Origin of the sequence: Brucella pseudintermedia (assembly GCF_008932435.1) — a bacterium.
GTDB classification, from domain to species: Bacteria; Pseudomonadota; Alphaproteobacteria; order Rhizobiales; family Rhizobiaceae; genus Brucella; species Brucella pseudintermedia.
In genome coordinates this window covers 341,569-393,142 of record NZ_WBWE01000002.1, presented here as the reverse complement: position 1 = coordinate 393,142, position 51,574 = coordinate 341,569, and the positions used below count along the sequence as shown (strand labels likewise).

The following is a 51,574-nucleotide window of genomic DNA, read 5'->3' as shown; positions in this document are numbered from 1 at the left end:
TCAAGCAAAAGGGAAAGCCGAGCAAAGTCGCACTCGTCGCCGTCATGCGAAAAATGATCATTATCCTCAACGCGAGAATCCGGGACGCAAACGCAACGGTGCTTGACACCTAACACCGTTGCTTTTTTGTTGTTTGCGGTTTTCGGAGAAAATGACAAACGGCCTGCTTGAGGATCGAGCAGGCCGTTTGTCCAAAAATCAGGCAGCGAGTGCTTCGTCTTCCGAAGTCGGAACTTCTGAAATCGTCTTCAGGACCTGCGAAGCGATCTGGTACGGGCAACCCTGCGAGTTCGGGCGGCGATCTTCCAGATAGCCGCGATAGCCATCCCTGACGAACGAGTGCGGAACGCGGATTGAAGCGCCGCGGTCGGCAACACCGTAGGAGAACTTGTTCCACGGCGCGGTTTCATGCTTGCCGGTCAGGCGCATGTGGTTGTCCGGGCCGTAAACGTCGATATGGTCCTGCAAATTCTTCTCGAACTGCGCCATGAGGGCCTCGAAATAATCCTTGCCTCCCACTTCACGCATGTATTTGGTCGAGAAATTGCAGTGCATGCCCGAGCCGTTCCAGTCGGTGTCGCCGAGCGGCTTGCAGTGGAATTCAATGTCGATCTCGTACTGCTCGCAAAGACGAAGCAGGAGATAGCGGGCGATCCACATCTGGTCGGCGGCGTTCTTTGAGCCCTTGCCGAAAATCTGGAACTCCCACTGGCCCTTGGCCACTTCCGCATTGATGCCTTCGTGATTAATGCCGGCATCAAGGCAGAGATCGAGATGTTCCTCGACGATCTTGCGGGCGATGGAACCGACATTCTTGTAGCCGACGCCCGTGTAATAAGGACCCTGCGGCGCAGGGAAGCCCTGTTCCGGGAAGCCGAGCGGACGGCCATCCTTGTAGAAGAAGTATTCCTGCTCGAAGCCGAACCATGCATCGTCGTCTTCGAGGACAGTTGCGCGGCTGTTGGACGGATGCGGGGTGACGCCGTCCGGCATCATGACTTCGCACATCACGAGCGCGCCGTTCTTGCGCGCCGGATCGGGATAGATCGCGACCGGCTTCAACACGCAATCGGAGCTGCGGCCTTCGGCCTGCATCGTCGAGGAACCATCGAAACCCCAGAGCGGCAGTTGTTCAAGCGTCGGGAAGGCGTCGAATTCCTTGATCTGCGTCTTGCCGCGCAGGTTCGCAGCCGGCTTGCATCCATCGAGCCAAATGTATTCGAGCTTGTACTTGGTCATCGCTAGTCTCTCTGTGTCATCCTCGGTTGATCGACCACCACAAGTCATGCGGTGTCGCGCGGCTCGGTGTTCGATTTAAGAGAGGCAAGGATCGTGCCAGTTTTGAATCGGCTGCATTTTCAGGGCGGAAATGGCAAGCGCGACCGGGCGGACAGGATTCGCGCAATGTAAGCTAAGATTATCTGCTCAAAAAACAGGCAAAGGATTACAATTTCATCACGCCGGTTATTCAATTTGCATCATCCCGATCCCGCTACATGTCATATGGAAGGAGAAAACCGGGAAACTCAAAGGGATAAAGCAAAATCGAACAGGCGGACAGAATAAGTCGTTGGACGCTCCAGCCACCATTCTTCACCTTATCCTCAAACAAAAGGGGAGTGACTGATGGCTCGTTCGATCAACAGAAAATCGGCTTTTCTGGCAAGTTTAGCGTTGAGTGTTTCGGCAATGACTGTTTTTACGGCCAATGCTGCGGAAATTACCGTGATGGGGTATCGCGGCGCTTTCCAGGACAATTACGTCAAGGCCGTCATCGAACCGTTCCAGAAGGAGCATCCCGACATCAAGGTCATTTACTACGGTGTGCAGAATGCAGCGACATCGCTCGGCAACATGCGCGCCCAGAAATCCTCACCCCAGACGGATGCGGTGATTTACGATCTTTCGGTCGCCAAGATTGCCGATGAGGAGGGACTGGTCGAAAAGCTCGACCCGGCATCGCTCAAAAATTACGCGGATGTGGCCGATCTCGGCAAGGAACTCGCTGGTTCGGCAATTCCGATCACATATGACACGCTTTCGCTCCTTTATAATCACGATGCATTTGCCAAGGGTCCACCGGATAGCTGGGAAGCGCTTTGGGACAAGCAGCAAAGCGGCAAGGTCATCATCCCGGCACAGGGTGGCGGCGATATTCAGGCCATCCTGCTGACGATCATTGCGAACCGCCTCGCCGGTGAAGACGATTATACGAAGACCGTGGACCCCGGCGTCGACAAGCTGGTGGAACTGGCGCCGGCCGTGCAGACATGGGAACCGAAGCCCGATGCCTATACGCTGGTTGCAAACGGCACGGCGACCTTGTCCATCGGTTATAATGCGCGTGCCCAGTTCTATTTCGACCAGACCGGCGGAAAACTTCAGTCGGTCGGGCCCAAGGAAGGAACAGCCGCGCAAGTGAACGTCATCAGTGCGATTGCCAACGGCAAGAACCTCGATGCAACCAGGACTTTCATCGATTATGCGATAAGCCCCGAGGCACAGGCCCGGTTCGCCGAGATCATGTTCTATGCGCCATCGAACACGAAGGCGGACGTGAACGGTGAAACGAAAAAGCGTATTCCATTCATGGACCCGGCCCAGCGTGAAAAGCTGATCCCCGTCAACTGGATGACCATTGGCGATATGCGCGACAAGCTGCTCAATCCCTGGCGTCGCCAGATCATTCCGGCTGGTCGTTAAATCCCTACCTCACCCTGAAATTCACGCTTCCGCCTCGTTTCGCCGGGGCGGCAACGATCCCTTACAGGTTTCGATATGGTAGCAGAAAGCTCATTTCTACAGTTGAAGGCCCTCACAAAGCTTTACGGTAACAACTACCGGGCTGTAGACGATCTTCATCTCGATCTGCCGCGCGGAAAACTGCTGGGCCTCCTCGGTCCATCCGGTTGTGGCAAGACCACGACATTGCGTATGATTGCCGGTCTCGCCTCGATTTCTGACGGCAACATCCTGATCGACGGCAACGATATCTCGCACAAGCCGCCTCATCAGCGCGATATCGGTCTGGTTTTCCAGAACTATGCCCTGTTCCCGCATATGACGGTGGCCGAGAATGTCGCTTTCGGTCTCGATATGCGCAAGGTCGCCAAGGCTGAGGCGAAGAAGCGGGTCGAAGAAGCACTCGAAATGGTCCGGCTTCCCGGCTATGGCTCGCGCAAGCCCAAGGAAATGTCCGGCGGCCAGCAGCAGCGCGTGGCGCTGGCGCGCGCGCTGGTCATCCGCCCGCGCATTCTTCTGCTTGATGAGCCCCTGTCCAATCTGGACGCGAAGCTGCGTGACGATATGCGGATTGAAATCCGCGAGATTCAGAAACGCCTCGACATCACGACCGTTTTCGTCACGCATGACCAGGTAGAAGCACTGACAATGTGTGACGTCGTCGGCGTGATGGATAGCGGCAAGCTGGCACAGCTCGGTTCGCCGGAAGAAATCTATGAAAAGCCGTCCTCCCTGTTTGTCGCCAAATTTGTCGGTCGCGCCAATGTCCATGATTGCGAGATCGTAGACGAAAATGTCTGTCGTCTTGGCAGCGCCACCTATCGCTGCAACACGCATGGAAAGTCGCGCGGGGCAGGGCAGATTGCCATTCGTCCGCATCGCATCAATCTCACGCCTAACCGCGATCGCAATCTTGTTAGCGTCGTAACCAACAGCGCGCACGGTGTGGTCGAGCGCACGACCTATATTGGTGACATCGTTCAATATGACATCGAGATCGAAGGCGCTTGCCTGAAAGTGGAGGTGCCCACCGCGAGCGCGGGACATGCATTCCATACCGGCGACCGGCTGCTGTGCGAATGGAAACCGGAAGACATGCTGGTTTTCGGGAGCTGATGTCATGACAGCGATCACATCGACCGACATCATCCCGGCAAAGTCATCGAGGCGCAGGCGCTACAGTCTTGTGGCCGTTGCACTTCTTCTGCCGATGGCCTTGATCAACCTCATCGCATTCATCGCGCCGGTTGCGCATCTGGCGCAGATATCCTTCCTGCAGAGCGAAAGCGGCGGTGTTCTGACGGACCGCTACACGTTCGAAAACTACATTAATTTCTTCACCGACAGCTTCAATTGGGGTCTGGTGTTCAACTCGCTCTGGCTGAGCGCGTTCATCACGCTGGCAACCCTCATCTGCGCCTATCCAATTGCGCTTTTCCTGCACCGCGTTTCGCCGGTCTGGCGCAACTTTCTTTTCGTGGTGACGGTCTCGCCGCTGCTCGTCAGCAGTGTGGTGCGCACCTATGGCTGGATGGTGCTTCTGGGCGATCAGGGGCTCGTCAATGGAGCCTTGATGAACCTCGGCATCATTTCCTCTCCCATCAGGCTCGTCAATAATACGCTCGGCGTATTCATCGGCATGGTGGAAATCCTGATCCCCTATATGGCGCTGTCGCTGATTGCCGGTTTCGGACGCCTGAACGCCTCGCTTGAGGAGGCCGCTGCATCGCTTGGCGCCAATGCCTTCACGCGGTTTCGCCGGATCATCCTGCCGCTCACCTTGCCGGGTATCGCGCTTGGCTGCCTGCTTTGCTTTGTGCTGGCGATCAGTTCCTTCATCACGCCGAAATTGCTTGGCGGCGGGCGCGTGTTCCTGCTGGCGACGGAAATCTACGATCAGGCCGTGATCCAGCTTGAATGGCCGCGCGCTGCCGCAACCTCCGTCATTGTCCTGATCATCTTCGGTCTCGCCTTGATGGTCTATTCCCGCATCGCACGTCGCATCGACTGACCGGCAAGGAGAAACGAGATGATTGGTTCAACTTCATTGCCATTTCGCCTTTTGGTCGGCCTGCTCTATCTGTTTCTGCTGGCCCCCATTCTGGTCGTCGTGCCGCTGTCGTTCAGCAACGACAACTATCTCACTTTCCCGCCGCAGAGCTGGGGCGTGCGCTGGTATGCGGAAATGCTGCAGCACGAAACGCTTATCCAGGCGTTCTGGATCAGCCTCGGCATTGCATCGGTCGTGACCGTCCTGTCGCTTCTGGCGGGTATTCCCGCGGCCTATGCGATCCGCCGTTACCAGTTCCGTGGACGCGAAGCGGTGCTGAACCTTTTCACTGCGCCGCTGCTTCTGCCGTCCATCGTGCTTGGCCTCGCCATACTGCTGGTCTTCGTGAGACTGGAACTGCTTGGAACGTTCACCGGTCTGGTGATCGCCCATCTGATCGTGACAACGCCTTACGTCATCCGCATCATGATAACGGCGTTCTCGACCTTGCCGCCATCGGTGGAGGAGGCGGCTACGATGCTGGGCGCATCGCCGTTCACCGTGTTTCGTCGCATCACCTTGCCGTTGATGATGCCGGGCTTGGTGGCAAGTGCGGCTTTGTCCTTCCTCCTGTCCTTCGATGAGGTGGTGATCTCGCTCTTCATCACCGGACCGCGCATGACGACGCTGCCGGTCGAAATCTTCAACTATGTCGAAAGCCGCACCGACCCGATGACCGCTTCCATCTCGGTCGTTCTGATCGCGGCGACGCTGCTCATCATCTTCGTCATCGAGCGCACACTCGGATTGTCACGCACAATCGGCAAATAACCTCCCAACTGAAAGTGACTGCAAGCATGGAAAATATCGCCCTCTGGATGTCGCAACCGCATTTCAGCTATCTCGAAATTGCCCGGACCTGCGGCTTCTCATCCTTCGTTCTCGAACTCGAACACGGTACCTTCGACCTGTCGACGCTGGACCAGTTTCTGGCTTTCACCAAGGCACAGGATCTCTCCACCCTGACCAAGGTGCTGGCACCGACGCCAGAAGCCATCCAGCAGGCGCTGGACTTCGGATCGGATGGCGTCATCGTTCCGCATATTCTTGGCGTGGAACATGCGCATCAGGTGACAAAAGCTGCAAAATATCCGCTCGTTGGCACTCGCTCTTATACCGGTGGTCGCATTTTCGGCTACGCCCGCCCGGCAACCGATGCTTTCGAAAAAGAGAACAAGCGCACCAAATGCTTCGCCATGATCGAGACGGCGGAAAGCCTTGCCGATGTCGAGAAGATCATTGCGCTCGATACGGTTGATGGCCTGTTTCCCGGCCCTTCGGATCTAGCGCTTGCGCGGGGGCGGGGAGCCTACGCTTTCAATGATGACGACAAGGCTGACCTGCGCCGGTGTGCCGCCGCTGCACGCGCTGCCGGGAAGCCATGGATCATGCCCGCCTGGACGGAAGCCGAACGGCGCTTCGCGCAGGAAGAGGGTGCCGCGATGCTGGTTGTCGCCACCCAGAACATGACGCTTCGCCAAGGCATGGTTTCAACCGTGAACATGCTGAAAAGCGAAGCCCTCGTTGCTTGACGATCACCTGAACTGAATACGCATTCATTCGCTGGAGGAAAAAATGAAGATTAGCCTGATCCAAACGAGCCCGCAGACCGACAAGGCGGAAAACCTGCGCATTACGCGGGGATTGATGGAAGAAGCCGTGCGCACGGATTCTCCAGACCTGGTCGTGCTTCCCGAATATTTCGAATATTATGGTGGCAGCCCGGAAGAAAAGCTTGCAGCCGCAGAGAGCGTTCCCGGTGGCCCTGCCTACAAGATGGCGCAAGATTTTGCCCGTGAGCATAAGGTCTTCGTTCATGCCGGAACCCTGATGGAAAAGGTTCCGAACGAAAAGCGCATCTACAACTCCACCTTCGTCTTCAACCGCGAGGGCAGGGAGATTGCGCATTATCGCAAGATCCATATGTTCGACATCGTCGGGCCGGACGGCACGGCCTACAAGGAATCCGCCACCGTCAAGCCGGGCGAGAATGTCGTCGTCTATGATCTCGACGGGTTCAAGATCGGCTGCGCGATCTGCTACGATATCCGTTTTGCCGAACTCTATCTGGAACTGGAAAAGGCCGGTGCCGATGTCATCGTGCTTCCCGCCGCATTTACGTTGCAAACCGGCAAAGACCACTGGGAGGTGCTGGCACGTGCCCGTGCCATCGAAACCCAGACCTATTTTGCCGCCTGCGGCCAGACCGGCAGCACGGTATCGAACGGCGAGCGACGTCATACCTATGGCCACTCGCTGGTCTGCGATCCGTGGGGCCATGTCGTGGCGCGCGCGTCCGATGGTATCGGCTTTGTGACGGCGCGTATCGAACGCGCGCAGATTGAACGTGTGCGTTCGCTTATCCCCATGGTCAGCCATCGCCGCATCGGCAAGCAGTTGCAGGCCTGCGCATAGGAGGGACCCATGTATACGATCAATCCCATGCCGGAACAGGTGCCCGAAAGCGATCTCAAGCTCCTGTCAGGCGTCGAAACGGCTACTGTCGGACACTGGCGGTTCTTCGGCTTCATGCACCGCTCTATCCAGCCGCTCCTCCCCAAGCGCCGGGTGGTCGGCACCGCTGTCACCATCGCCATACCGGGTCCCGATTCCACCCTGCTTCACCACGTAACCGGAATGCTCCGTCCCGGCGATATTCTGGTGGTGGACCGGATGGGTGACGACCGCTATGCGTGCTGGGGCGGCGGTGTGACCATCGCGGCAAAGGCCTCCGGCGCTGTAGCAGGCATCGTGGATGGCCCCTGCACGGACCTGACGGAAATTGAGGATTCCGATTTTCCGATGTGGGCAAGGGGCATCTCGCCTATCACCACGCGGCTTTATGATCTGGGCGGCGGTATCAATATTCCTGTCTCCTGCGGCGGTGTCGTCGTCAATCCCGGTGATGCCATTCTGGCCGATGAAAGCGGGGTTCTGGTCCTGCCGCGTGAAGAAGTGAACGCCGTCGCTTCGCGCGCGCTCGACATACAGGACAAGGGCAAGGCACGCGAAGCGTCGGTGAAGACCGGTCTCAAGCTGGGTGATGTTTCTGGCGCCACCAAGAAAGTTCTCGCTCACGCGGGAGGTTGATCTGACGGGGCCGGTTGCGACCGGCCCTATCATTTGTGAGATGGAAGATGACTATTTGCTTATTTTCATCCCGCAAGTGTCTTAGAAGGAAAGGACGAATCTGGTTGCCCGAAGCGCAATAAGGGACTGCAAGAAACACGCGCGGGTGACTGAAATGGGAAGGAACCTGCCCGTCCATGAATATCCGTTTTCTGGAAACGGTGATCTGGCTGTCGGAACTACGCAATTTCCGGGCGACGGCGGCTCGCCTCAACATGACGCCGGCAGCAATATCCAATCGTATTGGCGCCATGGAGCAGGAATTGGGTTTCCGGCTCTTCGATCGCGACGCCCGCGACGTCAACCTGACGGCGGAAGGCGAAGCTTTTGTTGAGGGGGCGCGTGATGTCGTGCGCCGTTACCATGATCTGGTGGAAAGCCTGAGCCCGCAAAACGGGCTCGAAGGAACGCTGAAGATCGGCATCGTTCCAAGCCTCGCCATGACCATATTGCCGGGTATTCTCGATATTGTCCGCCAGCGTTATCCGAAGATACGCATCTCGATCACTACTTCATCTTCGAAGGGGGTCGTGCAGAAACTGGAGCAGCGCGAGCTCGATATCGTTTTTGCCATCAAGCCCGAACCGACACCCAACCTGCGCATTGTCGACATATGTACTTTTGGCATGTTCTGGATAGCGCGCAGCAATCAGTTTCCGGGTGGCGCGGAAGATGTTCTGTCACGCGATGATCTGCTTGGCTGTAATCTCATTTCCTATGAGAGCGGCTCCTATAATTATCAGCAGATCATCAATTATTTCTCGGAAGAACGGCTGAAAGACGCAACCGTTCACTACTCCAACTCGCTCACCACAACGATCAACATGATTTCGGCGGGCGTCGGAATTTCCGTCATTCCGCCGGTGGTTATCCAGAAAGAGCTACGGACCGGCGAGCTCCAAGTGCTGAACACTAACGCTGTTTTCCCCGCAACCAGCTATAGCGCCATCTATCTCGAAAGCGCGGCGACACGTCTGATCACGCTTGTGGCCAATATCGCCCGCGAAGCCGGCCGAAATTTCAGCGGCAATTTCAGCGATAGTCTTGCCTATCAGGATTAATGCGTTTGGATTTCATCCTCGTAGTAGAGGCTGATGCTTTATTCGGCAACCCGATGCGTCGCCTTAGACCCTCGCATTTTTGCGCATGTCATCAAGCTGTCTTAGAGACGAAAACAACGATTCCCGATCGCGGAGATGTTCTTCATAGAGAGACAGGAAAAAGGCGTTCGTCGTTACATGCGGCCCGGGTGCGGACCGGGCGCGGTGCAGGCTGTTATTGGCCTTGCGCTTGGCGTCTTCGACTTTCGCCTGCAATTCCTGAAGCATGCGCGAATTGCCAAACGCATGAAAACCGGCTTCCGGTGCACTCGAGGCGGCGGTATTGGATGTCGAGTGAATCATGGTCTGCATCTCCGATGGCAAGATATAGAGCTGATCGTGACGTCCGTTTATGATATAATCGTGGTGCAAACCGTACGAAATTATACTCTTGTGATGGTATGTTTCGGGCGCCGCTTTCAGGATAATTCCATTTCGTGCTGAAAAAACTTCTAGCACTGCAAGCGCCTTGGAAACGAGGCACTCAATGCCAAAACCTCCAGGAAATAAGGAAAAAACTCATAGCTGAGCAGCGGCCAAACAGATTTCAGGTCATGCAGGGATATCAATCAGCGTCGTGATTTATGAAAGGGAGCATATCGACGGTGTCGATTGGAGGTGACACCCGGTTAGCGGGTTCACTTCTTGTGGGTCTCGATCCAGGTGATGCCGAAGACGACAGCGCTGACGGCCAGGATCGCTACGATCTCAATCCAAAAAATCAACTGCATGGCCATGTCCTCCAGCATGGTTAACAAGAACCTGACGAAAAGGTTTCATTCACGCTGGCTACCGCACTTCACAGGGCGCTTACAGCGTCCGTGATGCTGCCGCAATCGAACTGTCTCGGATATGGGCAGCGTTTCGATATGCGCGCGGAGTGAGCCCCGTTTCCAGCAAGAAATAGCGGTTGAAATTGGAGAGGTTGTTGAAGCCCGCTTCAAAACAAATATCGGTTATTGCAAGATCCGTTTCTACCAGCAAGGTTCGCGCCCGCCACACCCGAACAGAACGGCTGTAAGTCGAGAACGTCATTCCTGTCAGCCGCTTGAAAGCGCGGGAGAAAGACGCTGTGTCGAGGCCGACAGCTTCGGCGACATCCTGCATCTGGCGGTCAGGGTTGGATTGCAGAATCTGGATCGCCTGATCGATACGCCGATGCCGCTTGTCGGAGGCTTCGCTATAGAGCGATACGAAATGCTCGCTCGCAAGGGGGCGCTTTTGCCCAGCGCTATCGATTGCATTCAATATATCAAGAAAAAGGCCCAGGCCCGCTGCATCCGATTGCCGGTGCAATGCCAATATCATTTCCCCGATATCGAGCGCTTCGTGACCTGTGATTTCGATCCCCCGCCGGGATAATTCTTTCAGGCGATGCAGCACTTCGAATTCAGGGCAAACCGACCGAACCTGAATAAGTGCATCGGCATTGAACTGGAGTACGAGATCACGGCCCGGAATGGATGCCGCGCCCGGCGTAATCCAGTTATGGGGCAGGTTCGTCCCGGTCAGGACAAGATGCCCGGGCTGAAATGGCCCCACGTAATCGCCAACATAGGCCAGACCCTGTGCTTGAGGAATATAGTGGATTTCCCACTCAGGATGATAGTTCCAGATGCATATCGGATTGGGATAGTCGTCGCGGCGGATGAGATAGGACTTCCCGCCCGGCAGCGTGATGCGCTCTCGCGTGGCAGCATAGGCGTTCGGCAGGGAGGACGAAATTTCCGATGATAGAACCATGATATCTCACCGCATAAGGCGCTATAATATCAAAATAGTATCAATTATTGACAAAAAGCAAACTAGTCCCTTCTCGCCGTTTTTACAAAATTCAACCCACAGGATGCGGGGAAGAGGAGCATCCGGTGGAACATAATGGGAGGAACGACATGCTACGTACATTTTTGCGTACCGGTTGCGCTGTCATAGCGCTCACTGCCGCATCCAGCGCCATGGCGGCTGCGGTTTGCAGCAAGGATGTAAGAGTTCTGGCGCAACCGCGCGATGGCCTTACTTTGCTTGAAGACTATGTGGACGAGTTTGAGGAACTCTCCGGCGCCGGTTTTGAAATTAGCTATCTGAACGAGAATGACCGCCGCGCCAAGTCACAGGCGGATGCATCGACCGTAGGCAGCTACAATGTCTACTATGTCGATGAAGCCAATCTCGCATTGTTTGCATCGTCGGGCTGGATCGTTCCGCTCGAAGGCTTTTACCCCAAGGAAAATGATTACGACGATTTCGACGCCGGCATGCGTGCGGCTGCCACTTATGACGGCAAGCAGTGGTTTGCACCAGTTCAGGGCGGCGGCGACCTGATGGTCTATCGTACCGATCTGCTCGAAAAAGCTGGCCTCCAGCCGCCAAAGACCTGGGACGAATACAAGGCAGCTGTCGCCAAGTTGCATGATCCGGACAATGGCGTCTATGGGACCGCATTGCGCGGACAGCGCGGCTCGGGCGCCAATGTCTGGCGGTGGATGCCGCTGTTCAAGGCAAATGGCGGCGAATGGTTCAAGGATGGCAAGCCTGCTTTCAACTCGGACGCGGCAGTGAAGGCAACTGAGGAATATCTCGATCTTTTCAAATATTCCGCTCCCGGCACTCAGACGGGTTCGTGGGACGAATCCACCGGTGCTTTCCGGGCAGGCAAGGTAGCAATTATCATTGAATCGGCTCCCCTTGGCGGCATGTCGGTCGATAAGGCACAGAGCCAGGTGGCGGACAAGGTCGCCTTCGCGGTTCCGCCAACGCCTCTTCCGGGAGCTGGCTACGCGCATGGATTTGCAATTGCGTCCAAGGCCAATGCGACGGACGAGGATAAGGCTTGCGCCGGACTGTTCGTGGCATGGGCGACCTCCAAGGAGCAGGAAGCCCGTCGTCTGGCAGCGGGTCAGCCCGGTGAATTGACACGCACCAGCACCTATCAAAGCCCGAAGTATGCCGAGACGTTCGGACAGAACCTTGCAGATGCAATGGCCGCTACCGGCGCTCGCACGACGGTAACTTTCTGGCAGGATGCACGCTGGCAGGAATTGGGCAATCAGTGGGGCATCATGCTGGAAGAACTTATCACCGGCAGCCGCAAGGATGTCAAAGCGACGCTCGACGAGCTTCAGTCATTCGCTGAGAAGCTCTAGGCATCGCGCGTTCGGGGCGGTTTTGCGGCCACATCGGTCGAAACCGCCCCGCCTCCCAAGATGGGTACTGCCCTGAAAGCCACGTGCGCCTCACGCTGCCGGGCCGTCCCAGTCACCGCCTTCAGACAAGGAATGTTCATGCAACGTGGACGCTCGCTCCCATATCTTTTCCTTGGGCCAACCCTGCTCATTCTCGTCATTCTGGCGCTGGTTCCGACTGTTTTTGCGATTGCGATTTCGCTGCAGAACAGGACCTTGTCACAGCCAGCGGCTGAATATGTCTGGTTTGCGAACTATGCCGCTCTGCTCAGCGATCCGCGTTTTCTCAACGCATTGTGGGTTTCGCTGAAATGGGAAGTCCTGACCGTGGCACTTACCATGCTGACCGGCATCGGGCTTGGTATTGCGATGTTCGAAGCCGCCAGCCCGCGCCTGCGAAATATTCTTTGCGTCCTGTTCATTATTCCTGTGTTGTTGCCGCGCGTTTGCGCAGCATTCGTATGGAAGTTTGCTTTCCATCCACTTTACGGCGCCCTGACCTGGCCTGTCCGTGAACTGACCGGGGCCACGCCCGATATACTTTCCACGCCAGCCGGCGCGCTTCTTGCCGTTGCTTTCGTGGACGTCTGGCAATGGGGGCTGTTTTTCGCGGTCATCATCCTGAAACTGCTCGAAGCGTTGCCGGTCCAGCCTTTGGAAGCGGCTCGCATCGATCGCGCCAAAAGGTGGGAAGTCCATCGCTTCATCACCCTTCCGATGCTCAAGACGCCGCTGATCAGCCTTCTGCTCGTCAAGGCCATCGAAAGCCTGCGTTCTTTTGATCTGGTTTATGTCATGACGCGGGGCGGTCCGGGCATTTCGACCGAAACGCTTGATATGTACGCCTATTCGCAAGGCTTCATCGAGTCCGGAAAAATCTCCTACGCCTCGTCGATGGCCGTCATCATGATGCTGCTGACCATCGTCATTTTCACTGTCGCCTGGAAGAGACTGAACCGATGAAGATTTCGACCATCCTTCTGCGCACGGTCCTTGTCTTTGCGGCAGCGCTTGTTGTGTTGCCATTGCTGTGGACTCTGCTCAATGCGTTCAAGACCAACGCCGATCTTCTGGTCAGCACGCCGAAAATTCTCTTTCAGCCCGTATGGGACAATATGAGCTATGTGCTCAATCGTCGTTCGGTTGCGCGTGCGCTTACGAACTCGCTGATCATCTGCTCGGCCGCTGTCGTCATTGGCGCTCTGATTGGCGTACCCGCAGCCTATGTGATCGCGCGATACAAGAACCGGATTACAGCCGAAGCTCAGTTCTTCGTTCTGTCCTTGCGTTTTCTGCCGCCGGTGGCAGTGGCCATTCCGATGCTGGTGATCTGGCTTTCGCTTGATCTCTACGACAGCCGCCTGTCTCTCATCGTAACCTATCTGATCATTACTGCATCGATTACGATCTGGTTGTCGGTTCCCGCGTTCGAGCGCGTGAGCCTCCATGTCGAGGAAGCGGCCCGGGTCGATGGATTGGGACGTTATGGAACTTTTTTCCGAATTGCCCTGCCTATAGCCCGATTTCAGATATTCGGCGCCATCGCTTTTTCCTTCGTACTGGTCTGGAATGAATTCCTGCTGGCAATGATGCTGACGACGTCTCGCGCCAAAACATTGCCGATCATAGCTTCTGAAATGTCACAGCTCGGCATGAATGTGCCATGGGGCATTCTCAATGCCGCTGTCGTTCTTCTCTCCCTTCCGCCTTTAATTCTGCTTGGGCTTCTTGCTGGCGGATTAAATGCCGTCTTCACCAAAAAACAAAATCAGGAATGATCCGATGAAAGCACTTGTTCTGGAACGCATCGGCGAATTGAATCTGCGCGACATTGAATTGCCAACCGACATGGGGCCGGATGACGTTCGCATCAAATTGCACACCGTAGGGGTGTGCGGGAGCGATGTGCATTATTACACGCACGGGCGTATCGGGAATTTTGTGGTCGATCAGCCCATGGTGCTTGGTCACGAGGCGGCAGGCACGGTGGTCGAGGTCGGCGGGAACGTGAGGCATCTCAAGCCGGGAGATCGGGTCTGCATGGAGCCGGGCATTCCAGATCCGCTCTCGCGCGCTTCGAAGCTTGGCCTCTATAATGTCGATCCTGCCGTGCGTTTCTGGGCAACGCCGCCCGTCCACGGAATCCTTTGCCCCGAAACTGTCCATCCTGCAAATTTCACATATAAGTTGCCGGACAATGTCTCCTTTGCAGAAGGCGCGATGGTCGAGCCCTTTGCGGTCGGTATGCAGGCGGCAACGCGGGCGCGCATCAATCCGGGCGATACGGCCGTCGTGACCGGCTGCGGGACTATCGGCATCATGGTTGCGCTTGCGGCCCTGGCAGGAGGCTGTTCTCGCGTTCTGATCTCGGATTTCTCGGAAGCCAAGCTGCAAATTGCAGAATGCTATGACGGCATTACCGGCATCAATCTTGGCGAAACCAACATCGTGGAAGCGGTCAATGATGCTACCGGAAATTGGGGAGCGGATATAGTCTTTGAATGTTCAGGAGCCGCAGCAGCCGTCCGGGACTTGTTCAAGATAGTGCGCCCGGGTGGCGCGGTTGTGCTGGTTGGCCTGCCCCCCGAACCCGTCCCGTTCGACATTTCGGCGGCGACGGCACGGGAATGCCGGATCGAAACGGTCTTCCGCTATGCCAATGTGTTCGATCGCGCTCTCGCACTAATCGCCGCAGGCAAGGTTGACCTCAAACCGCTGATCTCTGGAGTGTTTCCATTCGAGCAATCCATTGCCGCTTTCGATCGCGCGGCAGAGGGTCGTGCGGCAGACATCAAGCTGCAGATCATCCTGGACGGGGAGAAAAACTGATGTCCACCGTGGAATGCCGGTCCATATTGAAGCGATATGGTGCGCAGGAAGTCATCCGCGATTTCAACCTTGAAATCAGCGATCATGAGTTTGTAGTTTTTCTTGGGCCCTCCGGCTGTGGAAAATCCACGATCTTGAGAATGATTGCCGGGCTTGAGGAAATCACAGGCGGCGATCTTCTGATCGGCGGCCAACGGGTGAACGATCGCGATCCGGGCGACCGCGGTATTGCCATGGTGTTCCAGAACTACGCGCTCTATCCGCATATGACTGTTCAGGAGAATATCGTTTTTGGGTTGGAGCGCGCAGGTATACCGAAGCAGACGATAGTTGATAGGCTGAAGCCGGTCGTGGCCGCTCTGGGACTTGAAGTCTATCTGGGACGCAAGCCGTCCGAGCTGTCGGGCGGCCAGCAACAGCGCGTCGCAATCGCCCGCGCGATGATAAAGACGCCTGAAGTATTCCTCTTCGACGAGCCGTTATCCAACCTTGACGCAAAATTGCGCGGAAGCCTTCGGGTCGAGATCGCCAATCTCCATCGCGAACTGAAGACGACCAGTATTTATGTTACTCACGACCAGCTTGAAGCCATGACATTGGCGGACCGGATCGTGCTGATGAAGGATGGGCGCATAGAGCAGATGGGAACGCCCGAGGAAATCTATGAGGCGCCCGCGACGCTTTTTGCCGCCGGATTTATCGGTACGCCCAATATGAATTTCTTCGAGCTGAACGCTGATGAGGAGAAAATTGCCGACGAAACCATAAGCCTGCCGCGTCCTTCCGGCTTGAAGCCGGGTCCGGTAACGGTCGGCATCCGTCCGGGAGCATTCCGACTGAACGAGGCTGGAGGCCAAATTCGCGGCGAGATCGAACGCAACGAATTTCACGGCGAGAACCGTCTGGTTACCATTCGGGCCGGTAAACACATCTTCAGTATCGCCGTACCAACTTCCGTGCGCCTGCGGGAAGGGCACAATATCGGGCTCGATGTAATTCCCAACAGCTTGCATCTGTTCGATACACATACGGGTTTGCGTAGCTCAATATCCGGCGGGTAGCAGGATGGAACTCAATTCTATCCCGGCGCTATTCAGCCAAAAAAGCGACCTTTAGGAACCGCTTTTGTTGATTGCTCCCGCTGGCACGTATTCTTGGCAGTTAGCGCACTTCAAGTACTTCGCCGGTGCGGCGGTCTATGACTACACGCATCTCATCGTCGCGACGGTCTATTCCGCGGACAACATAAACGTTCCTGCGCCTTGAGATGCTTTCGACTTCGTCCATCCCTTCGCTACGCGCGATTCTGGCGGCCCTGCGTTCGCTGATTTCTTCGCGGCCGTAGCGTCGATTCCCATCCGGATTGACCTCTATACCGTTGGGACCGATTTCAATGCTCTGCGCATGTGCTGGAACAGTTGGAATGAGAGCCGAAAATACCAAAGCTGCGATTGCTGGGAACTTGTACATGGCAGTTATCCTTGCTGGTTTCTCGCCCGCCATCGACATCAACCGATAAGTCCGCCGCCGGTTCCCATCGGAGGCGGTCAACTCCTTCTAACACTCCGAAGTTATTGTGATGAGAAGTGTCATCGGTCTTGCTGCGTAAGGTCGGTCTAGGCACCTCAAACCGTCAGCGTTTCCCTCTATCTTGCCGTCTTGACAGTATTACATTCACGGCACTACGCTACAGTAACACGACAGATTTTTACTGAAGTGAGGGGAGGAATTCATGACTAAAAGTTCAATTATTACAGGACTGGGTCGGGTTTCAATTTCACGGCGCCAGTTTATAACATCGAGCGCATTGGGCGCCGGTGCTCTGCTTCTACCGTCCTTTCCGTCTTTCGCGGCGGACAAGCCCAAAGTCGGTCTGGTCATGAAGTCGCTCGCCAATGAGTTCTTCAAGCAGATGCAGGCAGGTGCGGAGGATTACGCTGCCAAAAACACCGACAAGTTCTCTTTTGCCGCCGTCGGCATGAAGGACGAGCGGGATTTCGCTGCCCAGGTGGATGCGGTCGAGAATTTCGTCACGCAGCAGTTCGATGTGATCGTGCTTGCCCCGGCGGATTCCAAGGCCATGGTGACGCCGGTCAAGAAGGCTCTGGAAGCTGGCATCAAGGTCATCAACATTGACGTGGCGCTGGATGAGGAGGCAAAAAAGCAGGCCGGTGTCGATCTTGCCTTTTTCGGTCCCGACAACCGCGAGGGTGCGAAGCTCGCTGGCTTGGCTCTGGCCAAGGAACTGGGCAAGGGCGGCAAGGTGGTTATCCTCGAAGGCAATCCCGAAGCCGACAACGCCAAGGAGCGCAAGAAGGGGTTTGACGATGCCGTGGCCGAGGGCGGCCTGACGCTGCTCGATTCCAAGACCGCGCATTGGGAAACGGAAGAAGCCAACACGCTGATGACCAATTTCCTGACGCAATATCAGGACATTCAAGGCGTGATGGCAGCCAACGACTCCATGGCGCTCGGCGTGGTGAAGGCGCTGGATGCGGCTGGAAAATCGGGGCAGATCAAGGTGGTGGGCTTCGACAATATTCCCGCCGTCCAGCCTTTGATCAAGGATGGCAAGATGCTTGCCACTGTCGATCAGTTCGGTGCGCAGATGGCAGCGATGGGCATTGATTACGGCCTCAAGGAACTGGCGGGCGAGAAATTTTCCGGCTGGGTCAAGACGGATATTAAACTCATCACCGCCCAGGATCTCTAAAAAATTGCCAATCATAGGGCGGCGCGTTAGGCGCCGCTCTTCTCCACCCGGCAGGCAGGAACAGACATGCAGTCAGCCGACGCCATTTTAAGATTGGAAAATGTCGGCAAGACCTTTCCGGGTGTGGTTGCGTTGAATGGTATCACGCTGGAACTGCAGCGTGGCGAGACACATATCATCCTGGGTGAAAACGGCGCCGGCAAGTCGACCCTCATCAAGCTTCTCGCGGGCATATATCAGCCCGATACGGGCGAGATTTTTCTGAACGGCCAGCCTTATAACCCAAAGACCCCGCATGACGCGCAGGTTCAGGGTATCCGCATCGTACATCAGGAACTCAACCTGCTGTCACATCTTTCCATCGCCGAAAATCTGATGCTGGAAAGTCTTCCGAGGCGCTTCGGGATCATGGATCGGGCAACGCTGAACCGCCGCGCCGAAGAGCTTCTGGCTGAGGTCGGTCTGGCGGTCGATCCGCGGATGCCGGTCTCGGAGCTGGGCGTTGCGCAAATGCAGTTGGTGGAGATCGCCAAGGCGCTTGGTTATGACAGCAAACTACTGGTTCTGGACGAGCCGACGGCGACATTGACGCCGCCGGAAATCGAGCGGCTGTTTGCGATCATCAAGCGCCTGAAGGCGAAAGGCGTCACCATCATCTACATCTCTCACCGTCTCCACGAGGTCTTCGAGATCGGTGACCGCGTAACGGTGTTGCGCAACGGGCGGCTGGTGGAGACACGCGACCTGCAGGGGTTGAGCGTGCCGCATCTGGTCCGCATGATGATCGGCCGCGACATCGCGGATGAATACGGCTTCAACGCTGATATCAAGCTGGGTGCCGTCGCCTTGGCAGTGAGGAATGTCAGGCACAACAACGGCGCCCCGCCGGTTTCGTTTTCCGTGCGCCATGGAGAAATTCTCGGTGTAGCCGGTTTGGTCGGGTCAGGCCGCACCGAGGTGATGCGCGCAATCTTCGGCGCCGATCCGAGAGCGGCAGGGGAAATCCATGTTGATGGCAGGCCGGTGAATATTCGTTACCCGCGCGATGCGGTGCGCAACGGTCTCGGTTTCCTGACTGAAGACCGCAAGAGCCAAGGGCTGCTGCTGGATATGCCTGTCTATGTCAACGCCACGATCACCGACCTGAAAAAAATCTCGCATGGTGGTCTGCTGGACGGTCGCGTGGAAAAAAGTGCAGTGGCTGAGCTGGTCGAGCGGTTGCGCGTCAAGACGGCATCCGTCGACACGCCGGTGCGCAATCTTTCCGGCGGCAATCAGCAAAAGGTGGTCCTGGCAAAATGGCTGTTTCGTGGGTCGTCCACGCTGATCCTGGATGAACCCACGCGCGGGGTCGATGTTGGTGCCAGACGCGAGATCTATCAACTCTTGTGGATGCTCGCCGCCAACCAAAAGGCAATCATCATGATTTCCTCGGACCTGCCTGAGCTGATCGGCATGTGTCACCGCATTATCGTCTTCTCCAACGGCAAACTGGTGGGAGAACTGGACCGGTTGCAATTCGACCAGGAACGTATTCTTTCGCTCGCTTATCAGGAGCATGTTCACGCATGACGGAACCGACTTCTCCATCTGTCCAACAATCCGATGCTGTCGATCGCCAGAAGTTGAAGCGCTTCCTGTTGCGTGATGCCGGTGTGTTTCTAGCGTTGATCCTGATAACGCTCGTATTTTCCTTCACCGCGCCCTATTTCGCGACGTCGGGCAACGCGCTCAAGATTTTCGTTCAGATCGCGATCAACACGGTTCTTGCCGCGGGTATGACCTTCGTTATTCTGACCGGCGGCATAGACCTTTCCGTTGGCTCGGTGCTTGCCTTATGCACGGTCGTGGGCGCACTTATCATGACTTCCGGTCTGGAACCCGCCTTGTCGATCCCGCTTGCCGTTCTGGCTTGTATTGCCGTTGGCGGGCTTTGCGGGTTCATCAACGGCAAGGTGTCAACCTACTGGAAAATCCCATCGTTTATTGTCACGCTCGGCATGCTTAATATCGCCGCCGGTGCGGCACGCGTGGTCTCGAACAATTCCACCATCACCGGGCTTCCACAGGGGTTTGTCGACTTCGGCAATCTGATAGTCGGGGGCTTCCTGCCCTCGATCTTCCTGATCGCGGTGGCTGTGATCGCCGTCGGCTGGTTCGTCCTCCGCTTTACAGTCTTCGGCCGCATGATCTATGCGGTCGGTGCCAATGATGAGGCGGTGCGCCTTTCCGGACATAATCCCGATGCATACAAGATCGCTGCGTTTGTCATTTCCGGCGTCACTGCCGGTATTGCCGCGATTGTCTATCTCCTGCGCCTGAATATCGGTAGCCCGATTGCGGGCGTCGGCTATGAACTCAACGCGATCGCAGCCGTCATCATCGGCGGAACAAGTCTTTTCGGCGGCAAGGGATCAATCGTAGGTACGCTGGCGGGTGCCTGCATCCTGCAGGTTTTAGCGACCGGCCTGCAATTGCTCGGCATCGGTGACAATTACAAACCGATCATTATCGGCACGGTGATTATCCTCGCGGTGATTGTCGACACCTATCGCGAAAGGTTGTTGCGGCGCATTCGCTGACCGTGCCGTGCACGGCTTCAACCCGGCGCATTCTATTTCGCATCGCGCCGGGTTTGGCTTGGAGCCTATTTTTCTTGTGGCGGTTGTCAGCGGAACGACGATCTTTTTCCACGGCCTCGCTTTCCGCGGAATAAGCGCCCAAAGCTGGCTCGAGGCCTGTTTGGTCAGCCTATCGAGACAAGCTCGCGGGAAAGAGCGTTCATCGTTTCCGCCCCGTCTGCGGTGATGAGGAATTGTTCCTCGATCATCAGAGCCCCAATGCCGTTTGCATAAAACGGGGCTTCCACCGCCAGCACCATGTTCGGTTCAAAGACCATATTGTTGCCGCGCGAGATGAAAGGCCATTCCTCGATCCCGAGCGCGGAGCCGACCGAGTGCCCGAAATGCCCGCGATAATATTCACTAAAACCATGCCGCCGCATGGTGCTGAGCATTGTTTCATGGACCTGTCCGAATGTATTGCCGGGTTTCAGCAAGGCGATACCGGCATGGAACGTTTCGAAAAGCGCGTCGTAAATCTGCCTGGCTAGGGGCGCAGGCTCGCCGTGGACATAGGTGCGCGCGCCGTCTGAAGAATAACCGTTCACCAGTGTACCGACATCGGCCTTGACGAGACCGCCTTCCGCAAGTCGTGCCGCGGGGTTCTGGAGGTTCGGCCCGACCGAAATATAGGCCCAGTGGCCGGACAGGCCTTGGCCCTTCGCCTCGGCGGCACTGGTTGCTCCGGCGAGCCAGGCATCGGAAAGTTCTGTCGCCGTGGCACCGGAACGCGCTTTCGCTGCCATCTCCTGCAAACCGCTTTCCGCATAATGGGCGGCATCGCGCAGAAACTCGATCTCGCGGGCGCTCTTTATCAAGCGCAACTGCTTGACGATGCCGGAAGCATCGCGCCAACGAACTGACGGCACGGCTGCTTTCAGGCGTTCAAAATCGGCGGCCGGTACAAATTCGAGGTCGATCCCTATGCTCGCCCGGGCGAGGCTCCGTTCGGCGATCATGTCTGCAAGCAGTTGAAAGGCTGCTGGCTGGTCGAAGGTTTCCGGGCGCGGGCCGATATTGCCGCTGGCGCGATAGGCTGCATTAATGTCCTCGATCGTGCGCGCGCCATGAACCGTAACGGCGTCGATCCAGATTCTGTGCGAGCGAAAGTCGATGTCATCAGTCGTGGCGCCAGCCGCTGCCAGCGCCTGATCGCTGACGATCGCGCCAAGTTGCGCTGATGCATCCGCCGGAACAAGCGCTATGGCTGATCCGGCGCGCCCCCACATTGTCGCCACGCCTGCGGCGACCCCCGTGACATAGCGAAAGTTTTCAGGCTGAAAAAGCACCAGTGCGTCCAGTCCTTCCGCGGTAAGCAGTTCCTGAACACGGTGCCGATCCATATAGGTCATGGTTGATCTCTTGAGGTTAATCCCTTGCGGGGCGCTTTATATCGGACAGTCTGCGTGGGCGTCCGGATGGTTTGTCCAATAGATTGACTCTTTATGGAATAAATTTCTAATGATTCTCATCATCTCGCGCCGCCGCCGCGTACCGGTACGCTCGTCGTCGCGGTATAAGCGTTGCTGACGGAGAGCCTGACAAGGCACTTTCCACGCAGGAGAATAATATGGCCGGCTTCAACATTCATAATCGCAAACCCGGATTGGCTACCTGGGGGCTGGGCGCGGCATTGGCCGTGGTGCTTGGTACCGGATCGTTCAGCCCGGCGCTGGCGCAGGAAAGCGATCCCGACGCGACAATCAATATTGGCTCGCTCTATGAGCCGCAGAATCTCGATAATACCGCAGGCGCGGGGCAGGGCATCAACGAAGCCTTCAACGGCAACGTCTATGAAGCACTTTTCCGGCTGGCCGATGACGGAAAGGTCGAGCCGGTCCTGTCGAAGGATTATAAAGTCAGCGACGACGGGCTTACCTATACGTTCAAGCTGCAACCGGGCGTGACTTTTCACTCGGGCGCGCCGCTGACTTCCAGGGATGTGAAGTTCTCCATCGAGCGCGTTGCCGCGCCGGAATCGAAAAGCTCGCGCAAAAGCAGCCTCAAATCCATCTCGGCTATCGAGACCCCTGACGACGAGACGGTTGTCGTCAAGCTGTCGTCGCGTTCCATCTCGCTGCCGTATAATCTGAGCTATGTATGGGTGGTGAACGACGAAGCAAAGGACTTGCAGTCGAAGGAAGACGGAACCGGACCTTACGAGCTGGAAGACTGGCGTCGCGCTTCATCGCTGTCGATGAAGCGTTTCGATAAATATTGGGGCGCCAAGCCGAAGAACGGCGAGGTGGTGTTCCAGTATTTCACCGACGCCAGCGCGCTCAACAATGCGCTGCTGACCGGTTCCGTCGATATTATCACGTCGGTTCAAAGCCCGGATTCGCTGGCCCAGTTCAAGGATAATCCAGATTTCACGGTCAGCGAAGGACAGTCCACCACCAAGCTGCTTTTGGCCTATAATGACCGCGTTGCACCCTTCGACAATGTGAAAGTGCGCAAGGCGCTTGCCCGTGCCATCGACGATCAGAAGCTCTTGAAGGCCGTCTGGGGCGATTACGGCACGCTGATCGGTTCCTTCGTGCCGCCGACCGATCCGTGGTATGTCGATCTTACAAAGGTCGACGCCTATGATCCGGAAAGCGCCAAGGAGCTGTTGAAGGAAGCCGGTTATCCGGATGGCTTCACCTTCACCATCGACACACCGAACTACGATCCGCACCCGATTGCCGCGCAGTTCATCCAGAGCGAACTGGCCAAGATCGGCGTGACGGTCAAGATCAACGTCATTACCGCCAATGAGTGGTACACGAAGGTCTACAAGGCGCATGATTTCCAGGCAACCTTGCAGGAACATGTGAACCATCGCGACATCGTGTTCTACGGCAATCCTGATTTCTACTGGGGCTATAACAATCCGAAGGTTGTCGATCTCATCAAGGAAGCGGAAGCGAGCGCGACCACGGACGAACAGACGGCGAAACTGACCGAGGCCAACAAGATCATCGCCGAGGATGCAGCCAGCAACTGGTTCTATCTCTATCCGCAGATTGTCGTTTCAAGGAAATCGGTCAGCGGTTACCCGGTCAACGGCCTGAATTCGCAATTCTTCGCCTATGACATCGTGAAGGCGGAGTAATAACCGCCTGTCGATATCGGGAACATGAACTCGACAGCGCGCGCCGCCTGAATTAGTTTCCGGCGGCGTTGTCGTATTTGCATGAGGGTCTGAGCGCTGCCCCTCACATCGGAGAGGTAAACGCTATTCTCGCCTATATCATACGCCGCTCGGCCATACTGGTCCTGTCGGTTCTCATCGCATCGATCGTGCTGTTTCTGCTGCTACGCCTGTTGCCGGGCGATCCCGCCAACGCGCTTGTTTCTGTCGGCGCGGATGCAGCGCAGATCGAAGCCGCGCGCAAGCAGGTCGGGTCGGACCTGCCGCTCTATGAACAATTCCTGCGCTTTATCGGCAGCCTTTTGCGCTTCGATCTCGGCAATTCCTTTGTGAGCGGAGCGCCGGTTCTGGGCGAAATCGGCAAGCGGCTGATCGTGACCGTGCCGCTGACGCTGATGGCATTTCTCGTTGCTATCATCATCGCGGTGCCACTCGGCATTCTGTCGGTCGTGCGCCAGAACCGCTGGTATGGATCGCTCATATCTGTCGTTTCCCAGTTGGGCATCGCCGTGCCGGTTTTCTGGATCGGCATTCTGCTGGTCTGGGTTTTTGCCGTTAAGTTGCGGCTGTTTCCCTCCGGCGGCTTTCCATCGCGCGGATGGCAGACAGCGCCTGCCGCGTTCCAGTCGCTTGTATTGCCGGTCGCGACCATTGCCATCGTCATGTCGGCATCGTTGATCCGTTATGTTCGTTCCGCAACGCAGGATGTGCTTGGCAGTGATTATCTTCGCACCGCGCGTGCGCTTGGCGCGACATTCTCGCAGGCGCTTGTCCGTCACGGCATCCGCAACGGCGCGGTGCCCGTGATCTCCATTCTAGGAATCGAGCTTGCATCGACATTGCTGGGTGCGGTTGTGGTCGAGCGCGTATTCTCGCTCCCTGGCCTCGGTTCGATGCTCCTGCTCGGCATCGAGCAGCGCGACTATCCCAACGTTCAGGGTGTCCTGTTTGTTTCGACGCTTCTGGTGCTGCTGGTGGGCTTTGCCGCGGACTTGCTGCAACGCCTGATTGACCCACGTCTGCGCCAGCGATCTGCCGGAGACCGAGCATGACGGAGCCTGTGGAAATGGGAATTTCAAAGCCCAAGCCAGCCTGGCGTCTGCCATGGCCGCTGGTCGCGGGAGGGCTGCTGCTCGGAGTGCACCTGGTTGTCGCGCTTCTCACCCTGGTATGGACGCCTTACGGTGTCGGCGAAATGGTGGGCGGGCGGCTGGAAGCGCCTTCATGGCTGCATTGGGCCGGTACGGATCGTCTGGGACGCGATCTGATGACCCAGATCATGGTCGGTTCGCGCATTGCGCTTGTCGTCGGCTGCGGGGCGGTCGCGATCAGCGCGGTGATTGGCGTGACGCTGGGTGTCCTTGCCGCGTTTGCCACACAGACACTCGATGACGTTCTGGCTGCAACGCTCGATATCCTGATAGCCTTCCCCACGCTGCTGCTGGCAATGCTGATTGTCGCTTCCAGCGATGGCGCCAGCCTCACGACAGCGATAGTGGCCATCGGTATTGCCGGTTCGGCCATTGTGGCGCGCCTGACCCGCATTCTTGCCAAGCGGGTTCTGGCGATGGATTACATCACGGCCTCGCGCATTTCCGGCACGTCGTGGCTCGGATTGGTTCGCATCCATGTGCTGCCGAATATCTGGCCGACATTGATCGTGAATTTCGCGCTCCAGTTCGGGCTCGCGGTCATTGCCGAAGCATCGCTTTCCTATCTCGGTCTCGGCGCACCGCCGCCCAACGCATCCTGGGGGCGGCTTCTTCAGGAAGCGCAGGCGTCGGTTTATACGGCGCCCTTTGGCGCCATAGCGCCCGGTCTGGCGCTCGTGTCGCTGGTGATCGGGCTCAATCTGTTCGCAGACGGCCTGAGGGACGTGGCTGACCCGACGCGAAGGAGGCGACGTTGAGCGCTTTGCTGCAAGTAGAGAACCTTCATATCGAAACCGGCGGCAAGCCGCTGGTCTCGGACGTTTCGCTGTCGGTCGGGCAGGGGGAACGGGTCGGACTGATCGGCGAGTCCGGTTCAGGTAAGTCGTTGACGGCGCTTGCGATCATGGGACTGCTGCCGGATGGGATGCGCGCAAGCGGATCGGTCATGCTTGATGGCCATCAGGTCATCGGCGCGCGCGACCGCGATCTGGTGCCGTTGCGCGGCCAGAGCGTGGCAACGGTGTTTCAGGAGCCGATGACGGCGCTCGACCCGCTGATGCGGATCGGCAAGCAGGTTGGTCTGGTCGTCCACCGGCGCGCCGCAAGAGATGGCCGCAGGCTGGGAACGAGTGAAGTGAATGCTCAAGTCCATGCGCTTCTGGAGCGCGTATCGCTGCCAGACCCGGAACGGATAGCCCGATCCTGGCCGCATGAAATATCGGGCGGGCAGCGCCAGCGTGCGGCCATCGCCATGGCTCTCGCCTGCCGCCCCCGGCTTCTGATTGCGGATGAGCCGACAACCGCGCTCGATGTCACCACGCAGGCCGAAATTTTGAAACTGCTGGAGCAACTGGTGCGCGACGAAGGCATGGGGCTTCTGTTCATCAGCCACGATTTGCCGGTGGTCGCTACAGTCACCCAACGCGCGCTGGTTCTGCGGCACGGCCAACTTATAGAAGAAGGGCCGGTCGCAAGGCTCTTCACCGACCCGCAGCAACCCTACACGCAGGGGCTCGTGGCTGCGGCGCGGGCGTTCGATGCTGCGCTGGAGGTTGCGCGATGACGTTGATGGACCTTTCGCGCGTTTCATTCGCCTATCCCGGGGGCAAGACGGTCCTGCATGAGGTGGATCTGAAGCTTGAGACCGGAAGCAATCTCGGCATTGTCGGTGAGTCCGGTTCGGGCAAGACGACCATGTTGAAATTGCTGCTTGGATTGCAGCGCGCCTCTTCAGGAAATGTCTCGTTTCGCGGCAATTCGCTGGACATTCGCAATCGCAGTTTCATGCGCGACTTCCGCCGTTCGGTGCAGGCGGTGTTTCAGGATCCCTATTCATCGCTTGATCCGCGTCAGCGCGTCTTTGATATTATCGCGGAACCGCTGCGGTCCCTGAAAATCCAGACCGATATTGCCCAGGCCGTTGCGCAAGCGCTTGCTTCCGTCGATCTGCCTGCGGACGCGGCTCGCCGCTATCCGCACGAATTTTCCGGCGGTCAGCGCCAGCGCATCGCCATTGCGCGGGCGATCGTCTCGAAGCCCGATCTCATCATCGCCGATGAGGTGGTGAGTGCACTCGACCTGACGACGCGTGCTCGCATCATCGAACTCATGCGCTCACTTTCAGAACGGACCACTTTCGTGGTGGTGTCGCACGACATTGCGCTGGTCGCGCTGCTATGTGAACGGCTGATCGTTCTGGAAAAGGGCCGGATCGTGGAACAGGGTGATACGCGGGATATTCTTTCCGACCCGCAACATAGCTATACGAGGAAGCTTCTGACGAGTTTGCCGAGGATGCCCGAGCAGGCTTCTTCTTGAGCTGAAACGGAGAAGGAGCGGCATGACCGCTCCTTCCTTGCTGTAACCCGCAGACCGTCAAGATATTACTTGCGCAGTTCAGCCTCGATCTGATCGAGAACTTGATCCTTGCCGATGCCGGTGAGGAAGGGCAATCCCTTGATGACAGGCTTGGTCACCGAAGCCGAAATAGGCGTGGTGGAAACAATGAAATCCACGTTGTCGGCCAGTGAAGCGACTTCCGTTGCCTTCGCCTGCTGGGCATTGAAGGTAAGCCCGCGCTTTTTCATTTCTTCGGTAACGGTCGCGTTCACCGCCGTGGATGTCGCCACACCTGTGCCGCAAGCGAAGAGAATTGTTTTTATTCTGGCCATGGGTTCCTCCAGGTTCAATTATTGAGAGCGCGTTTCACTGCAACGCGGATTGGACGTCTTCCAGCGTGCGCGCCGCTTTCAGCCTGTCGAGTGCGTCAGCATCCTGTATGGTCGCCATAATCTGCTGCAGGGTTTCAATCTGTTTGTCCTTGTCATTGATGGCAAGCAAAAAGACGAATCCAACGGGAACAGCTTCTTCAGGGTCTTCCATATTGGCAAATTCAATTGGTGATCTCAGTGTCGCCAAGGCAATTCCGGCCTTGAGGACATGCTCGGGGTCGGTGTGAGGCACGGCGACATTCTCGTCGCGCTCAAGCGGCAGTCCCGTTGGCATCGACAGTTCACGGCTGACAACGGCGTCGGCATAGCTCGCCTTTACATAGCCGAGCTTTTCCAGCTTGCCTGCGAGTATGCGGATGATTTCTTCATTGGTTTTTGCTTCGCTCTGAAGCTCGATTGCTTGCGGGTCGAGAAAATCTATCAGGCCGGCTGCCATTCCATTCTCCGTTATAGAAGGCCGCACGCCGATTGCGACGTGCGACTTTGATTTCTTGCGCCGATCATTGCTGAAATCAGGCAGCAAATTCGTCCGCCGGTTCGTCCTCGGCGCCTGCGGCGCGTTCCCATGCCAGCGTGTTGCGACGATAGAGCATGAAAAGTGCTGCAATAACAACGGCAATCACCGCGATACCGATAGCACCAAGCCACTGGATGGCCGAGATGATGACATATGGCACCCACAGGAAACCATCGACCACGGACGTAATTTGCAGGGCGTTCTCAGGCAGCTTGAAGCCCGACGAAACGGCAGCGCTGGTGAACAGCGGTGCAAGCGCATTGGCTACATAGAAGCCGATGGCCAGCGTAATCGTTCCGACGACGACCATGCGGAACACGTTTCCCTTCAGGAGCGGCGCTGTCATGGCGACAATGAACGGAATGACCGCAAGGTCGGCGAACAGGATCACGCGGTTGCCCGGCAGGATAACTGACAGGACGATCGCAATCGGCACGAGAATGAGCGAAGACGAAATCGCCGCAGGATGTCCGATGAGAATTGCCGAGTCGAGGCCGACGAGGAGCTCGCGGTCACCGGTGCGCTTGCGAACGAATTCCTGCGCGGCATCCGACACCGGCAACAGGCCTTCCATCAGGATTTTGACCATGCGCGGCAGAAGCAGCATGACCGCGGCAAGCGTCATGCCGGTGCCGAGAACCTTGGCGAGAACGGTGCCGAAATCACCGGCATTGTAAAATGCTATGAGCCCCAACACCAAACCGATGATCAGGCCAAGCACGACCGGTTCGCCGAACACGCCGAAGCGGCGTTCGATGGTTTCGGTGCTGATATTGATTTTGTTGATGCCGGGAATGCGGTCCATGATCCAGTTGAGGATGATCGCAATCGGCAGAATCTGCGCGGAAGCCAGATGCGGCACGGAAACGCCCGGCACGCCATAAAATTGCTGGACGGCGCGCGCGGACCAGTCTGCAAACAACAGGGATAGAGCGGCAACGAGTGCTGCAATGATGATGCCGTAGGCGAGGTTGTCCGTTGCAGCGACGACCAGTGAGCCGACAAAGGCAAAATGCCAGAAATTCCACACGTCCACGTTCAGCGTGCGCGTCCAGCGCAGCAGCAGAAGCGCGATGTTGACCAGAATGCCGACCGGAATGACCCACAACCCAACCGACGATCCAAAAGCGATGGCCGCAGCCGACGGCCAGCCGACATCGACAATATCGCGCTTGATGCCGGTATTGGTGACGATTGCCTGCGCCACTTCACCGATGGAGGTGAACATGAGGCCCAGAACCAGATTGATGCCGATGAAAGCCACACCGATGGTCACGGCTGCGCGGAAGGCTTTGCCCACTTTCGCGCCGAGTATGACGGCAATGATGAAAATGACGATGGGCAGCAGAACCGTTGCCCCAAGTGTGTCGATAGCCGACTTCAGCCCGCTCAGAAATGCGTCCATTTATTTCTCCTCCCCCCGGCGCACTTTCCCAAAGTGCACCGAGCTAACAGAACGCCATTATTAGCTCGCACGTATCGACGTTTCAAAATGTGAACGAGGCGAAACGGCAGAACATTTGTATTCTATATCAAACTAAAGTTGAATAACAATATGATATCTGGAGGCGCGCGCCCGCGGCAATCGAATGAACACACGTATTGACTTAAAAACAAATGTTCATTAATCGATAGGTGTCAGAGGAGACTGCGAGAATTTTTGCAGGCAGGTTCAGGAGGAAGCGATGGCAACCAATGTGGCGTTGACAGGTTTGGCGCGTGACATGCAGGCGCGCGCGGATAGCGGGCGGCCGATCCGTATCGGACTGATTGGTTCCGGCGAAATGGGCACCGATATCGTCACGCGCGTTGCGCATATGCCGGGCATCGAGGTTGGCGCCATCTCCGAACTGCGCATTCCCAATGCCCTGAAAGCCGTCGATATTGCTTTTCAGGAAGAAGGCCATGGCCGCGAGGTTTCTACCGCTTCCGATCTGACTGCCGCCATGGAGGCGCACAAGATCGCCGTCACCGACAATGCCGACCTGATCCTCGAAAACGACCTTATCGACGTCGTGATCGATGCGACCGGGGTTCCGGCTGTCGGCGCCGAAATCGGCCTGCGCGCCATGGAGCATGGCAAGCATCTCGTCATGATGAATGTCGAAGCGGACGTGACGATCGGCGCTTACCTGAAAGCGGAAGCCGAACGTCTCGGCGTCACCTATTCGCTGGGGGCTGGCGATGAGCCGTCATCCTGCATGGAACTGATCGAGTTCGTGACCGCCATGGGCCATCCGATTGTGGCGGCGGGCAAGGGCAAGAACAATCCTCTCAACATCGATGCTATTCCCGACCAATATATGGAAGAAGCCACACGCCGTAACATGAATGTCCGCATGTTGGTGGAATTCGTCGATGGTTCGAAAACCATGGTCGAAATGGCCGCCATTGCCAACGCCACGGGTCTTGTCCCGGACAAGGCTGGCATGCACGGCCCCGCCGCAACGCTCGACCAGCTCAACAAGACACTGATCCCCGAAAAGGACGGCGGCGTGCTTTCGAAGGTCGGAGTGGTAGATTATTCCATCGGCAAGGGCGTAGCGCCGGGCGTGTTTGTCGTGGCCGACATGTCGCATCCGCGTATTTCCGAACGCATGGAAGACTTGAAAATGGGCAAGGGTCCATATTTTACATTCCATCGCCCCTATCACCTGACGTCCCTCGAAGTGCCGCTGACCTGCGCCCGCGTGGTGCTCTACGGCAAGCCGGACATGGTGCCGCTTTCAAAGCCGGTCGCGGAAGTGGCTGCGCTTGCAAAAAAGGACATGCAGCCGGGTGAAAAGCTCGATGCCATTGGCGAATATTGCTACCGCGCGTGGATCATGACGTCCGGCGAAGCACGTAGCGCGCACGCGATCCCATGCGGGCTTCTGCAAGGCGGCAGCGTGACCAGGCCGATCAAGAAAGGCGAGCTCATCACCTACGATAATGCGGCTGTGGCTCCCGGTTCCAGGATTGCGGAGCTGCGCGCTCGTCAAGACAAGCTCGTTTACGGGGCGTAAGGACAAACACCATGGTTCAAGCCAAAAAAGTTGAGCCGCAGGATACGGGCGACCGCCACAACCTGCCTTATGCCTTCCGCACCTATTCGCCGGATCAGCTGAAAGAAGCGCTGCACAAGATGTATCTCATCAGGCGCTTTGAAGAGGGGGCGGAGGAAAGCTACACGCGTGGCCTCATTCACGGAACGATGCATCTTTCCATCGGGCAGGAAGCAAGCGCGATGGGCTCCTGTCTGCCGCTCAACGATGACGACATGATCACGTCCACCCATCGCGGTCATGGCCACTGCATCGCCAAGGGCGCGGACGTGAAGCGCATGTTTGCCGAGTTCTTCGGCAAGGAAACCGGCTATTGCAAGGGCCGTGGCGGCTCCATGCATATCGCCGATGTTTCCAAGGGAAACCTTGGCGCGAACGGTATTGTCGGCGGCGGCATTCCGATTGCGGTCGGCGCTGCGCTTTCCGCCAAGAAACAGAAAAACGGCAAGGTTGTCGTGTCGTTTTTCGGGGATGGCGCGAACAATGAGGGGGCTTTCCACGAAGCCCTCAATATGGCGTCGGTCTGGAAGCTTCCGGTCGTTTTCGTGTGCGAAAACAACGGTTACGGCATGTCCACCTCGACCAAGCGCTCGACAGCGGTTGCCAATGTCGCCGACCGTGCATCGGCCTACAACATGCCGGGCGTGATCGTGGACGGCAATAATCTGTCCGAAGTGGCGGAGGCCGTCAGCGAGGCCACCCAACGCGCGCGGCGCGGCGACGGGCCAACGCTGATTGAAAACAAGACTTACCGTATTAGGGGCCATTCCAAGAGCGACCGCAACCGTTATCGCACCAAGGAAGAAATCGAGCATTGGCAGAATGATCGCGATCCGATCGCGCATTTCGAGGCCGATCTGAAAGCCTACGGCTTCATCGACGATGCCGAGATCGAGGCGATACGTGCGGAAGTGGAGAAGGAAATCGCCGAGGCGATTGAATTCGCCAAGAACAGCCCCGCGCCCGACCTGACCAACCTGACCCGCGACGTTTACACGGACGATATTTGAACATGGACGCGACAATCCGTGAGTTGAGCTATTCGCAAGCTATCCAGGAAGCCATGGCGATTGCCATGGAGCGCGACGACCGCGTGTTTCTGATGGGCGAAGATATTGGCGTCTATGGCGGCGCATTTCAGGTGACCGGCGATCTTGTCCATCGTTTCGGTGAAGACCGGGTCATGGATACGCCGATTTCGGAACTGGGCGGCGCTGGCGTGGCTGTCGGCGCAGCGCTGACCGGCATGCGGCCGATTTTCGAGTTCCAGTTTTCCGACTTTGCAGCGCTTGGTATGGAGCAGATCGTCAATCAGGCGGCAAAAATCCGCTACATGCTCGGCGGCGCTGTGTCGGTGCCGCTGGTCATGCGCTTTCCGGCAGGCTCTGGGACGGGCGCCGCAGCGCAGCATAGCCAGAGTCTGGAAGCGTGGCTCGGGCACATTCCGGGTCTCAAGGTCCTGCAGCCTTCGACGCCGCATGACGCCAAGGGCATGTTGCTCGCTGCCGTTGAAGACCCGGACCCCGTGATGATCTTTGAGCACAAGCTGCTCTACAAGATGAAAGGCCCGGTCCCCGAAGGTTTCTACACCGTTCCCATCGGAAGGGCGGAGGTGGTCCGCGAAGGGCGCGACCTGACCATCGTCGCAACCGCCATCATGGTGCACAAGGCGCTTGATGCGGCCGCTGAACTGGCAAAGGAAGGTATCGATGTTGAGGTGATTGATCTGCGCACCGTGCGTCCGATCGATCGCGAAACCATCATCGAAAGCGTCAAGAAGACGTCGAGGCTGCTCTGCGTTTATGAGGCGGTGAAGACGCTTGGCATCGGTGCCGAAATTTCCGCTATCGTAGCGGAAAGCGAAGCTTTCGATTACCTCGATGCGCCAATCGTGCGTCTTGGCGGCGCCGAAACGCCAATTCCTTATAATCCCGACCTCGAACGCGCGACAGTGCCACAGGTGCCCGACATTCTGAAAAGCGCTCGCGATCTGGTTAGGGGAGTGCGCTGACCATGGCCGTGGAAGTCATTCTCCCCAAGGTCGATATGGATATGGAGACGGGCCAGATTTCGCGATGGTACGCCAAGGATGGCGATACGGTCACGAAAGGCCAGCTTCTCTTTGAAATCGAGACCGACAAGGCTGCGATGGAAGTCGAAGCGCCCGCATCGGGCATCATCGCAGACATCAGCGCGGCGGAAGGGACGGTCGTGCCTGTCGGTCAGGCCGTCGCCTGGATTTATGAAGAAGGCGAAGAGCGCAGCGGCAAGCCCGCAGCGGTTGCCGAAGAGCCGATTGCTGCTGCGCCCGTAGATGGGGCAATCGAAACAGCTCCGCCGAGCGATCTCGATTCCAAGTCCTCCCAAGACGATGAACGGCATTCAACCGGGAAGGTGCGGGCGACGCCGCTTGCCCGCCGGCTTGCGCGCGACGCAGGCATTGACCTCGCTGCCGTTCAGGGCTCGGGGCCGAAGGGCCGCGTGCAGAAGAAGGACGTTGAAGGCGGTATTGGCATTGCGAAACCAGCGGTTACGGCCAAATCGTCTGCAAGCAAGGATGCGGAATCGGCCGCGCTCGGCCAGCTCAATGCTGTATGGCTGCGTGAGGGTGAAGCAGGGCGCCTGCCGGTAGTTCTGCTCCACGGTTTTGCAGCCGATCTCAATTCATGGCGCGGATTGTTTGCCGGCGCATCGCTTGGCCGTCCGATTCTGGCGCTCGATCTTCCCGGGCATGGCAATTCGCCCCGTATCGTTCCCGAAAATATCGATGAGATTGCCGTCGCTGTGGAAGCGACGCTGGAATCTCTGGGCGTAAGCGCGTGCCTTCTGGTCGGGCATTCGCTTGGCGGGGCGGTGGCGACCGTCCTTGCGGCGCGCGGTATTGTTGATGTGCGCTCCTTGCTGCTGATTTCGTCGGGCGGCTTAGGACCCCAGATCAACGGTGCCTTTATCAAGGGGCTTGTCGGCGCGAAAAGCGAAGCCAGCATCGTTCCATGGTTGAAGCTGCTCGTCGCCGACGAGAACCATCTGACCAAGCCGTTCATCAATGCAACCGTTGCGCAGGCTGCCGATACAGAATTGCGCAATACACAGGAAGCAATTGGCGCCCGGTTTTTTGCGGATGGCACACAAACCTTTGAGGTTCGCTCATCCATTGCAGCCCTAGCCATGCCCGTTCGGCTTATCTTTGGCGCGGAGGACCGGGTTATTCCCGTTGCTCACGCACATGGATTGCCGGGTAAAGTCGGCGTCCACATCTTCGCCGGTTGCGGACATATGCCGCAAATTGAGGAACGGGCTGCGGTGCTGCAAATCCTGAAAGAATGCGCAGTCGCTGCAGAAACAAGATAATCAAGAGCAGCACATCGCCTTGCGGCGATGTGCTGTCTTTTCATTCCGGTTACGTCCTTTCACGGAGCATCTGTGCCGCGCTTTCTTCATCGGTGATGAGAACAGTGGGCTTCAGGAGCTTTATCGCGCCGAGCAGAGCGGCAATCTTCTCTTTTCCACCTGAGGTGAGGATACGCTGCGGCGTCTTTTGAAGGCTCTCGATTTTCGCCGACATGACACGGTCATGGACCGGATCATCGACGATCTTGCCGTCCTTGTCATAAAAGTGGAACAGCACGTCGCCGACAGCGCCGTTTTCGATGAGCGACAGTTTCTGCGCCTCATCGATCAGACCCACGCGATAAGACGTACTGCTGGCGGTCTGAATATCGCCGACGCTGAGCAGGACCATGTCGAGTTCTTCGGCCATGTCGAGCACTGTGTTCAGGCCACAGCGCTCGATGAGTGCAGTGCGGGTTTCTTTGCTGTCGACCAGAGCCGGGGCGGGGATGAGGTAGCCTTCGCCCTGAAAAATCTGCGCAAACTGCCAGGCAAATTCCGGCGGGTTTGAACGGCGCGGCTGCACGATGCCGCCGAGGAGGGAAATGACTTTCAGATCGTTGAGCGGGCGCGCGCCGATATGTTGCAGAGTGCTGGAAAGAGTCCGTCCCCATCCCACGCCGATGGTCATGCCGTGCTGTACTTTTTCAGAGAGATAGGCGCCGGTGGCGGCGCTGATCGGCGGAATAGGGTCGACCTCGGGCGAGGAGAGGGGAGCGACGATGGCGCGCTCCAGACCGAAGGTTTTCTCAAGTTCGACTTCAAGGGATGTCAGACTTGCCAGCTTGCCTTCGATGGTGATTTTTACTTCATTGCGAGCACGGGCGTCGGCAAGAAGGCGAACGATTGTGACACGTCCGACACCGAGCGCTTCCGCGATATCGTTCTGGGTCATCTGTTCGACGTAATACATCCACGCAGCGCGTGTTCGCAGCCGGCTTGTACGGTTTTCGGCAGCTACACCTTCCGATCCGATGATGAGGTCTGCTGCTTCCGGATTTGTCTGTGTCTTCCTGCCGGCTTTTTTCAAAACTATCCCTCAAATTAACGGCGTAATACTGCATTATAGAAGCGCTGTTTCTACACCGAAACTATTGCTTTTCCATATGAAGGCAAACCATAATTCAAGTGTCTGGTCCATCCTGTTGCGATGGTGCTGCCATAAGGGAAATCGACGATGTTGCGCACTCTTTCGGAAGAAATTGCAGTCAATCTGAAGGACCGCCTGCGCGGGGTTCGATACATGATTCGCCGCAATTGCCATGACGGTTTGCCGGAGGCCGAAAGGCGCAGCGACATTCCGTCTCCTGAACTGCTGCTGGAACATGCGGCAAGCATGGTGGACAAGGCCCTGACGACAGCCGAAACAATTTCCATTTCGCTGATTTCCGCCGACCCGAAAGTCCATAACAACGCACCGCATGTAAAAAGCCTGTCGGTCTATTTCAGTGCTGGCGCGGAAGGAGCGCGGGCTTTCCGAAAGGATATGTATTATCTCACCAAGGAAGTGCTGCGCCGCCACCAGTTGCAGAACGTGCTGATCCATGAAGCCGCGTTCGCAACGGTTCACGCAAGGATGATGCGGAAATATGGCTCGTTGCTGAAGAACGTGTTTTCTGCAGAAGCAGGCGAAACCAAAATTGCGACAACCGCCAAGGCCGTGACAGCTCTTTTTCTGGAACTGCTCGGCGAAAGGCCCGTGCGTTTTATCTCTGCGGAAGGGCATCTTGACCCGCGCGCCTTGCGTAGATTTGAAACGACCTGTTTCGCGGCTGCGGGACTTGCCTGCGGTCTGGCGACGGCGAAAGCGGCCGATCTGGCGGGCGTCGATCCTTTGGAAAGTGCAATTCTGGCGCTGGATGTGCGCCATGATCGTCTCATGCAGGCAGCAGAAGATCGTGATCAGGCGCAGCTCGAGTCATTGTTCCAGACGTTAATTGCTCATCTTCCTTGATCCGGGCCGGATGGCTGAAACATATCCATAATCAGCTTCTTTGCGCGGGGAATTGATGCCGGGCTCATGCTGAGTTCGGTCAGTCCCATTCGCAGGAACGCGCTGATGAGTTCCGGCTTTCCCGCCGCCTCGCCGCACATGCCGACCATGATGCCTGCTTCGGTTCCCGCTTTGGCGGTCATCTCAATTGCCGCCATTACAGCGGGGTGGCTAACATCGTTGAGTTTCGCAACGGTCGGGTTAAGCCGGTCCGCAGCCATCACATATTGCGTCAGATCATTGGTGCCGATGGAGAAGAAAGCCGCTTCTTTTGCAAGCTCCCGCGCGGCGAAAACAGCGGCTGGGGTCTCGATCATGACGCCAAGATCGAACCCGGCAAAAGCCTTGCCTTCGCTTTCAAGCTCGCCGATGCATTCAGCGATGAGGCGTTTGGTTGCACGAATTTCCTCGACATCGGAAACCATGGGCAACATGACCTTGAGATTGCCGCTGACCGCTGCACGCAAAAGCGCCCGCAGTTGCGGCTTGAACACGTCCGGGCGGTCCAGGCACATGCGAATGCCGCGCCAGCCAAGGAAAGGGTTTTCTTCTTCCGGAAACTCGATGCCTGCAATCGGTTTGTCCCCGCCGATATCCAGCGTGCGAACGATGACGGGATTTGGGGCAAAGGCTTTCAGCAGCGCGGAATAGGTTTCGGTCTGCATATCCTCTGAAGGCAGGTGAATATGCTTCATGAAGAGAAGTTCGGTGCGAAAAAGCCCGACACCCATCGCACCGGCTTCAAGCGCGACTTCGATCTCCTCCAGCGCACCCATATTGGCTGCGACTTCTATGACCGTGCCGTCGGCCCTGCGCGGCGTGACGGAGCGATAGGCATCCAGCGCCTGCCTTTCCTGCAATGCATTGGAAATGCGCGCTTCGATTGCGTTGCGGGTTGCCGTGTCAGGATCGGAATGAACGATGCCCGAACTTCCATCCACCGCCACGGTTTTCGCGTTGCGTAGTTGCTGCACGGCGCTCCCGAGGCCAAGAACCGCAGGAATACCGTGTGTGCGCGCAATGATGGCCACATGCGATGTTGCGCCGCCATGCCCGCAGACGACGCCCTTGATCTTCTTGAGCGGCGCTCGTGCCAGATCCCAGGCGCCGATGTCGTCGGCGATGAGTATTGATCCTTCCGGCAACCCTTCCAGATTGACGTCTTCCTTGCCGAGAAGCGCAAGACAGATCTGGCGGCTGACGGCGTGAACATCCTCCGCACGGGCATTGAGATAGGGATCATCAAGGGTCGCAAACTGTGCGGCCACGGTTGAAGCCGCCGCGAGCATGGCTGAGATAGCGTCGAGACCGCCGCGAATAAGCCCGAGCGCTTCGTCCGTCAGGCTGTCATCCGCGGCAATATCCTTCAATGCCGCGATAATACCTCTGTCAGCGTCAGCGAGATCATCGCTGGAAAGGGAAGCACCCATACGCTCTTGGACAGTGGCAATAGCGCCTCTGAAGCGGGTAATCTCGGCGTCTATTTCAGCGGATGCCAGCTTTCGGCCCAAGGGCTGGATTTCTTCGGGAAAGAACGGAAAAGCCGCGCCCAGAGAGATGCCTTCGCTTGCGCCAACACCCTTTATCTGCCCTGCGGGGAGGTTTGGCGTCATCGCGGCTTGCGGCGCGGTTTCGGCTTGAGGCGCAGCCAAAGGTTCAGGTGCAGTCGGCGCAGCGCCCTCTTCCAGCCCCGCCTGTGGATTTTCCAGATAGCCGATCAGGGCTTCAATGGCCTCAATCGCATCTGCACCATCGGCACGAACGGTAACTTCATCAAGCTCTTTTACACCAAGCAGCATCAGCTTGACGGAACTCTTGGCGCTTACGCTTTTTCCCGCCTTGGCGATTTCAATATCGCTTTCAAACCCCTTGGCCAGTTTAACGAAGCGGGTAGCCGGGCGCGCATGCAGCCCCTCACGCACCCGGACGATAGTCGAGCGTTCCATCTATGTAAGCCTCAAGTCGAATGCAATTTCAAATCCGAGGACCGGCAGTTTCAGCCGCCAATAGTGATAATCTGCCCTTCCTTGAGAGCAGCGACAAGCTCTTCGCCTGCTATTTCGCTGGCACAGATTTCACCGGGGCGATCTGTCGAACCCGCACCCGTAAACGAAATAACGACATGCCCGATGTCGCGCACCTTCTGCCAGGCGCTTTCGCCAACGGCGGTGATTTCAGCTTTGAGCGCACCGATTGCGATCTGTGTTCCGACAGCCGGGGCCGATGCTTCAGGACCTTCTTCCACCACATGGAGAACGGATACTTCCGCCAGCTCAGGCGGTGAACCGTCAGCAAACAGGATGAGAACGCCGCCTTCGGCGAGGTCCGCGACTTCCGGGCCGATTGCGGTGATCCGCGTTTTGAGGTGTATCGACATAGAGGCGGTCCTTTCTTCGTCTGGTGTTCGATGCTCGTGAAGCTGATCGGAAACATCGTTATTGTATATGTACGAGAGGTCGCCCGCCGCTGTGCCTGCCGCGGCGGGCCGGATTTTCAGAGCACCGCGAGGCTTGCGACCCATGCGATCAGAACTGAAAGCGGGCCCATGATCTGGCGGCTGATCAGAATCGCGGGCACACCGATCTCGATGGTCTTGGGTTTGGCTTCTCCGAGCGCCAGGCCGACCGGCACGAAGTCGCAACCGACCTGCGTGTTGTAGGCAAACAGGGCGGGAAGGGCCATTGCCGGGGCAATAGTGCCGTTTGCAATCTGCGGTCCGATGATTGCCACGCCGACGACCTGCGCGATAACCGCACCCGGTCCGAGGATCGGCGAGAGGAACGGCAGGCCGCAGATCGCGGAAAGCACCAGCAATCCGATAATGTTGTTGGCAAGCGGGCCGAGCGGCTGGGCGAGAATATCGCCAATGCCGGTATAGAGGATCAAGCCGATGAGCATCGTCACGAACGCCATGAACGGCAGAACGTTGCGGATAACCTGATCGATTGTGCGGCGTCCCGCCTGGAAGAAAATACCGACGACGCGGCCCATGACGCGGCCGATGCTGCTGATAAGTCCGACAAGGCCGCCTTCGCTTGGCTGCTCTACAGGCGCGGGCTCGTCTTCTTCGGTCGTCGCCGCAGCGGGAGCGGCGGCGGTGGAGCCGTCAGCCGGAACAATGTTTTCCGGCTTCACGCCTGACACATAGATGTCTTCGGTAATGAATTGTGCCAACGGCCCCGCCTGTCCGACCGGCGTGATGTTTACGGTCGGGATGCGCTTGCGCGGATAAACGCCGCAACGGGCCGTGCCGCCGCAATCGACGACCACCACAGCCATTTCGCTTTCAATTGGCGGCGAGCGAAAGCCGTCAACGACTTCCGCGCCGGTCAGTTCGGCAATCCGGTGGGCAAGCGGATGGATGCCGCCGCCGGTAACTGAAACCACCTTGTTGCGCTGCTCCGTCGGCTGAATGACAAGCGGGCCGCCCCAGCCATTCGAACCGCGGGAAATCTGAACTGCCTTATAGGTCTTCACCATGTCGTCCTCCCCGTTTCCCGCCTAAAGCTCGATGCCCTGACGCCGCGCCATGATGGCGGTGATGCGTTCTGTGAGGATGCCTTTGAGGAGGATCACCACGAGACCCACGATGGCGTACCAGATTGCGACATTGATGTGATAACCGGTTGAAACCGCGCCTTTTTTCTCAAGCTCAAGAAGGGCAACCAGCACGCCGCCCCAGACAAAATATTCACCCGGATTGATGTGCGGGAAAAGACCCAGCGGCGGGTGGACGTAGGACACGGCCGCATCATAGAAAGCCGGCTTGTGCTTCTCCTCAAGGAATGAACCGAACGTGTAGGCCATCGGGTTGGTCAGAAAGAAGACCGACAGAACCGGCAGAACCGTGTAGCGGGTCAACGCAATGCGCCCCGCGCTGCGTGCGATGCCATGGACGCGCTTTTCGCCGACCAGTTCCGTCACGGCATAAAACGCGGTCATCAGCACCACAAGTGTCGGAATGATGCCGGTGACAAATCCGGCAAAAACCTCGCCGCCTTTCTGGAATACGCCAATGAAGTGCTTGCCGATGGAGGCAAGCCAGCCGAGCTGCTCTTCCTGCTGGACGTTCTGAAGGCGTTCCTTGAACTGATCGACGGTAATTCCGCCGCTGCCAGCGTCGCCCGGTGCAGGGGCAGTTGCTTGCGCAAGCTGCAGAAGATCATTTCCCGCGTGCTCTGCGGCATGTTTGCCGTGCAGCGCGGCATCGGAAATCATGCTGCCAGCCATGTGTATGGACTGCATCGTTGCGTCGGCATGTTGCGCCAACATCGTGACTATCGACATTGCTCCTCCTCGATTGCTTGTTTCAGGCAAGCAACTCCTATGCTCCCACTGCCTTCAGACCTTCGAGTTCGATCCCATCGGACTGGTCTCTTATGCGGCCGATCTGTTCTATCGCCTGTCTGGCGGCAGCCACCATTTCAGGCTTTCCTTCTCCGATCGCGGAATTATCCAGCAATGCGCCAAGGCGCATTCCCTCAAAGCCTTCGCGACGGATGAACTTTGCAAAGACGGTCCGTCCGCTCATCTGGAGGAAGCGGCGCACGACGAGATTGCGATCTACGACGATCAGCACGATGACGCCTTTGCCGAAGCGTCCGCGCACATGCCCGGCGCCAACAAAACCATCCGAATATTTCGAAGTGATGCCCTTCATCACATCGGAATAGTGCTGCATCTGGAACCAGACGCCCAGCGACTGGAAGCCCCACAGCAAGGCGAGCGCCAGCAAAGCCCATTGCCAGATAGCCATTTTGTTCTCCTCCCACGAAGGGCGACCGGGATATTTTCCGGGTTCGCCTTTCGGTAATTAGAGAACATTTGTCTTCTGGAATGTCAATATGTATAATTTTATCGCTGATGCAACGCGAATGAAGACTGACATTTCAATCCACTTCGCTTAATGTCGCTTTGAAACCGGAGGCCGTTCGCACCATGGATTTGCTGCTTAGGGAACAAATGGCATCGATGCCCGACCTGCGTCATCGACTGCGTCAGCTGCGCTGGTTCAGGGCGACGTTCCGCAAGCATGCAAGTTTGCTGCATGAGCTCTACGGCGTTGAATACCACATCGATGAAAAGAAGCTCACCGAGGCGTTTCTGAACTGGGTGGAGCTGGTGGACCAGAACAAGCGTTTTGCCAAGGTGGACCGCAAGGATTTCATCACCTTCGCAGCCGGGCTGGTGCTGCGCGAACTGATCCGTCTGTCTCCGGCGAAGGCTGTTTCGCCGCCAAGTCATGCCGACGGTGACGCGGGTCGTCTGTACGAGATCGTGAGATTTTGGCCCGAGGGTTTTCTCTACACCAACTATTGCATCTGCGCCATTGCGGCTGTGCAGGAACAGGAGTTCGGCACGGTCCCGGATATAGATCAATGCGCCGACGAGTTGCGTACATGGTGGTCATATAAGGAAAATATCGGCGAAATGCCCGGCTACGCGATTGCATTTCTCGACAAGTTTCTTGGCGGAGAGCCCAACTGGGTCATGCCTGATCTGGCATCCGCACGCGCAGCGGTGAAGCGTGCTCTGGGCGCGGATCAGCCGGTCACAAAAATCGAGAAATAGCCGCTGCCTTTCTCTACTGGAGAGGGAAGGCCGTTCAGGTGTCGCGGCTTTTGGTTGGAACAATCCGCCTTTTGGACATAATGTGGACGAAGCATTTTCCATTGCCCGTGAAAAGCGAAAACAGCTCTCACTGGCATGGACGGTTGCCAAAAAACCATATTTAGCCAACAAGGGTTGGAATTAAACGCTCGGCGTCAAGAATGGAACATAACTTGAAACGCATCAAAATCGGCCTGGTTTGTCTCTTTCTGGCAGGTGTTTTGCCCGCGCATGCTCTCGAAGTCGGTCCGCCGGCCGTTTTGAAGCCTTCGCCGGAGCAGGTTCAAGCCGCTCATCTGACGGCAGAATTCCTGACGCGTTTCCATTATCGGCCCGTCCCGCTGGATGATGCCTTGTCGGTCCGGATCATGAACCGGTTCATCGATTCGCTGGACCCGGATCGGCTCATCTTTCTGCAGGCGGATGTCGACAAGTTCCTGACCGGCAGCAAGGAAATCGACGACGCCATCGGCCGTCAGGACCTGACTATTCCTTTTTCCATTTTCAGCGTCTACCAGATGCGCATCATCGAGCGCATGACGTTTGCACGTGGTCTGCTCAAGCAGAATTTCGATTTCAGCAAGCAGGAAGAATTCTCCATCGTGCGCGACAAGGAACCCTGGCCGCGGTCGAACGAGGAAAGCGACGACCTGTGGCGCAAGCGCGTCAAGAACGACTGGCTGCGTCTGAAGCTTGCCGGCAAGGACGATGCGACCATTCGCAAGACGCTCGACAAGCGTTACGAGAACTCCATCGAGCGCACGTATAAATACAAAAGCGACGATGCCTTTCAGTCCTTTATGGCGGCCTATACGACATCGGTCGATCCGCACACCGATTATTTCGGCGTAAAGGCTTCAGCCGAGTTCGATATTTCCATGAAGCTGTCGCTGGTTGGCATCGGCGCGGTGCTTCAGGAAAGGGACGACTATACGACGATCCGCGAACTTGTCGCCGGTGGGCCGGCGCAATCGTCGGGCAAGCTTGCGGTGGGCGACCGTATCATCGGGGTAGGTCAGGGCAAAGACGGCCCGATCAAAGAAGTAATCGGAATGCGGCTCGATGAAGTTGTGCAGATGATCCGTGGTGACAAGGGATCGGTCGTGCGCCTCGACATTCTGCCAGCAGATGCCGGTGCCGATGGCAAGCACCATGTCATCACGCTGGTTCGCGACAAGATCAGTCTCGACAAGCAGGCTGCCAAGAAAACGATCCTTCCCGTGAAGGACGGAAATGTTACCCGCAAGATCGGGGTGATTACCCTCCCGGCGTTCTACGAAGATATTCAAGCGCGGCGGAAGGGCGACAAGAACTACAGGAGCGCCAGCCGCGATGTTGCCAAGCTGATTACCGAGCTGAAGCAGGATAAGGTTGATGGCGTCCTGGTCGATCTCCGCAACAATGGCGGCGGGTCACTGAGCGAGGCGATTGACCTGACTGGTCTGTTCGTGGGCAAGGGTCCGGTGGTCCAGCAACGCAACGCAAACGGCGAGGTCAAGGTCGAAAGCGATAATCTTCCCGCCCCAGCCTGGAAGGGACCGCTGGGCGTGCTTATCAATCGCGGCTCTGCCTCAGCCTCGGAAATCTTCGCTGCGGCAATACAGGATTACGGGCGTGGCGTGGTCATAGGCGAGCCAAGTTTCGGCAAGGGAACCGTGCAGACCGTGGTCGACCTCGACGAAGTGGCCAACAATCCCAAGCCTGAATATGGCGAGCTCAAATTTACAGTTGCCCAGTTCTTCCGTGTCGACGGTGGAACGACGCAGTTGCGCGGCGTGACGCCGGATATCAGCCTGCCTGGGCTCTTCGATCTCAAGCTTGTCGGTGAATCGAGCTTCGACAACGCTTTGCCGTGGACCCAGGTCTCCGCGGCGAAATACAAAGCCTCTGATGCCATAAAGGCATTGTTGCCAAGGCTGCAAAATCTGCATGACGAGCGCGTGCAGAAATCCAGCGAGTTTCAGAACTTTGTGGAAGACGTGGCGGCGCTCAAGGCACAGCGCGAGAAAAAGGTCATTTCTCTCAACGAAACGGTGCGTCGCAATGAGATGACCGCGCAGGAAAATCGAGCCAAGGCGCGTGGAAAATCCAATGATGGTATTGATACGCAGATTGACGATGGTCTGCAGTCAAACGAGCGAAGCCTGAGTGCGGACCTCGCAATCGAAAATAGCCGCAAGAACGCGACGGACGTTCTTCAGAATGAAGCGGCGGCGATTGTCACCGATCTGGCTGTCCTGCAAGAGAAGGTGCCCGAACACGCTGCCAATTGAAAGGCGAACTGCTGGGACCGCTTTCTCCGTTCCAGCATAGTACAAAGCCGATCGCGAATGGTTCGGTAGGTTTCGAGAACTGTTTGGCTTTTTCGGATTTGGATTGAATCTTCGAGAAGATAGTTCGCTTGAGAAACACCGATGGTGAGTGATTTTAAGAACGGTCGTGCGCTTGTCCAGCAGCATCGCGTTGTTGCCCTTGATGCGATGAATGCGCTGGTGGGACGAATGATCGGCCCCCACGGACGGGTCCAATTTGATTGTTAGTGCAATGATGGTCGCGGCGCCAGCGCGGGCGGCATTGCTGGTTGGGGTTGCAGGGCCGCCCGCGCGAATGCCGGGATGAAGACCTCGGGTGCCGGCGGCTTGTAGCCGAGCGATCCATGCGGACGCACGGTGTTGTAATGCCGCCGCCAGCTTTCCACGATGATCCTGGCCTCTTTGAGCGTGTAGAAGATCTCGCCGTCGAGGAGTTCGTCGCGCAGGCGCGCGTTGAAGCTCTCGATGTAGCCGTTCTCCCATGGACTGCCGGGAGCGATGTAGGCGGTCTTCGCCCCGACTGCGGTGATCCAGTCCTGCACGGCCGTGGCGATGAACTCCGGGCCGTTGTCGGAGCGGATGTGCTCAGGCACGCCGCGCAGGATGAAGAGATCGGACAGGACGTCGATGACGTCGGTGGAGTTGAGCTTGCGATCGATGCGGATCGCCAGCGCCTCATGCGTGAACTCGTCGATCACATTGAGCATGCGGTACTTCCTTCCGTCATGGGTTCGGTCCTCGACGAAGTCGTAGGACCAGACATGATTGGGCCGCTCGGCGCGCAGGCGGATGCATGATCCGTCGGCGAGCCAGAGCCGGCCTTTCTTCGGTTGTTTGGCTGGAACCTTCAGCCCCTCTTGCCGCCAGATGCGCTCGACCCGCTTGTCGTTGACCACCCAGCCCATCTGGCTGCGCAGAAGCTCGGCGATCTTGCGATAGCCATAGCGGCCATAGCGGCGGGCCAATGCGACGATGTCCTCGGTCAGTTGCTGCTCGTCGTCCCGGCCGCGAGGAATACGCCGCTGCGTGGAGCGATGCTGCCCAAGCACGAGGCATACCCGGCGCTCCGACACGCGCTTCGGCAGAACCGAGCGAACATGGTCGATGCAGGCACGGCGACGCGAGGGGCTCAGAAGTTTCCCCGCGCAGCCTCCGTCAGGATCAGCTTGTCCAGCGTCAGATCGGCCACCGCCTTGCGAAGCCGTTCGTTCTCCTTCTGGAGATCCTTCAACTGCCGAAGCTGGTCACGGCTCATGCCGCCATATTGCTTACGCCACCGGTAGAACGTCAGCTCGGAAACGCCGATCTGGCGAACAGCATCCGCCATCGCCATGCCTTGGCCGCGCAAAACCTCAACCTGCCGAAGCTTCGTGACGATCTCGTCGGGCTTGTGTCGCTTGTTTGCCATTGTGGTCCTCCTTCATGGTCAAAACCATACTTCAAGGTGGACCCGTTCAATGGGGGTGGATCAGCTGGCATGTTTCGAGAAATGTACGGCCGGAGCAAATATGCCTATGCGCACATCGGCCATTTGCATTCCGACGAAGGGCGCAAGTCCGGACTAATGTATGTCGAGCGCCACGAAACGCTGGCGGCTCCAGACGCATATGCTGCTGGCGGGGGCTGGCTTTCAGGCAGATCGGCGAAGGTTATCACCTACTCGAAGCTACACGGTGAAGTTTCCCGGCTGACGCTACGGCCCGAAATGGTCAAGGGCGCGGCGCGTATGCCGGTGGCCGCAAATGATAACGTAGCGAGAGAGAGGAGGGCGGCATGATTAAAGGTAACAATGCCCCAATCTCAATGTTCCGAGAAGTGGCGCCACCCTGCTAGTTCCGTAAGTATGCCCACGTCGGCTTAAGTCAGATTTGATTTCTGCCAAATTAGTCCAGTCGGCCAATGGCTCAGCAACGAATGAATAGTGCCTCAACAAGTATTTGGGTGGATTTTCATTATCATTTGTTACCACAAATATAAATTCAGAGCGATCATTGGGGTATGTCGAACGATATTGTAACATTTTCTGCATCTCAATTAAATGAGAGGATACTATACAATAGATCGCTCGATTCGACAAATATATAGCCGCGCCGCCCACCAAGCGGCGCTTTCACCACAAACACGAGGAAAGAACATGCTTGAAGAAGCAGAAGACTGCGCGGCGCGAGCGGCTGTTGAAGGGCGGCAGATGAGGTAGGCGGGAAGGATATAAGCCACATGCCAAAACCTTATAACGACAATGTGCCAGTTGCCCAGCAACCGGCACGCAAACCACTTGTCATCATCGAGTCGCCTTTCAGCGGTGACGTTGAGCGCAACAAGGCCTACGCCCGCTCCTGCCTGCTGGATAGCCTGCGGCGAGGCGAAGCACCGATCGCGAGCCACTTGCTGCACACACAAGTGCTGGATGATTTGCGGCCGAATGAACGAGAGTTCGGCATCGAAGCTGGCCTTGCATGGTATCGAGTAGCGGAGAAATGCGTTGTCTATGAAGATTTCGGGATAAGCCGTGGCATGGCGGAAGGTACGGCGCGAGCGCGTAGCCATGGTGTACCGGTTGAATATCGGCGGTTAGAAGCATGGAGGGATGCGGCGTGACCCCCTTCAACGTTGGCGATAAAGTCATCTGCATCGATGCCAAGGTCGGCTTCGAACAGTTCATCGAGATCAAGGAAGGTGAGGTCTACACCATAAGCTGGATCGGCCCCTTCGATCACTACACGCAGGGCAGCTACATCGGCGTTCGTCTGAAAGGCGTCGATCGAGGAATCTGCCCGCAGTTCGGATATGACAACCCGCCGTTCGCGGCGCGTCGGTTTCGTCCGCTTGTTCGCGATAAGCTGTCGGCGCTGCGCGGTCTGCTTGCGGGCGGGCCAGTAACTGAGAAGTTTGAAGAGCCGAAGCGTAAGGTGAGGGAGAGGGTATGAGCGTCATTGACCCGACTGGAAGATACGTAGGGGCAAACAGGCCCGATTGCGATCGACCTCACGCGCCCGTCACCTCCGACGGCGGCAGCACGAGCTATTACGAGCTGCTTCCCCATGCGACCGAGCTAAACGACCTGATCGAGCACAAAGGCATGTCATTCGCGCTCGGCAATATCTTCAAGGCTTGCTATCGGTTCGGAGAGAAAGACGCGGCCAGTCGAATGTACGATCTGAATAAGATCATCTATTTCGCGGAGAGGCTTAAAGCGCTGGAGGAGAGGCGGGCAACATAAACTAAAGAAGGTGATGACGGTTTTTGACCGTATGATAAAAGCCCTCTCTAAAGGGAGGGGAAAATGACCAATAAAAATACAGTCGAAGCTCCGCGTATCTGGGCGATCAGATGGATTGAACAGTTATCGTTGCCGAAGTTTGTGATCTTTGCTGCAATTTGTAGCGCTATCACTTGTCTGATTTTGAGTCGACTGATCTAGAAAATGGGGCTCCGGATCTTTCCGAAGCCCTTCTTGCGTAATGTCGCTGTTACCTGCGATAGACTAGGCCACCCAGATACGTACTTCGTCACGGTGTCTGTTATCCTGATCAATCTTTCGATCGGTCAGGGTAGGGCTCTTTGGGTGCCCGTACATTAGGATTGCCCGGCGCGTTTGTTTGTTCATGCGTGGGTTTCTCCTGATGGTCTCTCGGTTCGACCGGTGACGGGTCGGTTGCGTCCTTTTCCCGTACCAGATCGGGATCTGACCATGGATTTTTCTTCTGGGCCATTTTGCTCGCTCCGAAGCCTATTTCGTCTTGCTGGTTTCTTTCTTCAGAGAATTCCGCAGTGCATCCATGATATTAATGACATTGCCTTTGGCTGGTTCCGCCATGGTTCCGCGAAAACGCAACGAAACTAACGCACTTGCACTGCGACTGCTAATTATTTGATTTTTATGAGGTTTTTTGGTGCCGCTTGCGTGACTCGAACACGCGACCCCATCATTACGAATTAGATCAGGCGAGTTTCCGGATTTTTCCAGTAGTTTCATATCTAGCTGAAAAACAAGGATAAAATTTGTTTGTCGACCTTTCCTGTTTCTTTCTTTTTCAGCCTGTAATAGGCTTCGGTGGCTACTGGGTGGCTACTAGAACGAAATTGATGGGGTCGGCTGATGCCTGTAATAAAAATAAACCAGAAGACGGTGAAAGCAATTATGACGCCGGAAAAGACGACATTCTACTACGATGAAACACTCGCAGGCTTTGGGATGAAAGTAGCACCGACTGGCACAAAATCATGGATCGTGGAATACCGACCAGGCGCTGGTGGACGCTCCGTGACAAAGAAGCGGATGCGCATCGGTGGAATTGAATTGTCGCCAGATCAAGCGCGAACTGCTGCGGAGAAAGTACTGGCATCGGTATCGCTGGGTGGCGATCCGGCTGCTGACCGGGCTGGCGAGCGGGCCGCACTGAGCGTTGCTGAGATTGCCGATCGCTTCATGCGTGATCACGTCAGGAAGAAGCGGAAAGAGAATAGCGTCGAGGGCTATGAGGGGATCATCGAGACCCACATAAAACCGGCCATCGGAAAGAAGGCCGCCGAAAAGGTGACGCGCGCCGATCTAACGAAGCTTCATAACAGGGTTTCGGAGAAGCGGGCCGATGGCACGGGCGGACCGTATGCCGCCAATAAGATGCTATCTGTGCTATCGAAGATGTTCAATTGGGCGGGCGATCTAGGCTTGATCAAGGAGGGGCTAAATCCAACCCAGAAAATAGAGCGCTTTGATGAAACTCCGCGCGAACGTTTTTTGACCGGCGAGGAACTGGAGCGCTTGGGTGCAGCGCTGATCGAGGCTGAGACAACCGGTATCCCATACGATGTAGAAGGCGACGGGGAGAACAGCCGGCATCGCAAGCAGGGGCATCAACGCCATGTCGTCTATGGCCCTCACATAACTGGCGCCATCCGCCTGCTGTTGCTCACAGGCTGCCGACTGCGGGAAATCCTCCACCTGCGCTGGTCAGAGGTGGACTTCGAGCGCGGCCTACTATTCCTGCCTGACTCCAAAACGGGCCGTAAAACGGTCGTGCTGTCTGACGCGGCGATCGAGGTGATAAAGTCGATATCCCAGGTTGGAGAATATGTTGTGGCCAGCGACAGCGCTGGCCTGCCAGACGAAAAACCGCGCCACGATATCAAAAAGCCATGGGCGATGATTTCCGCGCGTGCTGGTTTGAAGGGACTGCGAATCCACGACTTGCGCCACACATACGCTTCAATTGGGGCTGGAGGCGGTTTGGGGCTGCCGGTCATCGGGAAACTGCTTGGTCATTCGCAGGCATCGACGACACAGCGTTACGCGCATCTCGATGTCGATCCGGTGCGGCGGGCTGCTAATATTATTGCTGGGAATATTTCCGGAAAGTTGGGAGGGAAGTGATGGCGCCGTTGCCCAATTCTTTCAGTTTAAAAGCCATCCCGATCCGATCTGCCATATCTGAAGGTAGGGCCGAAGAGGCGATGCAGAAACTTACGCAGATACTGGAAACCGGAAAAGCCGACGCCGCAATCCAGATGTTGGCTGCGGAGTGGATTCTAGCGATCGGGTTGAAACCCGGCGATGCGAAAGCTCTTCGGAAAGGTGCAGCAGCCCTTCCCGACGATTGGTATGACATCTCAGAAATGGTCATGCAGCTTCGTGATCAGGGAATGAAATTTGCCGATGCTATCGCTGAAACGGCAAGGCACTACGACTATTCGGAGCGGTATGTTGAAAGATGCCATTCACTTCGAAACCAAGACCATACCGGAGATTATTAAGTCAACCGCACGACGTTAATAACTCTGTGCGGCTGACTTTCAATGAAACAAGAGCATATTGTTTCATACCAACTGAAAATAACATGCCACGCATTAACAGTCCGCGTCGTGAGGCATGTTAGATTACCACTACCAACCACTGAAACACGAGGAGATATCATGACTACCAATGTACGTGTAAAACAGGCTGCTGCTTACCTCGGCCTGTCAAAGAGCACCATGGACAAGCTTCGCCACTTTGGCGGCGGGCCTAGGTACTTCAAGCTCGGCCGCAGCGTCATCTATGACATTGCCGACCTTGACGCATGGCGCAATGAGCGCTCGGCTACATCGACCTGGCAGGCTGCGAACCAGAACAATACGGCGAGGGCAGCAGCATGACCAGCGCAGCATCCATTTCTTATTTCTTGACCCACGAAGCGTCCCGCATGACCCGTGAAGCCATGCTCGACCTGTTCAACGCAGAATTCCCAGATTACGAGGGTAACGACGAATTCCATCGAGGTCTTCGCGCTGGAGTAGCTCTGTTCCAGCAAGAAGCTGCGATGCGGGGCGAAACCCTAGACATACGCGGCGCCCTGGCGCGGCTAGCCAAGGTTTCCCGGTATGAGATAGAACGGGAGTTTGCAGAGGACGTGGCTGCTTATCCCATGGGGATATCGGCGGCCATCCACTAACCCACTACCACCACACCAAACAGCATGCGCTGACGCCCGCGCCATGGGTCGACGCGCGCCTGAACACGAGGAAAACTGATGAAATCAGCTGCTGATAATTCCGCCACCCGATCGTACTTGAGCACTAAAGCTCGCTTTCAGAATGCCGTCCAGGACCACGCGGCTGTCGCGTTCATTATTGAGGACACATTGGTTGATAAGATCGGAAAAGAAACAATTCTCACACTTTTCTGCGACGGCCGATACGACGAAAGTGAATTCCAAATTGATATCGTTTTGGAAAGCCCAATTTACCGTCGACAAGAACGTGGGCAAAAAGAGCTCGGCCGCCTTTGCGAAAGTGTTGGTTTGCCCGCGATTGAAGATTCTCCGGAGCTGCACGGCAAGGAGGCAGTGTTGCGTCGGGCTGATGATGGCGAACTGTTCTTCACTCCACACAATTTGATCTTTACGGCCTCCTGAGCATGACAATCCGTATTCACAATTTCACCCCCGCGCGATCCGGCGCGGGGAACACCCTCGCTTGGTTCGACGCCGAGTTTTCGAATGGGTTGAAGGTCCAACGACTGAAACTCGTCCAAACCAGAAACGGCTATCGCATCTACGGGCCGCGCGATCATTTGGGGCAACTGATATCTATGCCGATCCCGCTTGCCGATGAAATCGCAGAACTTGTCCTCCCTTATTGGAAAGCAGTCGTAAGCAATGCAGAACACCGTCGCGCAGCAGCCTGACCTTTCTCCCACTGCAATCCGCCACGCGGTTCTTGCGAACGGGTATAAGCCCATTCCGGTTAACGGTAAGCGTCCTCAGCTCAAAGGCTGGCAGCAGCTTTCGCCGACAACCGCATCGATAGATGCGTGGGAACGTGGGCACGCCGACCATGCGAACACCG

General features: G+C 56.9%; 54 protein-coding genes and 1 pseudogene (1 of these 55 cut by a window edge). 40 read left to right on the top strand and 15 right to left on the bottom strand.

Annotated features, from left to right (window positions below):
* Positions 1-113 (top strand): annotated as a pseudogene (locus F9K78_RS04465) (IS110 family transposase); the annotation flags it as partial.
* Positions 114-198: 85 nt separating this feature from the next.
* Here F9K78_RS04465 and F9K78_RS04460 read toward each other — a convergent pair.
* Entirely contained in the window at positions 199-1,239 is a 1,041-nt protein-coding gene (locus tag F9K78_RS04460) for a glutamine synthetase beta-grasp domain-containing protein (protein ID WP_121981871.1), read from the bottom strand.
* A gap of 387 nt (positions 1,240-1,626) precedes the next feature.
* Between F9K78_RS04460 and F9K78_RS04455 the strand changes: the two genes are divergently transcribed.
* From F9K78_RS04455 to F9K78_RS04420, 8 genes are all read left to right on the top strand, one after another.
* On the top strand, positions 1,627-2,703 hold the full coding sequence (locus F9K78_RS04455) for an extracellular solute-binding protein (RefSeq protein WP_121981872.1): 1,077 nt from the start codon (positions 1,627-1,629) through the stop codon (positions 2,701-2,703).
* 75 nt (positions 2,704-2,778) lie between these two features.
* Positions 2,779-3,858 carry an ABC transporter ATP-binding protein gene (locus F9K78_RS04450; RefSeq protein ID WP_121981873.1) on the top strand — a complete coding sequence of 360 codons (1,080 nt, stop codon included), beginning with the start codon at positions 2,779-2,781 and terminating at the stop codon, positions 3,856-3,858.
* A 4-nt stretch (positions 3,859-3,862) separates the two neighbouring features.
* Positions 3,863-4,753, top strand: a complete 891-nt coding sequence (locus F9K78_RS04445) for an ABC transporter permease (protein WP_010659338.1) — start codon at positions 3,863-3,865, stop codon at positions 4,751-4,753.
* Positions 4,754-4,771: 18 nt separating this feature from the next.
* A complete protein-coding gene (locus F9K78_RS04440) occupies positions 4,772-5,563 on the top strand; it encodes an ABC transporter permease (RefSeq protein ID WP_121981874.1) in 792 nt (263 codons plus the stop codon).
* Positions 5,564-5,589: 26 nt separating this feature from the next.
* A complete protein-coding gene (locus tag F9K78_RS04435; protein ID WP_121981875.1) occupies positions 5,590-6,324 on the top strand; it encodes an HpcH/HpaI aldolase family protein in 735 nt (244 codons plus the stop codon).
* A gap of 43 nt (positions 6,325-6,367) precedes the next feature.
* Positions 6,368-7,207, top strand: a complete 840-nt coding sequence (locus tag F9K78_RS04430) for a carbon-nitrogen hydrolase family protein (RefSeq protein ID WP_121981876.1) — start codon at positions 6,368-6,370, stop codon at positions 7,205-7,207.
* Between the two features lie 9 nt (positions 7,208-7,216).
* The gene (locus tag F9K78_RS04425; protein WP_121981877.1) at positions 7,217-7,882 is read left to right on the top strand and encodes an RraA family protein; all 666 of its coding nucleotides are present in this window, start codon (positions 7,217-7,219) and stop codon (positions 7,880-7,882) included.
* A gap of 176 nt (positions 7,883-8,058) precedes the next feature.
* Positions 8,059-8,982: a LysR family transcriptional regulator gene (locus F9K78_RS04420; protein ID WP_121981878.1), complete on the top strand. Its 924-nt coding sequence runs from the start codon at positions 8,059-8,061 to the stop codon at positions 8,980-8,982.
* Between the two features lie 63 nt (positions 8,983-9,045).
* Here the strand turns inward: F9K78_RS04420 and F9K78_RS04415 are convergent, their stop codons facing one another.
* Together F9K78_RS04415 and F9K78_RS04410 are read right to left on the bottom strand one after the other, a co-directional pair.
* Positions 9,046-9,480 (bottom strand): hypothetical protein, encoded by a 435-nt coding sequence (locus F9K78_RS04415; protein ID WP_235925382.1) that lies wholly within the window; start codon positions 9,478-9,480, stop codon positions 9,046-9,048.
* Between the two features lie 351 nt (positions 9,481-9,831).
* The gene (locus tag F9K78_RS04410; RefSeq protein WP_121981879.1) at positions 9,832-10,764 is read right to left on the bottom strand and encodes an AraC family transcriptional regulator; all 933 of its coding nucleotides are present in this window, start codon (positions 10,762-10,764) and stop codon (positions 9,832-9,834) included.
* 149 nt (positions 10,765-10,913) lie between these two features.
* Here F9K78_RS04410 and F9K78_RS04405 point away from each other — a divergent pair, with 149 nt between their 5' ends.
* The 5 genes from F9K78_RS04405 to F9K78_RS04385 all read left to right on the top strand — a co-directional run bounded on the left by F9K78_RS04405 (position 10,914) and on the right by F9K78_RS04385 (position 16,093).
* Positions 10,914-12,164 carry an ABC transporter substrate-binding protein gene (locus tag F9K78_RS04405; protein ID WP_121987150.1) on the top strand — a complete coding sequence of 417 codons (1,251 nt, stop codon included), beginning with the start codon at positions 10,914-10,916 and terminating at the stop codon, positions 12,162-12,164.
* A 138-nt stretch (positions 12,165-12,302) separates the two neighbouring features.
* Entirely contained in the window at positions 12,303-13,166 is an 864-nt protein-coding gene (locus F9K78_RS04400) for a carbohydrate ABC transporter permease (RefSeq protein ID WP_121981881.1), read from the top strand.
* A complete protein-coding gene (locus tag F9K78_RS04395; RefSeq protein ID WP_121987149.1) occupies positions 13,163-13,981 on the top strand; it encodes a carbohydrate ABC transporter permease in 819 nt (272 codons plus the stop codon). Before F9K78_RS04400 ends, F9K78_RS04395 begins: the two co-directional genes overlap by 4 nt.
* Positions 13,982-13,985: 4 nt before the next feature.
* Positions 13,986-15,032 carry an NAD(P)-dependent alcohol dehydrogenase gene (locus F9K78_RS04390; RefSeq protein ID WP_151682089.1) on the top strand — a complete coding sequence of 349 codons (1,047 nt, stop codon included), beginning with the start codon at positions 13,986-13,988 and terminating at the stop codon, positions 15,030-15,032.
* Positions 15,032-16,093 carry an ABC transporter ATP-binding protein gene (locus F9K78_RS04385; protein WP_121981884.1) on the top strand — a complete coding sequence of 354 codons (1,062 nt, stop codon included), beginning with the start codon at positions 15,032-15,034 and terminating at the stop codon, positions 16,091-16,093. Before F9K78_RS04390 ends, F9K78_RS04385 begins: the two co-directional genes overlap by 1 nt.
* A 100-nt stretch (positions 16,094-16,193) precedes the next feature.
* On the opposite strand, the gene F9K78_RS04380 is transcribed toward F9K78_RS04385, so the two are convergent.
* Positions 16,194-16,502, bottom strand: a complete 309-nt coding sequence (locus tag F9K78_RS04380; protein WP_121981885.1) for a PepSY domain-containing protein — start codon at positions 16,500-16,502, stop codon at positions 16,194-16,196.
* Positions 16,503-16,764: 262 nt separating this feature from the next.
* On the opposite strand from F9K78_RS04380, the gene F9K78_RS04375 reads away from it, so the two are divergent.
* The 3 genes from F9K78_RS04375 to F9K78_RS04365 all read left to right on the top strand — a co-directional run bounded on the left by F9K78_RS04375 (position 16,765) and on the right by F9K78_RS04365 (position 20,327).
* Positions 16,765-17,745 (top strand): sugar ABC transporter substrate-binding protein, encoded by a 981-nt coding sequence (locus tag F9K78_RS04375; RefSeq protein WP_121981886.1) that lies wholly within the window; start codon positions 16,765-16,767, stop codon positions 17,743-17,745.
* A gap of 66 nt (positions 17,746-17,811) precedes the next feature.
* The gene (locus F9K78_RS04370; RefSeq protein ID WP_121987148.1) at positions 17,812-19,317 is read left to right on the top strand and encodes a sugar ABC transporter ATP-binding protein; all 1,506 of its coding nucleotides are present in this window, start codon (positions 17,812-17,814) and stop codon (positions 19,315-19,317) included.
* Positions 19,314-20,327: an ABC transporter permease gene (locus F9K78_RS04365; protein WP_121981888.1), complete on the top strand. Its 1,014-nt coding sequence runs from the start codon at positions 19,314-19,316 to the stop codon at positions 20,325-20,327. Before F9K78_RS04370 ends, F9K78_RS04365 begins: the two co-directional genes overlap by 4 nt.
* A gap of 164 nt (positions 20,328-20,491) precedes the next feature.
* Here the strand turns inward: F9K78_RS04365 and F9K78_RS04360 are convergent, their stop codons facing one another.
* Complete coding sequence (locus F9K78_RS04360) at positions 20,492-21,718, bottom strand: M24 family metallopeptidase (RefSeq protein WP_121987147.1); 1,227 nt, start codon at positions 21,716-21,718, stop codon at positions 20,492-20,494.
* 218 nt (positions 21,719-21,936) lie between these two features.
* On the opposite strand from F9K78_RS04360, the gene F9K78_RS04355 reads away from it, so the two are divergent.
* The 5 genes from F9K78_RS04355 to F9K78_RS04335 all read left to right on the top strand — a co-directional run bounded on the left by F9K78_RS04355 (position 21,937) and on the right by F9K78_RS04335 (position 26,969).
* On the top strand, positions 21,937-23,460 hold the full coding sequence (locus tag F9K78_RS04355; protein WP_121981890.1) for an ABC transporter substrate-binding protein: 1,524 nt from the start codon (positions 21,937-21,939) through the stop codon (positions 23,458-23,460).
* A 137-nt stretch (positions 23,461-23,597) separates the two neighbouring features.
* Positions 23,598-24,551, top strand: a complete 954-nt coding sequence (locus F9K78_RS04350; protein WP_268902995.1) for an ABC transporter permease — start codon at positions 23,598-23,600, stop codon at positions 24,549-24,551.
* Entirely contained in the window at positions 24,548-25,408 is an 861-nt protein-coding gene (locus tag F9K78_RS04345; RefSeq protein WP_121981891.1) for an ABC transporter permease, read from the top strand. The genes F9K78_RS04350 and F9K78_RS04345 overlap by 4 nt, the downstream gene beginning before the upstream one ends.
* Positions 25,405-26,214: an ATP-binding cassette domain-containing protein gene (locus F9K78_RS04340; protein ID WP_121981892.1), complete on the top strand. Its 810-nt coding sequence runs from the start codon at positions 25,405-25,407 to the stop codon at positions 26,212-26,214. The genes F9K78_RS04345 and F9K78_RS04340 overlap by 4 nt, the downstream gene beginning before the upstream one ends.
* Positions 26,211-26,969 (top strand): ABC transporter ATP-binding protein, encoded by a 759-nt coding sequence (locus tag F9K78_RS04335; RefSeq protein ID WP_121981893.1) that lies wholly within the window; start codon positions 26,211-26,213, stop codon positions 26,967-26,969. The genes F9K78_RS04340 and F9K78_RS04335 overlap by 4 nt, the downstream gene beginning before the upstream one ends.
* Before the next feature lie 65 nt (positions 26,970-27,034).
* On the opposite strand, the gene F9K78_RS04330 is transcribed toward F9K78_RS04335, so the two are convergent.
* The 3 genes from F9K78_RS04330 to F9K78_RS04320 all read right to left on the bottom strand — a co-directional run bounded on the left by F9K78_RS04330 (position 27,035) and on the right by F9K78_RS04320 (position 29,304).
* Positions 27,035-27,322 carry a PTS sugar transporter subunit IIB gene (locus F9K78_RS04330; protein ID WP_061345673.1) on the bottom strand — a complete coding sequence of 96 codons (288 nt, stop codon included), beginning with the start codon at positions 27,320-27,322 and terminating at the stop codon, positions 27,035-27,037.
* 34 nt (positions 27,323-27,356) lie between these two features.
* Complete coding sequence (locus F9K78_RS04325; protein WP_121981894.1) at positions 27,357-27,818, bottom strand: PTS sugar transporter subunit IIA; 462 nt, start codon at positions 27,816-27,818, stop codon at positions 27,357-27,359.
* 76 nt (positions 27,819-27,894) lie between these two features.
* Entirely contained in the window at positions 27,895-29,304 is a 1,410-nt protein-coding gene (locus F9K78_RS04320) for a PTS galactitol transporter subunit IIC (protein WP_121981895.1), read from the bottom strand.
* Between the two features lie 280 nt (positions 29,305-29,584).
* Between F9K78_RS04320 and F9K78_RS04315 the strand changes: the two genes are divergently transcribed.
* The 4 genes from F9K78_RS04315 to F9K78_RS04300 are packed head-to-tail and all read left to right on the top strand — an operon-like array spanning position 29,585 to position 34,294.
* A complete protein-coding gene (locus F9K78_RS04315; RefSeq protein WP_121981896.1) occupies positions 29,585-30,904 on the top strand; it encodes an NAD(P)H-dependent oxidoreductase in 1,320 nt (439 codons plus the stop codon).
* An 11-nt stretch (positions 30,905-30,915) separates the two neighbouring features.
* Positions 30,916-31,953 carry a thiamine pyrophosphate-dependent dehydrogenase E1 component subunit alpha gene (locus tag F9K78_RS04310; protein WP_121981897.1) on the top strand — a complete coding sequence of 346 codons (1,038 nt, stop codon included), beginning with the start codon at positions 30,916-30,918 and terminating at the stop codon, positions 31,951-31,953.
* A gap of 2 nt (positions 31,954-31,955) precedes the next feature.
* Complete coding sequence (locus F9K78_RS04305; protein WP_121981898.1) at positions 31,956-32,954, top strand: alpha-ketoacid dehydrogenase subunit beta; 999 nt, start codon at positions 31,956-31,958, stop codon at positions 32,952-32,954.
* Positions 32,955-32,956: 2 nt separating this feature from the next.
* Complete coding sequence (locus tag F9K78_RS04300) at positions 32,957-34,294, top strand: acetoin dehydrogenase dihydrolipoyllysine-residue acetyltransferase subunit (protein WP_121981899.1); 1,338 nt, start codon at positions 32,957-32,959, stop codon at positions 34,292-34,294.
* A 49-nt stretch (positions 34,295-34,343) separates the two neighbouring features.
* Here F9K78_RS04300 and F9K78_RS04295 read toward each other — a convergent pair whose 3' ends face one another.
* Complete coding sequence (locus F9K78_RS04295; RefSeq protein WP_121981900.1) at positions 34,344-35,363, bottom strand: sugar-binding transcriptional regulator; 1,020 nt, start codon at positions 35,361-35,363, stop codon at positions 34,344-34,346.
* A 147-nt stretch (positions 35,364-35,510) separates the two neighbouring features.
* Here F9K78_RS04295 and F9K78_RS04290 point away from each other — a divergent pair, with 147 nt between their 5' ends.
* On the top strand, positions 35,511-36,287 hold the full coding sequence (locus F9K78_RS04290; RefSeq protein ID WP_121981901.1) for a hypothetical protein: 777 nt from the start codon (positions 35,511-35,513) through the stop codon (positions 36,285-36,287).
* Here F9K78_RS04290 and ptsP read toward each other — a convergent pair.
* The 5 genes from ptsP to F9K78_RS04265 all read right to left on the bottom strand — a co-directional run bounded on the left by ptsP (position 36,275) and on the right by F9K78_RS04265 (position 41,082).
* Positions 36,275-38,272, bottom strand: coding sequence for a phosphoenolpyruvate--protein phosphotransferase (gene ptsP, locus F9K78_RS04285; RefSeq protein ID WP_121987146.1), 1,998 nt, complete (start codon positions 38,270-38,272; stop codon positions 36,275-36,277). The genes F9K78_RS04290 and ptsP overlap by 13 nt on opposite strands.
* 50 nt (positions 38,273-38,322) lie before the next feature.
* Positions 38,323-38,703, bottom strand: coding sequence for a PTS glucitol/sorbitol transporter subunit IIA (locus tag F9K78_RS04280; RefSeq protein WP_121981903.1), 381 nt, complete (start codon positions 38,701-38,703; stop codon positions 38,323-38,325).
* Between the two features lie 116 nt (positions 38,704-38,819).
* Positions 38,820-39,806: a PTS glucitol/sorbitol transporter subunit IIB gene (gene srlE, locus F9K78_RS04275; protein WP_121987145.1), complete on the bottom strand. Its 987-nt coding sequence runs from the start codon at positions 39,804-39,806 to the stop codon at positions 38,820-38,822.
* Positions 39,807-39,827: 21 nt separating this feature from the next.
* Positions 39,828-40,613: a PTS glucitol/sorbitol transporter subunit IIC gene (gene srlA / locus F9K78_RS04270; protein WP_121981905.1), complete on the bottom strand. Its 786-nt coding sequence runs from the start codon at positions 40,611-40,613 to the stop codon at positions 39,828-39,830.
* Between the two features lie 37 nt (positions 40,614-40,650).
* Positions 40,651-41,082: a transcriptional regulator GutM gene (locus F9K78_RS04265; RefSeq protein ID WP_121981906.1), complete on the bottom strand. Its 432-nt coding sequence runs from the start codon at positions 41,080-41,082 to the stop codon at positions 40,651-40,653.
* Positions 41,083-41,264: 182 nt separating this feature from the next.
* Here F9K78_RS04265 and F9K78_RS04260 point away from each other — a divergent pair, with 182 nt between their 5' ends.
* Both F9K78_RS04260 and F9K78_RS04255 read left to right on the top strand, forming a co-directional pair.
* Positions 41,265-41,897 carry a hypothetical protein gene (locus F9K78_RS04260; protein ID WP_121981907.1) on the top strand — a complete coding sequence of 211 codons (633 nt, stop codon included), beginning with the start codon at positions 41,265-41,267 and terminating at the stop codon, positions 41,895-41,897.
* Positions 41,898-42,097: 200 nt separating this feature from the next.
* Positions 42,098-44,209: a carboxy terminal-processing peptidase gene (locus F9K78_RS04255; protein ID WP_121981908.1), complete on the top strand. Its 2,112-nt coding sequence runs from the start codon at positions 42,098-42,100 to the stop codon at positions 44,207-44,209.
* 263 nt (positions 44,210-44,472) lie between these two features.
* Here the strand turns inward: F9K78_RS04255 and F9K78_RS04250 are convergent.
* Positions 44,473-45,656 (bottom strand): IS3 family transposase gene (locus tag F9K78_RS04250; RefSeq protein WP_122066866.1). Its coding sequence is split into 2 segments (ribosomal slippage): positions 44,473-45,392 and positions 45,392-45,656, totalling 1,185 coding nucleotides; the frame shifts between segments, so codons are not numbered across the junction.
* Between the two features lie 69 nt (positions 45,657-45,725).
* Here F9K78_RS04250 and F9K78_RS04245 point away from each other — a divergent pair.
* The 11 genes from F9K78_RS04245 to F9K78_RS04190 form a co-directional block, all read left to right on the top strand.
* Positions 45,726-46,025, top strand: a complete 300-nt coding sequence (locus F9K78_RS04245) for a hypothetical protein (protein WP_235925381.1) — start codon at positions 45,726-45,728, stop codon at positions 46,023-46,025.
* Positions 46,026-46,465: 440 nt separating this feature from the next.
* Positions 46,466-46,846, top strand: a complete 381-nt coding sequence (locus tag F9K78_RS04240) for a DUF7768 domain-containing protein (RefSeq protein WP_122066865.1) — start codon at positions 46,466-46,468, stop codon at positions 46,844-46,846.
* Positions 46,843-47,175: a hypothetical protein gene (locus F9K78_RS04235; RefSeq protein WP_390886994.1), complete on the top strand. Its 333-nt coding sequence runs from the start codon at positions 46,843-46,845 to the stop codon at positions 47,173-47,175. The genes F9K78_RS04240 and F9K78_RS04235 overlap by 4 nt, the downstream gene beginning before the upstream one ends.
* A complete protein-coding gene (locus tag F9K78_RS04230) occupies positions 47,172-47,468 on the top strand; it encodes a hypothetical protein (RefSeq protein WP_235925380.1) in 297 nt (98 codons plus the stop codon). Before F9K78_RS04235 ends, F9K78_RS04230 begins: the two co-directional genes overlap by 4 nt.
* Before the next feature lie 879 nt (positions 47,469-48,347).
* Positions 48,348-49,622, top strand: coding sequence for a tyrosine-type recombinase/integrase (locus F9K78_RS04215; protein ID WP_151682087.1), 1,275 nt, complete (start codon positions 48,348-48,350; stop codon positions 49,620-49,622).
* Positions 49,622-50,002, top strand: coding sequence for a hypothetical protein (locus tag F9K78_RS04210; RefSeq protein ID WP_151682086.1), 381 nt, complete (start codon positions 49,622-49,624; stop codon positions 50,000-50,002). The genes F9K78_RS04215 and F9K78_RS04210 overlap by 1 nt, the downstream gene beginning before the upstream one ends.
* 159 nt (positions 50,003-50,161) lie before the next feature.
* Entirely contained in the window at positions 50,162-50,383 is a 222-nt protein-coding gene (locus F9K78_RS04205; RefSeq protein ID WP_151682085.1) for a helix-turn-helix transcriptional regulator, read from the top strand.
* Positions 50,380-50,679, top strand: coding sequence for a hypothetical protein (locus F9K78_RS04200; RefSeq protein WP_151682084.1), 300 nt, complete (start codon positions 50,380-50,382; stop codon positions 50,677-50,679). Before F9K78_RS04205 ends, F9K78_RS04200 begins: the two co-directional genes overlap by 4 nt.
* Before the next feature lie 78 nt (positions 50,680-50,757).
* Positions 50,758-51,141, top strand: coding sequence for a hypothetical protein (locus F9K78_RS04195; protein WP_109367613.1), 384 nt, complete (start codon positions 50,758-50,760; stop codon positions 51,139-51,141).
* Between the two features lie 2 nt (positions 51,142-51,143).
* Positions 51,144-51,413, top strand: a complete 270-nt coding sequence (locus F9K78_RS21830) for a hypothetical protein (protein WP_109367612.1) — start codon at positions 51,144-51,146, stop codon at positions 51,411-51,413.
* On the top strand, positions 51,385-51,574 hold the 5' end (the start) of the coding sequence (locus tag F9K78_RS04190) for a bifunctional DNA primase/polymerase (protein ID WP_151682083.1). It continues 2,186 nt past the right edge of the window; the window shows 190 of its 2,376 coding nt (coding positions 1-190); the start codon lies at positions 51,385-51,387; its stop codon lies beyond the right edge, outside the window. Before F9K78_RS21830 ends, F9K78_RS04190 begins: the two co-directional genes overlap by 29 nt.

Coding starts and splice junctions, on each gene's coding strand:
- F9K78_RS21830 (WP_109367612.1), top strand. CDS start 51,144: ATGACAATCCGTATTCACAATTTCACCCCCGCGCGATCCGGCGCGGGG.
- F9K78_RS04440 (WP_121981874.1), top strand. CDS start 4,772: ATGATTGGTTCAACTTCATTGCCATTTCGCCTTTTGGTCGGCCTGCTC.
- F9K78_RS04410 (WP_121981879.1), bottom strand. CDS start 10,764: ATGGTTCTATCATCGGAAATTTCGTCCTCCCTGCCGAACGCCTATGCT.
- F9K78_RS04290 (WP_121981901.1), top strand. CDS start 35,511: ATGTTGCGCACTCTTTCGGAAGAAATTGCAGTCAATCTGAAGGACCGC.
- F9K78_RS04450 (WP_121981873.1), top strand. CDS start 2,779: ATGGTAGCAGAAAGCTCATTTCTACAGTTGAAGGCCCTCACAAAGCTT.
- F9K78_RS04255 (WP_121981908.1), top strand. CDS start 42,098: ATGGAACATAACTTGAAACGCATCAAAATCGGCCTGGTTTGTCTCTTT.
- F9K78_RS04260 (WP_121981907.1), top strand. CDS start 41,265: ATGGATTTGCTGCTTAGGGAACAAATGGCATCGATGCCCGACCTGCGT.
- F9K78_RS04360 (WP_121987147.1), bottom strand. CDS start 21,718: ATGACCTATATGGATCGGCACCGTGTTCAGGAACTGCTTACCGCGGAA.
- srlA (WP_121981905.1), bottom strand. CDS start 40,613: ATGTCGATAGTCACGATGTTGGCGCAACATGCCGACGCAACGATGCAG.
- F9K78_RS04195 (WP_109367613.1), top strand. CDS start 50,758: ATGAAATCAGCTGCTGATAATTCCGCCACCCGATCGTACTTGAGCACT.
- F9K78_RS04425 (WP_121981877.1), top strand. CDS start 7,217: ATGTATACGATCAATCCCATGCCGGAACAGGTGCCCGAAAGCGATCTC.
- F9K78_RS04200 (WP_151682084.1), top strand. CDS start 50,380: ATGACCAGCGCAGCATCCATTTCTTATTTCTTGACCCACGAAGCGTCC.
- F9K78_RS04265 (WP_121981906.1), bottom strand. CDS start 41,082: ATGGCTATCTGGCAATGGGCTTTGCTGGCGCTCGCCTTGCTGTGGGGC.
- F9K78_RS04335 (WP_121981893.1), top strand. CDS start 26,211: ATGACGTTGATGGACCTTTCGCGCGTTTCATTCGCCTATCCCGGGGGC.
- F9K78_RS04365 (WP_121981888.1), top strand. CDS start 19,314: ATGACGGAACCGACTTCTCCATCTGTCCAACAATCCGATGCTGTCGAT.
- F9K78_RS04240 (WP_122066865.1), top strand. CDS start 46,466: ATGCCAAAACCTTATAACGACAATGTGCCAGTTGCCCAGCAACCGGCA.
- F9K78_RS04215 (WP_151682087.1), top strand. CDS start 48,348: ATGCCTGTAATAAAAATAAACCAGAAGACGGTGAAAGCAATTATGACG.
- F9K78_RS04305 (WP_121981898.1), top strand. CDS start 31,956: ATGGACGCGACAATCCGTGAGTTGAGCTATTCGCAAGCTATCCAGGAA.
- F9K78_RS04455 (WP_121981872.1), top strand. CDS start 1,627: ATGGCTCGTTCGATCAACAGAAAATCGGCTTTTCTGGCAAGTTTAGCG.
- F9K78_RS04325 (WP_121981894.1), bottom strand. CDS start 27,818: ATGGCAGCCGGCCTGATAGATTTTCTCGACCCGCAAGCAATCGAGCTT.
- F9K78_RS04430 (WP_121981876.1), top strand. CDS start 6,368: ATGAAGATTAGCCTGATCCAAACGAGCCCGCAGACCGACAAGGCGGAA.
- F9K78_RS04320 (WP_121981895.1), bottom strand. CDS start 29,304: ATGGACGCATTTCTGAGCGGGCTGAAGTCGGCTATCGACACACTTGGG.
- F9K78_RS04385 (WP_121981884.1), top strand. CDS start 15,032: ATGTCCACCGTGGAATGCCGGTCCATATTGAAGCGATATGGTGCGCAG.
- F9K78_RS04405 (WP_121987150.1), top strand. CDS start 10,914: ATGCTACGTACATTTTTGCGTACCGGTTGCGCTGTCATAGCGCTCACT.
- F9K78_RS04300 (WP_121981899.1), top strand. CDS start 32,957: ATGGCCGTGGAAGTCATTCTCCCCAAGGTCGATATGGATATGGAGACG.
- F9K78_RS04330 (WP_061345673.1), bottom strand. CDS start 27,322: ATGGCCAGAATAAAAACAATTCTCTTCGCTTGCGGCACAGGTGTGGCG.
- F9K78_RS04420 (WP_121981878.1), top strand. CDS start 8,059: ATGAATATCCGTTTTCTGGAAACGGTGATCTGGCTGTCGGAACTACGC.
- F9K78_RS04310 (WP_121981897.1), top strand. CDS start 30,916: ATGGTTCAAGCCAAAAAAGTTGAGCCGCAGGATACGGGCGACCGCCAC.
- F9K78_RS04395 (WP_121987149.1), top strand. CDS start 13,163: ATGAAGATTTCGACCATCCTTCTGCGCACGGTCCTTGTCTTTGCGGCA.
- srlE (WP_121987145.1), bottom strand. CDS start 39,806: ATGGTGAAGACCTATAAGGCAGTTCAGATTTCCCGCGGTTCGAATGGC.
- F9K78_RS04355 (WP_121981890.1), top strand. CDS start 21,937: ATGGCCGGCTTCAACATTCATAATCGCAAACCCGGATTGGCTACCTGG.
- F9K78_RS04315 (WP_121981896.1), top strand. CDS start 29,585: ATGGCAACCAATGTGGCGTTGACAGGTTTGGCGCGTGACATGCAGGCG.
- F9K78_RS04375 (WP_121981886.1), top strand. CDS start 16,765: ATGACTAAAAGTTCAATTATTACAGGACTGGGTCGGGTTTCAATTTCA.
- ptsP (WP_121987146.1), bottom strand. CDS start 38,272: ATGGAACGCTCGACTATCGTCCGGGTGCGTGAGGGGCTGCATGCGCGC.
- F9K78_RS04230 (WP_235925380.1), top strand. CDS start 47,172: ATGAGCGTCATTGACCCGACTGGAAGATACGTAGGGGCAAACAGGCCC.
- F9K78_RS04370 (WP_121987148.1), top strand. CDS start 17,812: ATGCAGTCAGCCGACGCCATTTTAAGATTGGAAAATGTCGGCAAGACC.
- F9K78_RS04390 (WP_151682089.1), top strand. CDS start 13,986: ATGAAAGCACTTGTTCTGGAACGCATCGGCGAATTGAATCTGCGCGAC.
- F9K78_RS04245 (WP_235925381.1), top strand. CDS start 45,726: ATGTTTCGAGAAATGTACGGCCGGAGCAAATATGCCTATGCGCACATC.
- F9K78_RS04445 (WP_010659338.1), top strand. CDS start 3,863: ATGACAGCGATCACATCGACCGACATCATCCCGGCAAAGTCATCGAGG.
- F9K78_RS04205 (WP_151682085.1), top strand. CDS start 50,162: ATGACTACCAATGTACGTGTAAAACAGGCTGCTGCTTACCTCGGCCTG.
- F9K78_RS04280 (WP_121981903.1), bottom strand. CDS start 38,703: ATGTCGATACACCTCAAAACGCGGATCACCGCAATCGGCCCGGAAGTC.
- F9K78_RS04435 (WP_121981875.1), top strand. CDS start 5,590: ATGGAAAATATCGCCCTCTGGATGTCGCAACCGCATTTCAGCTATCTC.
- F9K78_RS04380 (WP_121981885.1), bottom strand. CDS start 16,502: ATGTACAAGTTCCCAGCAATCGCAGCTTTGGTATTTTCGGCTCTCATT.
- F9K78_RS04345 (WP_121981891.1), top strand. CDS start 24,548: ATGACGGAGCCTGTGGAAATGGGAATTTCAAAGCCCAAGCCAGCCTGG.
- F9K78_RS04210 (WP_151682086.1), top strand. CDS start 49,622: ATGGCGCCGTTGCCCAATTCTTTCAGTTTAAAAGCCATCCCGATCCGA.
- F9K78_RS04460 (WP_121981871.1), bottom strand. CDS start 1,239: ATGACCAAGTACAAGCTCGAATACATTTGGCTCGATGGATGCAAGCCG.
- F9K78_RS04400 (WP_121981881.1), top strand. CDS start 12,303: ATGCAACGTGGACGCTCGCTCCCATATCTTTTCCTTGGGCCAACCCTG.